The following is a 57,671-nucleotide window of genomic DNA, read 5'->3' on the forward strand; positions in this document are numbered from 1 at the left end:
AGACTTAGCTGCTGGTGAAGTTGCTCCTGTTGCTTTGACTGCTCCTGCAATCAACGGTTAATCTGAAACTGGGTTTAATAAGCTTAGTTAAATAAGAAAATACCCTCCAGAAATGGGGGGTATTTTTTTGTCAGAATCAGGATATCCAGGATTTAAGGATGTACAGGATTTGATATTTGTGATGATTTACAACGATTTTCAGGTAAATAAACCACATTTTTAAATCTCACGCAAAGACGCAAAGGAAGAAAGGAAGAAAACAAGAAGGGTGTGGTACAAATACATGAAAACTGCTGTAGGTAAAATCTCTCAAACTTCTTGCCTTTGTGTACTTTGCGTACTTTGCGGTTAGGTAAAAAAATTTAGATACTCTAACGATGAGATAGAAGTAATTTGTTTTTACTGGATGTTTTTTACACAGGTAAACGTCCGGTGATGAACATTTTATAGCCACCTGACATGAGAATTAATGAGAGAAAAAATTGCCAGAGGCTGGTAGGATTAAGGATAGCTCGACTACTCATAAATACAAGAATAATTCCTATAACTATGGGTATCCAGCCTAGTTCTTTCATTCCTCTGGGGAAGAAAATTAAGATCATCACTCCTATAGTTAGTGCAAGTATGGATGTGTCTGCTGCTATTCCCCTCCACCAGTAAGGGTAAACATTAGTTGTGAAGATGATGTTTTGTCCAACAAAGTAGATACCTAATATCAGCAAACCAAAGCCGATAATTCTGAGTAAGAGGCTCATGATTATTTTAGTCTACAAGTTTGGTTATAATTTAGCACACAGTATATTGATATTGTGAGTATTGTTACATTAGTACAACAAGCTTTTTTTGTCTGATAGCGTAGCGTGGCGTAAGCCATATCAGGATTTCCAGGATTAAAGGATTTTCAGGATGATGATTTTCAGAAGTTTCAGGAAGGTAGGAATTAATGGTATAAAGGATTACCTTTTGGCTGTTTAAAGGTTGAATTTTAAACAATTTTCATAGGTGTTTATCTGGAATCCTCATTTTTACTTATGAAATATTCAGAAATGCCCCAAATCTCTTGTTAGCTTCTTCTCAAATACGTTCATATTTTAACCATATACAATATGATTATATAAGTTACATTGATTTTTTCAATCAATATATTGACATAGTAGAAGAATCCTTGCAACAACAATTAGTCAATGAGTTAATTAGCAGATTGCTACAACTAAACGATAATGAACGTCAAGTTTATTGGAATAAGGTTGAATATTTAAGCAAAAATCTAGAATATAATAATTTTCTTTGGGAAATTGCACCAATAGAACGAAAACTAACAATTATACGAGAACGTTTCAAAAAAATACTGGAGATTATTTCTCGTTTTCAGGATAGTGAATATCCTTATGCAGCAGATATTTCGGATAGTCGGCATGAATTATATAAACTGAACGAATTAGAAAATGTGTTAATAATAAAGTGGGATTCAAATGTAATTGATAACGAATTTAAATCTGAAAAAATGATTTCAGCGCGGGGTGCTGAGAAGTTAGTCATGCAATTTTATCAAAAATTGGGTTATGAAGTAGAGGATATTTCAATTCATCAAGTAACTCAACAAAGTCAAGACTGGAAAAAGGGAGACATCAAATTAAACTCAACAGAGTTAATTGATGTAAAAAATAGCCGTAAATCTTATAATTCAGATTCTTACTCAGAATTTTGTGTACCCTCTTTTAAAGAATTTCGTGATCATGATGTCAAAATTGTTGGTGTTTTATCACCTTACCTGCGAAACGATGCTGATAATCCTAAGATATTAGGTTCTTTTGATAAAACTCAACTCATAAAAATAGAAGAAATATTTAGTGACAGATTCATTAAGATAGATATGCCTAGAGAGAAGGATATAAATAGATATTTGCCACCTTGGGTATTTGACTATGATGATCGTTTTTATCAGCAGCAGTATCAAATTTTAACAGAATTACAAAATTTAAAAGAGCATGATATTCCAAGTTGGGAAGATATGTCATTTGTCGCTCAAAATTTTTTACCTGTATTCATAGCTGCAAAACGTCCATTACCACAGTATTGGATTGATAATTTACCTAAATGGCAGGTAGAATTTATTAAAGGTTTAATTGAACTTCCACCAGCAAGAATAACTTTACCATACTTATTTTTGTCTATATTGAGGCATTTTTTATCAATCCTTTCCTATCAAGGTTCGGATTACAACCCTCAAAAATATTTAGAAATTATATGCACAACCTCATCTAAAGAACACCCACTGAAAATATATGACCCCTTGAATATTATCAAAGATTTTTGCGAAACATTACACACTCTTTGGAATAATCGAGATAAAGAAATAAAAATATCAAAAGCAATCTCAAAATTAACTGATTTTAAAATTTTTACGTTCATTGGTAAAGAATGGTTGAAAGGTCAACGTTCAGAATCAGACACTAAAACAACAATTTTGGTTTACTGTGGTGGTTTTATATGGAAAACAAGGAAGTCTAAAAGAAAGTGTGGATTTAGACCTTTGGTTATTGGTAAACATCAGAATTGTCCAAAGTGTGGATGTTTAAGATGTGAGAAATGTGGTTATTGTAGCTACAACTGTTCTAAAACTATTTCGTTAAGTAAGCCCATACCGCAGCATTTAAATTCGGATAATGTTCCTTTTTGAATAACAGTAGAATAAGATGGTATACTCAAAAATCTGTGGTCTACATAATCAACATAGCGTCAAAAATCCCCAACTCCATGTAAAATACATAATTCAGACTGTATTTCCTCAACAACATGGGTAGCACATTTGGTCATCTTTTCCGAATCACGACATTTGGCGAATCTCACGGCGGCGGTGTGGGTGTTATAATTGATGGTTGTCCCCCACGACTGGAAATTTCCCCGGAAGAAATTCAATTTGAACTAGACAGAAGACGGCCAGGACAAAGTAAAATCACAACACCCCGCAAAGAAGCGGACACCTGTGAGATATTATCAGGGACATTTGAAGGTAAAACCCTGGGAACACCGATCGCTATCTTAGTACGGAATAAAGATACCCGTTCCCAAGATTACGATGAGATGGCGCAAAAATACCGTCCTTCCCATGCAGATGCTACCTATGACGCAAAATATGGGTTTAGAAATTGGCAAGGTGGCGGAAGGTCGTCAGCGCGTGAGACTATAGGTAGGGTAGCTGCTGGTGCGATCGCTAAAAAAATTCTCCGTCAAGTTGCAGGTGTGGAAATTATCGCTTACGTTAAACGCATCAAAGACTTAGAAGGAAATGTTGATACAAACACCGTCACCTTGGAAGATGTAGAAAGTAACATTGTCCGTTGTCCCGATGGGGAAATTGCCAACCAAATGATAGAGTTAATTGAAAAAACAGGTAGAGATGGTAACTCTATTGGTGGTTTAGTTGAATGTGTGGTGCGGAATGTTCCCAAAGGTTTAGGAGAACCAGTTTTTGATAAATTAGAAGCAGACTTAGCAAAAGCGGTAATGTCACTACCTGCAAGTAAAGGTTTTGAAATTGGTTCAGGTTTTGACGGAACATTATTAACAGGGTTTGAACATAACGACGAATTTTATATTGATGAAAACGGAGAAATTAGAACATTAACGAACCGTTCTGGAGGTATTCAAGGAGGAATTTCCAACGGCGAAAATATTATTTTACGAGTTGCTTTCAAACCAACCGCAACTATTAGAAAAGAACAAAAAACCGTCACTAAAGAAGGAGAAGAAACGGTTTTAGCAGGAAAGGGAAGACATGATCCTTGTGTGTTACCCCGTGCTGTTCCTATGGTTGATGCGATGGTAGCTTTGGTTTTATGCGATCATCTTTTAAGGCATCATGGACAGTGTAAGTTATTGTAGAGATTTTCAAATTCAGAACTTACCAAATAACTGAAAATCTCTCTCAAACTCTCTTTTCTTCCCTTCCTTCTTGTCTTAGTGGTTCATTTGTAGGAAATAGAAGAAAACAAACCGCAAAGGACACAAAGAACGCAAAGGAAAGAGGTTAGAAGAGGAATTTTTAGTTAGTCCTGTATGATATCTTAATTGAGATGAATACTGAATAAAAATTTTTTGCTTGAGTTCTTTCTTTGTGAACTTTGCGTACTTTGCGGTTAGTTATAAATTAAAATTCATGCCTCCCATCATCTTACCTTCTCCTCTGAAACCAGGTGATTTATTGCGCGTTATTGCCCCTAGTGGTGCTTTACGAGAATTTGCAGCTTTTGAACAAAGTCTGGAAATTTGGAAAGCGCACGGTTACAATATCCAAGTTAGCGATCGCATAGAAAGTAGACATGGTTATCTTGCCGGTACTGATGATCACCGTCGTCAACAACTAGCCGCCGCATGGCATGATCCCGAATGTCGCGGTATTATCTGCGCTAGGGGTGGTTTTGGGAGTACCCGCATTTTGGAAGATTGGAACTGGGAACAAAAAACAGCAGATCCTAAATGGTTGATCGGTTTTTCTGATATCACAGCCCTGCTTTGGAGTCTCTATAAGGCTGGTATTTCCGGTGTGCATGGTCCCGTACTCACTACCCTGGTAAATGAGCCAGAATGGTCAATAAAACGGTTATTTGATATTTTAGCAGGTCGAGCGATCGCACCTTTAAAGGGTAATGGTTGGGGTGGTGGTACGGTGACAGGGGTGCTACTTCCTGGTAATCTCACAGTAGCAACTCATCTTTTAGGTACACCGCTATTACCGGATCTAGATGGTGTAATATTGGCTTTTGAAGATGTGACAGAACCACCCTATCGAATTGATCGGATGTTAACTCAATGGCGGTTAAGTGGTATGCTATCCAAAGTTCGCGGTATTGCTTTGGGAGGCTTTACCAAGTGTGACGCACCTCCTAATATACCTAGTTTGAGTATAGAGGAGGTTTTGGGCGATCGCTTATCTGATCTCAATATTCCCATTGTTTCTGATTTACCCTTTGGTCATGATAGCCCTAATGCAGCTTTACCTGTGGGGGTACAAGCAACATTAGATGCAGATCAGGGAATATTAGAAATTGTCCATGAAATTAACTCCATTTGCGATAACAACGAGCAGTAATTAAATAAGGATGAAAAACTTCTACAAATTTAGTTTGTAATGTCTGAAAAAACCTATCTAGCAATTCTGGTTCATCATGGTGAAAAGGATATTCTTGATTAAAACCTTTAAAGAAATACCAATTCATAATGATTTTTCCTGCATCATCTAAAGACTGATGGAATGTAAGTAATTGCTGAATAGGATCTGGTAAATGCTCTAAAACATCAAAACAAACAATAGTATCAAACATTTCTGAACTAGGCATTTCTTGACACAAAATTATTTTTTTGTCTAACCCTAATTGTTTAGCTCGATATTCGACAAACTCGCAATTAATCGGATTAATATCAAAATAAAACACCTCTTTAACATTTGGCGAAAGTGCAGCACCAATAGCATGAGTACCAATTCCCCCACCAAAATCTAATACCCTACCTTGGGCATATTTGGCAATTAATAGTAAAGTATTACCAATATAATCATGACTGTTTAAATGCCATGCTCCAAGCTCAAAAAGATACTCATTTTTTACCTGATCCTGATAGAAAGCTGTAGCTTTTTCCCAGTCAAAATCTTTATGGCCTAACTCAGCCATTTCTTTTTGACCAGCAGCTAATTTACTTTCTAATGTTTGCTCATCCAAACTTAAAAATTCCTGAAGATGTTGCTTTAAACTAAAAGCATCTTCCCAAAAGCTATTTAAAAAAGATGGAATAGGTGGTGTGATCATATTTTTCTACCTGCTGAATACAATAATTTAGCTAAATCATGGGTAATCTTTGATATTATGCCTAAAAGCACATCAATTTCATCAATTTCATAATTATATCGGAAATTGACCTAAACTACTGTATGATTCTAAGTACACACTCTAGCCTAAGTGCTGTACCTTTGTATTTTTAACATATTTTCATTGATAGGAGATCAAAATGCCTAGTGTTCAGGAAAACTTAAATAAATGGTCTAATTACGATTGGACTCAACAGGGTAATGAATGGTCGAGTTCATGGGGTGGAACAGATAACTGTTTTTTTGGAACTATACATCCGCGAATTAAAACCTTTATTCCTGAGACAAAAACAGGAACAACAATATTAGAAATAGCTCCTGGTTTTGGACGTTGGACACAATATTTAAAGGATTATTGTCAAGATTTAATTATCGTAGATTTAACTGAAAAGTGTATTGCCGCTTGTCAAGAACGCTTTGCAGATTGTTCTCACATTACATATCATGTCAATGATGGAAAATCATTAACCATGATTGAAGATGAATCTATTGATTTCATTTTTAGTTTTGATTCCTTAGTCCATGTGGAAAAAGATGTCATTAAATCCTATTTACAACAGATAGCCCTGAAACTTAAACCCAATGGTGTAGGATTTATCCATCATTCTAACTTGGGCAATTATCTCAATCCCGCTACTGGAAAGCTAGAGGTAGAAAACATTCATTGGCGAGCAGAAAGCATGAGTGCTAAACTATTTGAGCAATACTCCCAAGAGGCTGGCTTACAATGTTTTCACCAAGAAATAGTTAATTGGTGTGGCGATATTTTGTGTGATTGCTTTTCCTTAATTACACCAAAAAACTCTCAATGGAGTCAACCCAATCATGTAATTGAAAATCCGAATTTTGGTGCAGAAGCTCAACGTTTACGCTAAGTATCATAAAATAATTGGAGGTAAGCAAGATGCTTACCCCAAAAGATTTTGAATATTTTGCTGTCATATCATGTTCAGTAAAAACAGATAAGGAATAAGCAAACTATTGATTTTTTCTTATCTGTGCAAAATCTTCTCAAACCATTGTTCTACACGAGCGCCCATTGCTGCCAAAGAATATAAACTCTCTGCTTGCTGGCGACAATTTTGACGATCAATAGTGTGTACCCGTTTAACAGCATCTATTAAACCTTGTACACTATCTGGCTCAACCAAAAACCCAGTTTTGCCATCTTCCACTATTTCCACTAAACCGCCCCGACTATAAGCAATCACCGGTACTCCACAAGCTAAAGACTCTAAACCTACAGTGGGGAAAGCGTCTATCCAGTGGGGAGTAGCTAACATAGCTTGACATTCCCTCAGTCCCGCTTGTAATTCGTTTGTAGAGACAAATCCTTGGTAATCTATCTGTGCATCGGGATACGCTTGACGAACTTGCTGCCAATATTCCTCATTTTGCATCAAACCAAAGATTTTTAGAGGCATTCCTAAAGTATTTGCTGCTGCTACCGCATCTTCTAAACCTTTTTCTGGTGCTATGCGCCCTACCCAACCTAAGCTATTACCAGGTTGATCACAAAACTGATACAAAGACAAGTCTAATCCATTAAACAAACAAACACATTCATCAGGGCAAGGAAAAGTGGCAGCTTGTGTTTTTGAGTGAACACCAATAGCATGAGGAAACTTAGTTGCTACCTTGGCAATCATATCATCCATCGCATTCAGTAAAGAACTCATACTAATTAAATGGGCTACTGGACGAGGAAAAAATTGCGTTAAATATAATGGCAACCAATCATAGCTAAAATTCAAAATTAAATCATAATTTCCCTGTACTTGATAAGCATAACTCCACATATTTGCTAAAACTGAATTTGTGGGAATGCCAATTTCTGCATCATACTTTTGATCTTGGGCGGCATTTTGTGTATTTCCGGGTATTTCTATCAAAGGTAACGAACCACTGCGAGAACCTGCTGGTGCAACAATATCTATTGTGTGTCCTCTTTGCTGCATTGCTTTGACAATATTGGGGAGGGTGACTTCTATTCCACCACCTAACCCTGAACCCAATGCACCAACACCTGTGGACATAAATAATAATTTGTAAGTCGGTTGACTCATCATTAATATCCTCAATTAAAAATTGCAGTTATCATCATACATGAGTAACTCTACAAATTAAATAGGAATACTATATTTTTGTGATAATTTTTCAGCCTCCAGTGATTAATTATTTTTGCTTTGACATCGGGTAATTAATTTACCAATCTGAGTTTTATATATTGCGGCTTTGATTAAATGCGTGCAAGCATGATATATGTAGCCATTTAATTAGGCTATAAAATTTTGAGAGTTAATGAATATAAATCACAAATTACGATATATAATGATCAAGTGAAAATCCCTAATAAATCAGCAATTTTCTCAGCCACCAACATGAAATTTATCAGGATTCGGTTTTTTAATTCCACTCAGAGGATGTTCACAACGGTAATCATCTTGATTTCTTGTTTCCTATTTCTATTTAGTTGTCAGCAGAATATTCAAAAAGATAATAATATCATTCATGTGACTTTATGGCAAGGAATTAACCCGCCAGTGAATCGGGATGTATTCAATAAATTAGTAGATCAATTTAATCAGGAAAATTCTCATATTCATGTAGACTCAATTTTCACAGGTACACCAGAGGAACAATTACCGAAAATATTAACCGCAGTGGTAGGTAATGCGGCTCCAGATATTTTAAATTTTTCTCCCCAAATAACTGGACAGTTAGTAGAATTAGGAGCAGTTGAACCTTTAGATGATTGGTTTAATCAATCAGCCGCCAAATCGGAAATTTATCCGCAAGTGATAGAGGAATTACAATTAGATGATCACCTCTGGTCAGTTCCTCTTTATACTGCTAATCTGGGCATTTTTTACCGAAATGATTTATTTAAAAAAGCGGGAATTAGTGAAACTCCTAAAAACTGGCAAGAATTAAGGGAAGTTGCCAAAAAACTAACTATTGATCGCAATGGTGATCAACGTCCAGAACAATATGGAATTTTATTACCTTTAGGCAAGCAAGAATGGACTGTGTTTAGTTGGTTTCCCTTTTTATTAGGTGCAGGTGGTGAAATATTAAATAATAACCATCCTAACTTAAATAATCCAGATGCTATTCAAGCATTACAATTTTGGCAAGACTTAATTAAAGATGGTTCAGCAACTCTTTCTCCCCCGGAAAGAGGTTATGAAGAAGATGCTTTTATTCAAGGTCGTGTAGCTATGCAAATTACTGGACCCTGGACGTATATTAAGAACTCTAATGTTGATTTTGGTGTGTTTCCTATTCCTGAAAATAAAGTACGGGCTACAGTCATAGGTAATGGCAATTTTTATTTAATGAAAACTACACCAGAAAAACAAAAAGCGGCTTTGGAATTTTTAGAGTTTGTTGTCAGTAAACAATTTCAAACCGAATGGGCAATGGGTACTGGTTTTTTACCTGTAAATATCAAATCTGCACAAAGTCCAGAATATCAGGAATATCTCAAATCCAGACCTTGGTTAAAAGTGTTTGTAGACCAAATTCCTGTGGCTGGTTCTCGACCTACAATAGCTGGTTATAGTCGCATTTCTGATAGTTTAGGTAGGGCAATTGAAGCAACATTACTAGGTAAATCTTCCCCTGAAGCCGCTCTAAAACAAGCTCAGGAACGGTTAGAAGTGATTTGGGGAGAAAAATAGGTGATTGGTGATTGGGGACTGGGGAGAAATATTTACCTCCTGACTCCTGACTCCTCAATTATCAATTTTAACGTTTTATTAAGTTAAGTAAAGCAAGTGTTAGAGCTTTTGGAGGATAGGACTCAAGCGTAATCTGAGGATGATAAGCTAAACAGTGAAATATAAAAGTGACTTAGGATGTAGTGTTAAATGGGTGTTTCCTCAACAGTTCCTCTCCTCCTTAGGGCTGCACGCGGTGAAAAAGTAGATCGTCCCCCTGTATGGATGATGCGACAAGCGGGGCGCTATATGAAAGCGTATCGGGACTTGCGGGAGAAATATCCTTCTTTTCGGGAACGCTCAGAAATTCCTGAAGTTGCGATCGAAGTTTCCCTGCAACCTTGGAAAGCTTTTCAACCCGACGGCGTAATTTTGTTTTCCGATATTGTCACCCCCTTACCTGGTATGGGTATTGACATGGATATTGCGGAAGGGAAGGGACCGATTATTTTTTCGCCCATTCGCACACAAGCACAAATTGATAACCTGCGTCCCCTAGATCCTGAAGCTGCTTTACCGTTTATTAAGACCATTTTGGGGTCTTTACGGCAAGAAGTCGGCGATAAGTCAACGGTTTTGGGTTTTGTGGGCGCTCCTTGGACTTTGGCAGCCTATGCAGTGGAAGGTAAAGGTTCTAAAACCTATTCCATCATTAAAAACATGGCTTTCTCAGATCCAAAAATTCTGCATCAGCTATTAACTAAGTTGGCTGAGTCCATTGCTGATTATGTGCGCTATCAAATTGATTGTGGCGCTCAAGTGGTGCAGATGTTTGATTCTTGGGCAGGACAATTAAGCCCCCAAGATTATGATACCTTTGCTTTACCTTACCAAAAAATGGTGTTTGATTTGGTGAAACAAACTCATCCTGACACACCGTTAATTTTGTTAGTGACTGGTAGTGCAGGACTTTTAGAAAGAATGGCTACCTCTGGTGCAGATATCCTCACCATTGACTGGACAGTGGATATGGCAGATGCACGCAGAAGACTGGGTAAAGACGTGAAAGTACAGGGTAATCTTGATCCGGGTGTGTTATTTGGTTCTAAAGAATTTATCCGCGATCGCATTTTGGACACTGTTCGCAAAGCTGGCGACTGGGGACATATTCTTAATTTGGGACATGGTGTATTACCAGAAACACCAGAAGAAAATGTCGCTCATTTCTTTGAAACTGCCAAAAATCTCAACGCTTTGGTTTAGTTTCTGGTTTATTGGGTGGGTTTTTTACCCACCTAATTTTTAGGGAACGCAGATGAACGCGGATAAACGCGGATGAAGAAATTCAACAACACAAATTAAAGGAAAAGTTATGCAAGTTACTTTAGATATTCCTGAAGAGTTGGCAAGTAAATTACAATTATTTCAACAGCAATTACCATAGATTTTAGAATTAGGAATTAGAGAATTAAATGCTGCTTCTCAACCAGGGTTTTCAGGTATGGCAGAAGTGTTAGAATTTTTGGCACAATTACCAACATCCGCAGAAATTATTGCTTTACGTCCTTCAGAAGAATTGCAAACTCAAATTAGTAATTTATTAGAAAAAAATCGGACTCAAGGTTTGACTGCTGCTGAAGAAATGATTTGGGAACAATATCAATATTTAGAACATTTGGTGAGGATAGCAAAAGCTAAAGCTCTATTAAAATTAAAAACAGAAGCATAAATAATTTATAAATAATTTATTTAATAAATATGAGTAAATACATTCCATCTGCTCTAAGGTAGTGATATAGGATCAATTGATCCAGTAACAAAATTATTGACTTCATTATATAATCCACGTCAAGATAATTGGCACGAACATTTTCAATTAAATGGTGCTGAATTTATACCTTTAACAGCAGTAGTAAGAGTCACTGTAAAATTATTACAAATCAATCGTATTGATAGATTAAAGGAACGAGAATTACTTATACAAGCTGGTATATTAAACCCACCATTATTTTAATATAAATTCATAACATTGTGTCGTCAATGTTTGGGTTTTTGGGTAGGGTTATATCCCCGACTTCTGTTGTTAATCTTTTCATTTATTCAGTTTAATAATCATAGAAGTCGGGGATCTTTGGCTATGTTATTTTTTAGTAGGTTAACGGTAATATCCTGTACATCCTTTAATCCTGGTTATTATCTCGACTTCGCTCGATAACCACCTGATTCAGACTTAATATTTTTCTGTAATCTTTAAATTCTACAGTCCACAAGTCTCAAGGCGAGAGAAAAGAACTCCTCTCCCTAAACCTCCCGTATTCCATCGTAACCGTGCTGGTAAGTGGCCTTCTGGTGCTTTTATATCAAAAGTAATATCTTTGTAGGATAACCAGTAGGATAACCATTTTCCCTCTTTTCTCCATCCTAGTCTATCACCAAAGGCTATCCAAATTTTCTCATCATAATTTCTAGTTCCCCCCAAACTTTGATAAATCCGTTTCTGTACAGAAAAACCAAAGCGCCCCTTACTATATTTGATCCATAATTTGTCAATAGTGTCGAGGTCATTACAGGGAAAATTATCAATACTTGGAGTATCTAAAAAACCTTCTTTTTCCCGGTTTGTTACTGCTAACATTACCCGCGCTGTTTCCTCATCTGCTTCTTTCCATTGACCTGTAGATAATAATTGTTCTAGTTTTTGATATCGACTAGGTACAGATGGAGAAGAAATATTAACAGATGTTTGGTTAATAGGTATTTGTGAAGTATTTTGTTGATTTATAGGATTGATATCCTGCATCACGTCTTTAACAGATTGATAACGATATTTAGCAATAGGACTTGCTAATTTTTCCAAAATCTTTCCTAATTCATCACTTACCCCATTCCCATTTAAAAAATCTCTCCATACCCATTCTCCTTCCATCGGACTATATAAATCAAACGGACTAACTCCTGTTAATAAATGCAAACAAGTTACCCCTAAACTATATAAATCACTAATAAATAATGGTTTACCCATTGACTGTTCAGGGGCGCAATATTCAGCAGATCCAATAATTGTCCCTGTCGCTGTGCGTTGCTGTGGTTTGACTATTTTCGCTGCCCCAAAATCTACTAAAAATAACTTATTATCACTACTAAGAATAATATTTTCTGGTTTAATATCTCGATGAATTACTTGTTTACTATGAACAAACTCCAATATTTGCAAAACTTCTATTAATAACTTTTTAATTTGCTGTTCAGAAAAAACCCCATTTTTATCTAACTCAGTTTGTAAAGTTTCCCCTTTCACAAATTCCTGTACTAAATATTGACGATTATCATAAGTAAAATAAGCCATTAATTCAGGTATTTGCGGATGTTTACCTAACTCCTCTAAACGTTGTGCTTCCTGTGCAAATAACTGAGATGCTTTTTCAATACTATCCGTTCCCTGTGCTTGGGGTAAAAATTGTTTAATTACACAAAAAGGTTTTGATGGTTTATCCTCATCAATAGCTAAAAAAGTCCTCCCAAAACCACCTTGACCTAAAATTGATAAAGGTACATATCTTTCCTTTAGCAGTAACTTATTACCGCACTTTTGACAATATTGAAAACTATCAGGATTAGAAAAAAGACAGTCAGGATTAAGACATTGACGCATAGACTCAACACCAACACACTGTTATAATTTTACCCTAATTAATTAAAACCTACGCAAAATCTCTCAAAACCTCAGATTCCCGACTTCTTTAAGAAGTCGGGGATCTATCTGCTCAAATCATGCTATAATCATACACCGTTATCAAAAATCCCCAAAAACCCAACATCAATGACTAAACAACGTATTTTAATCACAGGTGCAAGCGGCTGTATCGGTCATTATATCAGCGAAACATTAATAAAAAACACAGAACACGAATTATATTTATTAGTCAGAAACCCCAACAAACTACAAATTAACGCTCAAGCACGTCCAGGAATCACTATTTTACAAGGTGATATGCAGGAAATTAGTAATTTTTCCAACCTCCTAAAAACTATAGATACCGCAGTTTTAACCGCCACTTCTTGGGGTGGAGATAACATTTTTGATGTTAATGTCAACAAAACCATAGAATTAATGAATCTGTTAAACCCAGAAAGATGTCAACAGGTAATTTATTTTTCAACTGCTAGTGTTTTAAATCACGAAAATCAACCTTTAAAAGAAGCAGGAGAAATCGGCACAGATTATATTAGTTCTAAATATGATTGTTTACATAAAATTGAACATTTAGAAATTTTCCCAAAAATTACTACCGTGTTTCCTACATTGGTTTTAGGGGGAGATGATCAAAAACCCTATTCTCATTTAACTTCGGGTATTCCTGAAGTTACTAAATATATTAATATCATTCGTTTTTTACAAGCTGATGGTAGTTTTCATTTTATTCATGGTCAAGATATTGCCACAGTTATACAATATCTAATTGATTATCCACCACAAGCAGGAGATCCGAGAAGATTTGTTTTAGGGCAATCTGGGTTAACAGTAAATCAAGCAATTGAAGAAGTTTGTGAATATTTGAATAAAAAGATTTATTTCCGCATTCCGTTATCTTTGGGTTTAGCGAATGTGATTATTAAAATATTTAGGATTCAAATGGCGGCATGGGATAGATTTTGTATGAATTATCGGCATTTTACCTATTCTCATGCTATCAATCCCGCGAGTTTTGATTTACCAAATTACTGTGCAACTATGAGGGATGTGTTAAAAATTAGTGGCGTTAAAAGTGGGAAATAAATATGTGAGAAGTTATGAGGATGAGATAGGGCGATCGCCTAGTAATTTACAGCAGTTTTCATGTCTTTAGACCACAGTAAGGGCGAAGCATTCAGATGATAGTCTTAGGTAAAAACCGATAATTAATTGTCCGAATGCTGATGCTTCCAGCACGCTTCGCGAACGCACCTACATTGTTGACGCGAAACCTAAATCAAAATGTGGTTTTTTTACCTGAAAATAGCTGTAAAAGGCAAGGCAAAAGTATATAGGGTTTGCTGAATAAACCTAAAACCTTGATATATCAAAGGTTAGAGGCTGATAAACACAGAAATTAGTGCAAGGGTTTTGAAGGGTATACCGAAAAAAGTGTGCATTTTTTGGGATTTCAAGAGATGGCAAAGAAATTTTCAAATCTCCTCCTGACTCCTGACTCCTGACTCCTAACTCCTATGCCCTCACGGAAAGACTTTCTCAGCAACCCCTATATAGACCATTATTCAGGAAGTTGTTTTTTCAAACTTTCTAAAGCAGACCAACGTCTATCAACCTGCTTTTCACCACCAGCAGCAGTATTATCTAAAATACCCGGACAATTGCGATCGCACAACTGACGCTGAGGAATAGCTAAACACATTTGCTCATACAGCCATTCACTAGGATAAAAATAACCATCAGGTGAAAGCGTTTCTACTAAATCTTCTATAGCAACTTCCCTTTCTAATGGTAAGTCTTCAACTTGATTAGCATTAGCATCTAACCAAATAATTTCTTTAGTATTAACAGCCAAACGTTGATTATATTGCTGCAAACAGCGGTTACAGGTACAAGTAATAATTGATTCTGCCTGACCAGAAACTTCTAAATAATTACCCTGATGCTGGACGCGGATAGTTCCACGCACAGGGGTTAAAGTTTCCAGTCCAGGCAGAGACTCGTTCACTTGAATTTCCTCTGTCCGTTCCGGGGCTTTGGTTAGCTGCGGAATAAAAATAGCGTCCATTATGATGAGTGAGATATCCTCACAAAAAATTATGGTTAATGATCAGCAAAATTGCTGATAGCTGATATAAGAATTCAGGGGTCAGGAGGAGGCAGTGCGGCGGACGGGTTACCCGGCATAAAGCAACTGCCGTTCAGGAGTAAGAATGTTTGATAAATTGGTAGATTATCAAAATAGGGAGTTTAGGCGCAAGCTTTAAAAAGCTGACTGCTGATAGCTGAATACTTATCTTTGATTTTAGCTTTAATAGCCGGGATCTGTTGGTGGTTCAGTCGCAGGACGAACTACCAAATTACGATGGGGTTCTTTACCACGGCTAAAGGTTTCCAAATCAGGAAATTCCTTTAAAAAGCTGTGAACTTGTCGCCGTTCCGCTGAACTGAGGGATCTAATTTCCACTTCTCGTCCAGAAAAACGCACTTCTTGAGCCGCAGTTCTAGCTAAAGCAGTTATTTCCGCTTGTCGTCTGACACGGTAGCCATTCAACTCAATGGTATAAGATGTCTGCTCATGTTCTGGCTGATGCAAATTTAGTACCGAATTAGCTAGATACTGCATAGCATCTAACACTGAACCACCAGCACCAATCAAAACTTTGATTTGTTCTGGCATCAAATTCGATTCATCAATAGTCAACCAATAGCTATCAGGTTCTTGAGAAACTGCCCCCAGAGTAGGAGCAGCCTCTAAATTACCCTTAACATTAGTAGAGATTCCAGTAAGTTGCAGCAATTGTGTTAACCATTGTTCACCACGCTGCATAGAAATTTCACTCATAATTAGCCTGTAGCCTTTTTCTTAGAACTTTTTGGTTCAAAGGGCAAAGCTTTAACGTCTACAGTTGCCGCTTGTTGTTCCTTTTCTTGGATAGCTACAATTTTTTGCAGTTCCTCTGGTAGAGGTTCGCGGGAAAGAATGTAGGTTTGCAGGGTTTGGAAAACGTTACCAATTACCATGTACATTAATACACCAGCAGGTAGCGGGAAGAATAAAAACATTCCCGAAAAGATCACAGGTGTAATTTTATTAACTGTATCCTGTTGTGGATTACCACCACTGGAATTTTGCCCAGACAGCATTTGGCTAAAGTACAAGCTGATGCCAAAGAAGACTATCATGCCGACAATATCCCAGTGAACTACACCATCTGGATCTATTGCCCCTACCCTACCTAAAGCATCAATAAACAGAAATCCTTTATCTGCTGCCAGTCCGGGAATTGTGCCTTGTATTGTCACATCTCCAGGTTGTAAGGCTTCTATGTTGCCTTCGGCATCAATTTTAACTCTATCTTCTCCTTTGGTTATTTTCCATTCAGGAGTTAATTTAGTTTCTGGATGTTCTGCTAACAGAGCCTCAAAGGGTTTGCCCTCCAATGTTTGATATTGGATCTTTGTGTTTTCTCCCACCGCTAACTTATTACCACCGGGAAGAATAGCGGTAATTTTTGTGTGATCCCCATCAGCAATGTAGATGTTTTGGGGAGGAGTTGCAAAGGCTTGGGGTTGAATGCGTTCTATTTGTTCAGCTGGGAAAATTTGCAGGTTAACGGAGTAGTTCACACCTGCAAATGGTGAACCCCGCAAAGTGGCAAACAGTGCTAGTAAAACTGGCATCTGTAACAGCAGGGGCAAACATCCAGCTAAGGGGTTGCCAAACTCTTTCTGAACATTCACCATTTCCTCTTGCTGCTTTTGCGGATCGTCTTTATAGCGTTCTTTAACTTCCGCCATCCGCTTTTGCATGAGAGGTTGCACTATTCGCATTCGGCGCATACTGCGAATAGAACCTGCACTCAGGGGATAGAGTGCAAACCGAATGATTAATGTTAAAGCAACGATCGCCAATCCATAGCTAGGAAAAAAACCATAGAAAAAGTCTATGATTGGCAGCATTACGTTGTTCGAGAGAAACCCGATACCAAAATCCATTATTCTAAATCCAACCCAAGGTACTGTAAACTGAACTGAATCTAATTTATCTAAATCGTGATTTATTAGCGACTATCATTGGCTACGGATAGCCGCACAATGGGGACTGGGGACTGGGGACTGGTGACTGGGGACTGGTGACTGGGAAGAAATATTTACCTTCTTTATCCTGACTCCTGCCTCCTGCCTCCTGCCTACTTTTGAGCAGCAGTATATTGGGGATTTTTAGCGGCTACTTTCTCACTTATATAATCATAAGTTTCCCGAAAATTGGGAATAGCCCGTATTTCTAACCGACTACCGTTTTTCAGGGTAAGTACCATATCTCCCCATAACCCTATGCCACGGGGAACTTTTACCACTTTGACTATTTCTGAATAAATTACGTCAGTGCGATCGCGTCCCATCCAACCACCCATCACAGCAACTCGCCGATCAGTGATTTTAAAACGTAACCATAACGCTCTAACTATCGCTCCAATAGTTAATGGTAAACCCACAACCGTTAGCCCAATCAATAAATTGAGAATCAAATCCCCAATATGGGGACCACCTTCATAATAAACTTCTTCACGAATACCCATTTATTACCTCTGCTTTTACCAACAACTGCTCTAATTCTTGCAGAAATTGTTGGCTTACGCACTCAGATTCTGCTGTCTTTGGCTTGACAATCACTACCAATCGCCATCCAGGTGATAACTTAGGCAATATTTGAGACAATGCGGCTGTAATTTGCCGTTTAATCCGATTGCGAACTACTGCTCTTTTACTGACTTTGGTGCTAATGGAAACGCCAATTTTTGTACTAGCTAAATCTTGACATTTAGTTAATTTTATGGTAGCAGCGTCATTATCACTAGAAGTTTCTTGTGGACGTGACGGTTTTAAAGCTCTCAAAGTGAAATGAGAGCTATGACACCGAATTCCTTCCCGGAAAACCGCCTGGAAATCCTTGCGGGATTTTAATCTATATGCTTTGGGCAAAGCCACAGCTACTCTATTTGCTGGATGCCTAAACGCTTAAACGATGACGACCTTTTTTTCTTCTGGCTCTAATTACTCTTCTGCCAGTTGGGCTTTGCATTCTAGCACGAAAACCAGAGGTTCTCTTTCTCTTCCGACAAGTTCCACCCAATGTTCTTTGCATTTCTTTGTCCTCTTAGGCGATTTTTATAAAAAGTCACAATCTGCTATCTTACCACTTTACAGGCAATAAGAGTACATTTCTGGATACAGTTTCTAGTGATTGGTGATTGGGGACTGGTGATTGGGGACTGGTGATTGGGAAAATACAAATAATTTGCTACCTGTTACCTGTTACCTGTTACCTGTTCCCTTGTTAATTGATGCTGATGAGCCAAGTACCTAAGTAGCGCAACATTGGTACATCTCCAGGGGAGAGGACTTGACAGTTAAAATGGAACATTCCCCCAAAGGCAGGATTTTGCACGTTGGATAGCACTAACTCAACTTTACTACCTGCTGGTACTGGTTCTTCGGGAAATATCTCTATTATCCGTCCTTCTTTATTCCATTTAACTTCACTTAAAGGAACACCTTTTCCTTTGACTCTGACTTCAACTGCTTTTGGATCAAAACTGCCTTTGTAATAATCAGGGTAAGTAATGGCAAATTGGGCAACTGCCAGGTTCATTTTTTTGGCGGGTAGTCTGAGTATATATCTATCCGTGGCGTTGGTTTGTCCACCAAAGTCTAAACGGAAGGGTAGTTGATTTTCTCCCTTAACACCGCTAAATAGTGTAAAACCTTGTTGTGCCAAACTGACAGCCGGAAAAGTCGTTAATAAACAACCAGTTACAGCTAAAGCAGAAAGTAAACGTCGCATAGTTAGGCTTCCTCTAAATAAATATTATTTCTGAGTTCTCTGTAATCTTCAGTAACAGTCTTGTTAGTATTCTTAACTAAACTTTACTACTTTATACTTAATCATAGACGAAAAATGAAAATAAAAGTGCCAAAAGTACATTTTTACTCTAAAGATGTGACAATCAGGCAAAAATAAGGCTTAATCCTATGGTGTGGGATGCGGGATGTGGGGTGTAAAGTTTTTCTTTGTTTGTGTTGCAGATTGTATAGAGATGTTGAGTAAACTAACATTTTTTTGATAAAAGTTGAAAAAAGTTTTTGCCGATCGCTCCTTAAATTACAATCAATCAATTGTTGAGACTCAACCTTTGTATATTCTGAATCCTGACAAAATCGTGCAGTTAAGTAGAAAATATCAAACTTACCCAATTTAAGTATGGCAGAAAGTAGAAATTAAATTGCACAATCCCGAAAATAATCTGAAGACATAGATATAACATCAAAAAATGCACATAAGATGTGCAGTAACCACAACAGTTGAGAACCATCTAGATCATATTTGTCAATAGCAAAAATGTTTTACACAAGAGTTCAAGACAAAGTTCATGGTTCATGTTGCATTAGTTGTATCAGTTTATTAAAGACGTACATCAATAAATTAAGTATTTATCTCTAGGAGATTGCATGAAAATAGCAGTAGCTAAAGAAATAGAAGTTTGTGAACGTCGGGTATCATTAATTCCTGACATTGTAGCCAAATTAATCAAACAAGGATTAGAAATTTATGTAGAAACTGGTGCGGGAGAAAAAGCATTTTTTACTGACGCTGACTATGAAGCAGCAGGAGCGAAAATAATTAGTGATCCTGCTACATTATGGGGTGAAGCAGACATAATGTTAAAAGTCAGTCCACCCCAAGAAAGAGAAGATGGACGTTCTGAAATAGAATTACTGAAAACTGGATCTGTTTTAATCAGCTTTCTCAACCCATTAGGAAATCCCCAAATAGCGCAAAAATTAGCACAACGGCAAATTACAGCTTTAAGTATGGAATTAATCCCCCGTACTACCAGAGCGCAAAGCATGGATGCTTTATCTTCCCAAGCATCACTAGCAGGGTATAAAACCGTACTTTTAGCAGCAGCAGCATTACCAAAATATTTTCCGATGTTAACCACTGCTGCGGGTACGATCGCACCTGCTAAAGTATTTATTATGGGTGCGGGAGTTGCGGGTTTACAGGCGATCGCCACTGCAAGGAGACTAGGAGCAGTAGTAGAAGCCTTTGATATTCGTCCAGCCGTCAAAGAAGAAGTACAAAGCTTAGGGGCGAAATTCGTGGAAGTTAAATTAGAAGAAGAAACTACAGCAGCAGGTGGTTACGCAAAGGAAATATCGGAAGACAGCAAAAAACGCACCCAAGAATTAGTTGCTGAACACGTCAAAAATTCCGATGTAGTCATTACCACCGCCCAAGTACCAGGCAGAAAAGCACCCATCCTAGTTACAGAAGAGATGGTAAAAGCCATGAAACCCGGTTCTGTAATAGTAGACTTAGCAGCAGAACAGGGTGGAAACTGCGCTTGTACAGAACCGGGTAAGGATATTGTGTGGAACGGTGTAACCATTATTGGACCGATTAATTTACCTTCATCTATGCCTGTACACGCTAGTCAATTGTACTCTAAAAATATTACTGCATTAATGCAGTTATTGATTAAAGATAAGGCGTTACAGATTAATTTTGCCGATGATATTGTTGATGCTGCTTGTGTTACTTATGGTGGTGAAATTAGAAATCAACGGGTGAAGGATGCTTTGCAAGCTGTTGTGGTTTAGTTTTGAGGATTTTTTAGGGACGAACCGCAAAGAACGCAAAGTACACAAAGGAAAGAGTGTTAGAGAGAGATTTTCCGTTTGTTCTCTAAATTCTCTCTGCGCCTCTGCGTCTCTGCGTGAGCTAACAATTTAACATCTTAAATCAAAATGAATGAAACTTTACTAGCGGCTTTATTTGTGCTTGTTTTGGCTTCTTTTATCGGCTTTGAAGTCATTAACAAAGTTCCCCCGACTCTTCACACTCCTTTGATGTCGGGTTCTAATGCTATCTCTGGCATTTCGGTAATAGGTGCAATTCTCGCTGCGGGGGAAAGAAACACCAATTTATCAGTAATTCTCGGTTTAATTGCGGTGATATTGGCAATGGTTAACGTTGTCGGTGGTTTTTTGGTTACAGACAGAATGCTGCAAATGTTTAAAAAGAAGGATGTTAAAGCATGAATACTTTTATCCCTACTGGGATTCAGCTAACTTATTTAGTAGCTGCATCTTTATTTATCTTTGGTTTAAAAAAGCTCGGTTCTCCTGCAACTGCACGTAATGGTAATGTGATTGCTGCGGTGGGAATGTTATTAGCTGTGGTTGCCACTTTATTAGATCAGCACGTATTAAATTACGAGATGATCTTAGTGGGTTTAGTCATTGGTTCTATTATTGGGGCTGTGGCAGCTTACAAAGTGCAAATGACGGAAATGCCCCAAATGGTAGGTTTACTTAACGGTTTGGGTGGTGCATCTTCCGCACTTATCGCTGTGGCAGAGTTTTGGCGGTTGTTGGGAAGTTCTCAACCTATCACCCTCGCTGTCAACATCTCTATGTTATTGGATGTGTTGATCGGTGGTGTGACGTTAACCGGTAGTTTTCTGGCTTTTGCTAAGTTGCAAGGTTTGGTTAGTGGTACTCCTATTACCTTTCCTTTGCAACAACCTGTTAACCTCTTGCTTTTAGGTACATACTTGGCTGGAAGTGCCTATTTAATCATGTCACCGGATAGTTTACCCGTGTTTTTAGCGGTGGTGGCGGTTTCTTTGGTGTTGGGGGTAATGTTTGTATTACCCATTGGTGGCGGTGATATGCCGGTGGTGATTTCGCTGTTAAACTCTTTATCAGGTGTTGCTGCTGCGGCTGCGGGTTTTGTGGTGATGAACAATATGTTAATCATCGCCGGTGCTTTGGTGGGTGCTTCGGGTATCATCCTTACCGAAATCATGTGTAAGGCCATGAACCGGTCGTTATTCAGTGTGTTATTTAGTGCTTTTGGTTCTGTAACTACTGCTAGTGGTGGCGGTGCTGCGGGTACAAGTAATCAAACTGTTCGCAGTATAGATCCTGAAGAAGGGGCGATGATGTTGGGTTATGCTCGTTCTGTGGTGATTGTACCAGGTTATGGGATGGCAGTTGCTCAAGCACAGCATAGCGTCCGGGAGTTGGCGGATCAACTAGAACGCATGGGTGTGGATGTGAAATATGCGATACATCCGGTTGCGGGGAGAATGCCGGGACACATGAATGTATTATTGGCGGAAGCTAATGTACCTTATACGCAGTTATATGATATGGAGGATATTAATCCCCAGTTTGAACAGGCTGATGTAGCGTTAGTGATTGGTGCTAATGATGTGGTGAATCCTGCGGCGCGTAGTGATGCGAATAGTCCGATTTATGGAATGCCGATTTTAGAAGTTGATCGAGCGAAGCAAACTATTGTGATTAAGCGTGGTATGAGTGCGGGTTTTGCTGGTGTGGATAATGAGTTGTTTTATAAGGATAAGACGACTATGTTGTTTGGTAGTGCTAAGGATATGGTGGCTAAGTTGGTTAGTGAGGTGAAGCAACTTTAGGTTAATTTTAGGGGGTAGGGGCATAGCAATGCTATGCCCTTACTTTTTTTCTCACGCAGAGACGCAGAGGCGCAGAGAGGTTTGTTTCGCGCAAAGACGCTAAGGAGCAAAGGCGCAAAGAAGAATAAAGTTTATTTATTTAATTTAGATAATTTCGGAAAATTTTCAGGTAATCCAACTGCATCACGAAAATAAGATTGATTAGAAATTATCTTTTCCATATTCTGAAAACAATCTTGAATTACAGACTCTTCATCAGAATATAATTGACCTATTTTTCGAGCAACATCATAACTAATTGATTTATTGCTACCCCAACAGACAGGTATTGCCCAATCATCAAATCCATCTGCTTTAGCTTTGATGTAAGCATTATAAAGATCGGGCATTTCATCTTTATATTCTTCCATTTTATCTATCTCAATAAACCATAAACTAATCATATGGTTGTCAAATTGACCGCTGAATGAAGGCTCATAATCACCAAATTTATCCCAATCTTTTGAAAAATCTAAATCTTCCCACCATAGTACATGACATTCTCTATAGAAAGTTTGTATTTCATCTGTTTCATAATTATCCTCATCTTCATTTTCATATTCATATTCTTCATCTTCATCATCGAAACAATTAATTTTAGGTTTAACTACTCCTTCAGGTTTCATCCAAATTGTTGACAGATAATAATTGTAAGCAAAAATATCACATGGAGTCACAGCTTCAAAACAAACTAATGCTCCTATATATTCCTCACATAATCTTGCAAATAATACTCCTTCATCATCCCAACCTGACCTTTCTTCCCACTGTAGACCATAACGCCCATAACCATCTGAATCGAAGAAAATAGAATTACCTTTGATTTCTAGATTAGAAACCGATGTTGTTTCTCCTTCAGCTACAATTTGCAAAATTAAATCTTTTACTTTTTCCGGCTCAGTGGTAACAACTTCTGCTCTAGACCAAAAACTATAACCCATATTTACCTTTGTTTAGCTTTGTTTATTTGACTACGCAAAACAAATATACTATAATAGTTATTACTCGTCAAGACTAATTATCTAAGGAGTATTACATAATTATGGGCAGTCAGCAATTTTTAGATGATGAACTCTTACAAAGAAGAATTGAGAAATTTTATGGATATGGTAATTATGAAGGAAAATATTGGTTTATTGGTATGGAAGAAAGGGGAGCAGAAAACTTTGAAGATGCAAATTTACGAATCAATACATGGGCAAATAGAGGACAGCAAGAAATAGACGATGTTGCAGAATATCATGAAGATATGGGAGGGTGGGGTAAAAATAACCAACCGACCTGGAATAAGTTGATTCGTATTTTATTAAGTGCAAAAGGTAAGGAAAATATTTGTTTAAAAGATGTTCATGACTATCAATTTGAAAAATTATGTAGGAAAAATCAAGAAACTTGTTTATTAGAATTATTACCTTTACCTTCAACATCTATTAATGATTGGATATATGATAAATATTCTCAACTCCCTTTTTTATGCGATAGAGAAACTTATGCAAATTATTGTGTTGAAAAACGAATAAATCATATTATTCAAAGCATAAAAGAACATCAACCTAAAGCCGTTATTTTTTATGGTATAGGATATGAATATTCTTGGAGGAAAATAGCAAATATTGACTTTACAAAAATTGAAGTTGCAAAAACAGAAGATTCAAAAAAACACCGTTTCTTTATTGGTAAAAATAACCATACTATATTTGTGATGGCTAAACACTCTAATGATCGTGGTGTAACCAATGACTACTTTCATTATATTGGTAAATCAATAGCTGCTAAACTAGCGGAATAATACTTTTAGCTCTATCTTCTCCTCTTCCTTCGTGTTCTTCGTGTCTTCGTGGTTCGTTAAAAAAGGATATTAGGGGAAAAGTGCGATCCTTTGCGACTTTGCTCCTTTGCGACTTTGCGCGAAACTCTCTGCGTTCTCTGCGTCTCTGCGGTTCGTTTAAAAAGAGATGTTGGGAAGTTGAGGGGATGCGATCGCTATTTGGGAAGTTGAAGGGGTGCGATCGCTGTTTGGGAAGTGGAGGGGGTGCGATAGCGCAAGTGCTGACTTGTCAGTTCGCTGTTTGGGGAAGTTGAGGGGGTGCGATCGCTATAGTATAATTATAAAAAAGTCAAAAGTTTAAACAATATGGCAACAGGGATACCTAGTAGAAATGGGCGTAATCATAAACAAAATACAACATCTTTCCGAATTGAATATGAAGGAAAAATGCCTATAGAAGATATATTAAAAATTCAGCCGGCTAACTTAAATCATATAATTAGCGTTGAGGGATATCCTAGAAATCAACTAATATATGGCGATAATTTAAACGTTCTTCGCACATTATTAAATAATGATAATGTTGCCGGAAAAGTTAACTTAGTATATATTGATCCACCTTATGCAACAGGTAGCAGTTTTGAGTCTCGTAATAGCAATCATGCTTATCATGATCTCATCGAAGGTGCAGAATATTTAGAATATTTGCGTCAACGTCTTATTTTAATTAGAGAAATTCTCTCAGAAGAAGGTTCTATTTATGTTCATTTAGATGAAAAAATGGCTTGTACTGTCAAAATTATCATGGATGAAATTTTTGGAGTTAAAAATTTTCGGAATTGGATTACTAGAAAAAAATGCAATCCTAAAAACTATACACGCAAACAATATGGTAATGTTGCCGATTTTATTCTTTTTTATACAAAAACAGATAATTATGTATGGAATCAACCTTTTGACGCTTGGACAGAAGACTCGATTAAAAAAGAATATCAATATGTGGAAGAAGGAACAGGAAGACTATATAAAAAAGTTCCTATTCATGCTCCAGGAGTAAGAAAAGGAGCAACAGGTCAACCTTGGAGGGGTATGTCACCACCACCGGGTAAACATTGGCAATATACACCAGAAACATTAGATGAAATGGACGCAAGGGGAGAAATATATTGGTCTGCAAATGGTAATCCTAGAAGAAAAGTATATTTAGATAATAGTCAGGGTATTTCCATTCAAGATATTTGGCTTGATTTTAAAGACGCTCACAATCAAAATATTAAAATTACTGGTTATCCAACGGAGAAAAATCCAGAGATGATGAAACGGATAATTATGGCTTCATCAAATCCGGGAGATATTGTTTTAGATGCTTTTGCAGGAAGTGGAACTACTCTAGCTGTATCTGAAGAATTAGGTAGAAAATGGATAGGCATTGATAATTCTCCATTATCTATTGATACTATAATTAAACGTTTAGTTAATGGTAGTGAAGCAATGGGTGATTTTGTTAATGGCAAAAATGGTAATTGTAAATATAAACAAATAAACTTAATTGACGTTAATAGAATTTTAAAAACAGGTTTGGACTTGTATATTGAAGAATCAGCAAGTTTAGAGTTAATTTCTGGTCAAATCATCAAAAATTGGAATAGTAAACTTAACTATCTAACCAGCTTTGTGTAAATCTCTCGTCTAACATTTTCAAAGTACAAACCATTACTCTACTTTGTCCATATTGTTCTAAATTAGCGTAATCATTCCACATAGAACCTAGAAGTAATCCAGGACCATCATTCAGCATCAATACTTTTAATGGCAAATTGTATGTTTTAGCATAACCCAAAATTTCTGTGATTTTATCTCGATTTCCTCCTATTCTATCATCTTCTTGAGAACCTCCTCTGTCGGAGTCATAACGAGCAAATCCAACTACTAATGGAGTCCCATCTAAGCGAGAGATTAACATATCCGCAGGAATTTGAGATGGAAAGTTATTCAAAGCCTTATGTAACATGACATCTTTCCCCCCACGAATCGGTCCTTTAATAGAATAATCTTTGCTAAATTTTTCGTTAAACCATAAGAAAAAACTTTCTGTTAAATCATACCCTTTTTTTCCTTTTGTTTTGTATTCAAGAAGAAGTGCCATGAGAGTTTCATCAGGTATGGGACGACTGTGCAACTTTTGTTTAACTTCCTCTATCGGACGAAATTTATCACTAAAGTTTCTGATAGTATTAGGTATATCGCCTTTCTTTTTAGTCATTTCTACAGATGTATCTGGAGAGACGTATCTACGAAAAACTCTAAGTAATTGATTTCGTAAAGGATTACGTTCTTTAGAGATCATCTCCAGTAATTCTGTAGACGTTTGTGCTTTATCAACAAGTTCTATAAAGCATACTTGTACTTTTTCATAAAGTATTTTAGCCTCATCTAAGTAATCTGGATAGAACGGTGAATCAAATAAATATAGTAATCCACTTAGATGCTGTTGTTTTGTAACTGGCAAACGTAGTCAAAATTATTTCCTTATTCTCATAAACAGTACAGGTTATTACTATAAGCAATAGTGGTATTTTTGTCCAGGTATTTGTTAAAAAAGCAGTAGTTACTCACCTATAAGTATGCTATATCTGAAACTTCCAAATATCGCTCTCTCTTCTCCTCTTCCTTCGTGTTCTTCGCTTCTTCGTGGTTCGTTAAAAAAGGATGTTGGCGAAAATGAGCTATCCTCTGCGTTCTCTGCGTCTCTGCGGTTCGTTTAAAAAGAGATGTTGGGAAGTTGAAGGGGTGCGTTAGCGTTCGCGTAGCGTCTCGTAGAGATAGCTTACCGAAGGTATCACTTTTTGGGAAGTCGAGAGAGTGCGTTAGCGTTCGCGTAGCGTCTCGTAGAGATAGCTTACCGTATCGCTTTTGGGTGGTTTGAGGGGATGCGATAGCGAAGCACCAAGCAAAAGCATCGCTGTTTGAGGATGATGGGATTTAGGAGATAGTGCTATAATTTAAATAATCAAATTCCAGGATAAATTATATGCCAGTAGAAGCCATTTATGAACAAGGAACATTAAGACTATCACAACCGATAAAACTAGCAGAAGGAAGTAAAGTACAAGTAATTATCATTCCTCTAGAATCTAATTATCAACAGAAAAAAACATTAGAAATTTTGCAAGAGATTGCTGAACTTCCTTTAGAGGGGAAAACAGATCCTTTTGATGGCAAAGATCACGATCAAGTTTTATATTGTCAATAGTTTATGATTTTTGTAGATACGGGTGCTTGGTTTGCTAGTGTTGTTCCTTCAGATTCCAACCATAAAAACGCTATTTTATGGTTAACTAATAATACAGATTCTTTAGTAACAACTGATTATGTAATTGATGAAACATTAACTTTATTAAGAGCAAGAGGAGAAGCAAAAAGAGCAATTATTTTAGGTGAAGCTTTCTTCTCAGGTAAATTAGCAACTATATATTATTTAACAGAAGAAGATATTCGCCTAACTTGGCAGCTTTTTTGTGATTATTCTGACAAAGAATGGAGTTTCACGGATTGTAGTAGTAAAGTTATCATGGAAAAGTTAGATATTATCCAAGCATTTTCATTTGATTATCATTTTCGTCAATTTGGTATTTTTCAAGTCGTTCCGTAATGTATCGCTATTTGGGAGGTTGAGGGAGTGCGTTAGCGTTCGCGTAGCGTCTCGTAGAGATAGCTTACCGAAGGTATCGCTTTTGGTGAGGTTGAGAGGTGCGATCGCATAGGTTATTGTAGGCGATCGCTATAATATTTAAGCAATAGCAAATTCAGTATATTTCCTTTCATCAGGAGGATGAAAAGCTAAAACAATATCAAGATTAGAAATACCTAACTTCATTAACTCATTAGCTATTCCTTCCTCAGTCCAATCTTCTTCAATCCAAATTTTATCATTTTTAATTCTGACATTAACTTGAATATTATTAGTTCTTTTCTTACCATCCCAACCCAAAAAACACCAAATGTAGTGATAGTTATTATCATCAAAAACCAAACAACTTTCATCAGTTAAATTTGTTGCACCAGAAACCCAATTATGATATTCTGTGAGAACTTGTTTAATTGCTATTTGATATTTTTCTAGTTTATCCATTGTAATATTTCCTCCTTTTCTACATTCACGACAATGATCAAAATTTGATTTAATTGGACAATCTCTTTAATTGAATCTCTTGTAAAAAAGTTTTGATATGTACTTTCTTTAATAGCCAAATAAATTGTATAGTCTGGTTCTGTGAGAGTAATTAAATTACGATATAAAATATATTGCCCTAAAGCTATTTCAAAATCTCTCATGGGAGAAGGACTAAGAAAACTCTTAATTTCAACAATTATTTTCCGTCCACTTTGTTCTGCTGCAATCGGTTTTTCTGCGGATAGATCAGCGAACAATTCAGCATCTTTATACTTGATTTTATAAGGATCAGCCGTAATTGTCCAACCATCTTTAATTAAAGCGTTTTTAACAGCATCGTGGTAAATATCTTTTGCTGGCATTGTTTTTTTGATAATATTGAGTAAACACTCGTTAATCTTAATAGTACAATTATATCATATACTCAGGCGTTAGCGTTCGCATAGCGTCTCAAAGAGATAGCTTACCGAAGGTATCGCTGTTTTGGAAGTGGAGAGGGTGCGTTAGCGTTCGCGTAGCGTCTCGTAGAGATAGCTTACCGAAGGTATCGCTATTTGGGAAGTTGAGGGAGTGCGTTAGCAAAGCTTACCGAAGGTATCGCTTTTGGTGAGGTTGAAGGGGTGCGTTAGCGAAGCTTACCGAAGGTATCGCTTTACCAAAACAATAAAAACCTCAATCAGATATTGACAATTAATAAATCAGAAGATAATATAAAGGTAGGCATAGCCTGGGGGTAGTCGTATGACTGCCGCATCATAAACCGCTCGCGTAGCGGTTTTGTTGTTTTTGGGGGCTATCAAAGCAATAATACTTAATTCCCAAAGTAGTAACATAATTCTGCTGCTTTTAACATCACTTCTGTGGTAATAGGAAGATAAATAATTTCTGCTTTTATTTGATTCAGTTTTCTAATTCCTGATAACTTATTTGCCCTCAATAATTCCCGTCTAATTTCATAATCTATAATTTCTGGTAAAATTACCTCATAACCTCTTTCAAAAAGACTATAAAACCATTCTTGACATTGCACATCTAGAGGATTTGCTTTAGGATTAGTAATTAATCCCACAGGTGCAGAATCTAAAACAATAACCTTACTCATTTTATTTTAAATTGAAATACTATTCATAGATTCAATAATTTCTAAAGTTTCTTGTTGTTCTTGTTGATCATCTGATTCATTCCATGACTCGAATAATCTTTTAATATTAGTTTTTCTGTGTTCTTTTTTAATTGCATCACTTTTATTAATTTCATTAATAGCATTTTCCCAGTTCTTTAAAGATGTCTGTTTCATCGTCACACTTTGACGAAATAACCGGACAATTTGTAGTAATTCTGGTATTTATTCTTCTGGAGTATGTTCAATTTCTAGTAATAAATCATTGCGGGGTTTCGTTGATGATTTATCTGTAATGGATTGGTGATTGTTAATCATAAAATCCTAGATTTTATTATTTTGGTATATTATCAGTATATCAAGAACTTAGTAAAATTCATTTTAATTCTTAATAAAAATATGATTACTACGCAGTTATAATAGAATAAACTTTTTCTTGAGTTAACCAAGCTGCATAAAGTAAAGATTGACGAATATCTTCAGCTTCTAAATCAGGATATTCTTCTAAAATTTCCTCTATCGGTTTACCATTAGCTACCAGATTTACCACTAAAGAGACAGGTATTCGCATTCCTCGAATACAAGCTTGTCCTGCCATAATTTGTCTATCAAATGTAATTCTGTCTAAATTTAACATAAAAATATTTGTTCTTCACTATCTTTGATAGTAGCATAAATTTATCTATAAAAAAGAATGTTTGGGAACTTGAGGAGGTGCGATCAACAAAATTAATCTAAATCTTCCTCAGTCAAACCAGCATCTTTCAAAATACTTCTGAGTGTACCAGTAGGTAAATCACGATTACCATGAACAGGGATAGAAAGAATCACACTCATACCTTCCTTAACATAGATATGATGACTACCTGTAATCCTTTTCAAACTCCATCCATAGCGTTAAACAATCTTACACAGAGATTTACCAGAAACGGATTTCATAAAGATAACTCAATTAACTGTTTTTCTGGTTCAACTTCTTCTTGCTGACTAGCAACTTCTAACCAACCTTGAACAGCATCTTTTAACATTTCTAATAAATGTTCATAACTTTCACCCCAGGTATGACATCCTGGTAAAGCTGGTACAGAACCACACCATACACCATCCTCTTCCCAAATAATTGCTTTTATTTTCATGGACAATTTGTTGGAATAAATATAAATATCATATCAGAAATTATAAAAAATTTCTCAGTAAATCCAAGTAAATCCAACTTAGCGATCACGCAAGTGCTGACTGGTCGGTTCGCTGTTTTGGAGGTTGACGAAGTGCGATCGCATAGCTTACCGTAGGTATCGTTTAACAACAGAAATTATGATTAAACTGGAAAAAAATCAGCATCTAAAATTTCATCAGAGGAAAAAGGATTATCTTCAGGAAAAATAGATAAAGGAAGTCCAGTTTCAATCGCTGCTTCTTTACGAGCGTGGTGATAACAATTATCCAAAACTTCTAAATAATAGCCTTTTAAACTAGGACTATCTAAAAACGCATCTTGTAATCTTTGACGATGTTCATATATTGTATACAACCAACTATTTGACCTGTTTTGAGGTTGAAAATTGTATTTAAGCAAGTGCATAATTAAAACTCGTAAATTACTTTTTAAAGCATTTTTTTCACTTCTTCCCATACTTTCAACTTCTTCAATTAAATTTTCTAATTCTAATTCTGAAAACTGCTTATTCTTTAATAAATAAGCGGTTTTTTTAATCCATAAATTATAATCTTCTGCATAAAAATTATTAGTTAATATCATAGATGGATGTGTCATAGTTTTCTCCTTAATTTCTGTAGTTTTTTTCTATTACAAAACGAAGTGCGGAATGTGGGTTAGTAGTGAGGATTTGACTTTACGGTAAAATACTCAATCAAATTAAACAAATTAAACAGCTAAAAACTTTTGAATCACATCCTGACTCAGTTCTGTGGTGAAACCAGAGGCGACAATACCACCTTTTTGCATGGCGTAATAGTAATCAGCCTGACGGACAAAGTGTAAGTGTTGTTCTACTAATAACACAGAAATACCTTTAGTTTCTACGATGCGACGTACTGCGGCTTCAATTTCCAGGATGATTGAGGGTTGTATTCCTTCTGTGGGTTCATCTAAGACGAGTAACTGTGGTTCTCCCATTAAAGCACGGGCGATCGCTAACTGTTGTTGTTGTCCACCGCTCAAGTCACCACCCATCCGGGATAACATAGTTTTCAACACCGGAAATAAGCTAAAAACTTCTTCAGAAATTTCGGCTTTTCTTGATTGTTTCTGTCTAGCTTCTAACCCTAGAAGTAAATTTTCTCTGACTGTTAACCGGGGGATGATCTCTCGTCCTTGAGGAACATAACCAATTCCCAGTTTTGCCCTTTGGTCTGGAGATTTAGAGTTAATTAATTCTCCATTTAAGTTAATTGTACCACTGCGGGGTGAGAGTAACCCCATAATTGTTTTGAGTAGAGTGGTTTTACCTACACCATTACGTCCAATTAAACAGATCATTTGCCCTGGTGGTACGCTTAAATCTACGTTGCGTAAAATATGGCTTTCACCGTAGTAAACGTTAAGTTGAGAAATTTTTAGCATCAGTTTTTTGATTCTCAATAGCGGTTATGATTTATCTAAGCTCCAGACCATCGGGGTTAAAAAACAGCAGTTTTATTCTGGCTGTTCTCCTAGATATACTTCGATCACACGGGGGTCATTTTGGACTTGTTCAAAATTACCCTGACATAGTACGGAACCTTCATGTAATACTGTCACCGTCTTGGCAATTTGGCGGACAAATTCCATATCGTGTTCAATGACTAGAATTGAATGGCTTTGGGCGAGTGTTAATAGTAGTTGTCCGATATTATAGGTTTCTTCGTCCGTTAAACCTGCTACTGGTTCATCAACTAGTAATAAGTCGGGGGACTGTGCTACTAACATCCCAATTTCTAAACGTTGCTTTTCTCCGTGGGAAAGTAAACCGGCGGGAATGTCTGCTTTAGGGGTTAAACCAACTGTTTCTAATAAGCCTTTAATACTATTGTTTTCCGTAGCATGAGGGGGATTAAATAGGGTGGAAAATACATTTTTGTGGCGGTTAATAGTAATTTGTAGGTTTTCACGAGGGGTTAAGTTGAGGTAAATTCGCGGTGTTTGGAATTTTCGCCCAATTCCTAAGCGGGCGATTTCATGTTCAGGTAAAGAACGCAGATTTTTACCTTTGAATAAAACTCTCCCAACTGTTGGTTGTACTTTCCCGGTAATTACATCCAGAAAGGTGGTTTTTCCCGCACCGTTGGGACCAATTACTACCCGCAACTCTCCCGCATCCATACTAAAGTTGAGTTGATTGATAGCTTTAAAACCATCAAAACTGACGGTGACGTTTTCAGTTTCCAAGATTTTCGCGTTCATGTTGCACCTCTGGGTCTGCTTCTAAGTTGGGATATGTGGCGATTTTGCGAGGGCGATGGAAAAAAGAAATCTCTTGCTTTTTGAACCATCCCATGAGACCGTCAGGTAAGACTGTGACGACTATTAAAAATAGTGCGCCTTGAAAAAATAGCCAAATTTCGGCAAATTGTTCACTTAAAAAAGTGCGGGCATAATTGACTAATAAAGTACCGACTATCGCCCCGGTTAAGGTAGCGCGTCCCCCCACAGCCACCCAAATCACCATTTCAATAGAAAACCCAATATCCATGGTTCGGGGTGATACAGATCCACTTTGAAGTGTATAAAATGCTCCTGCTATCCCGGCGATCGCACCGGAGACTGCAAACACTAAAACTTTAAATTCTGTGGGGTTATAGCCAGAAAATCGCACCCGACTTTCATCATCTCGAATAGCGATTAATAATCGCCCAAAGCGTCCACTGGTCAACCAGCGACAAATCCCATAGGTGAGGGCGAGAACAATTACCGTCAGGGTATAGAAAATGAATTGGGTTTGGGAGTCACTGACATTTACCCCAAATAACGTTCTAAAACCTGTGAGTCCGTTAGTACCGTTAAACAGTTGTTGTTGACCATTAAAGAAGTTGAAAAATATAATTACTGCGGCTTGGGTCAATATGGAAAAATAAACCCCCTTGAGGCGATTACGAAATACTAAGTATCCTAATAATCCCGCTAGTAAGCCGGGAATGAACACCACCGCCACGGTAGCGACGGGAAAAGAATAGAAAGGATACCAAAACCAAGGAAGTTCTTTCACGCCATACAACCCCATAAAATCAGGTAATTCCCCGGAAGGAACTTGGAGTTTTAGGTACATGGCGATCGCATATCCCCCCAAACCAAAGAAAATCCCATGTCCCAAACTCAGCAACCCAGTATAACCCCAGATTAAATCCAGACCCAAAGCCACAATAGCCAGGGACAAAAACCGCCCCAGTAGATTCAACCGAAACCCCGACAGTATTGCTGGTATAATTAAAATCAGGATCAGTGCGATCGCTACCACCGCCCCAATCTCAATTAAAATTAACCTTCCTCCCTTCTGACTCATGCTCTGCGTCCTTTGTGGTTTAAACATCAACAGTACGACCTTTCTGGGGAAAAATTCCCCCAGGCTTCCACTGTAAAAACGCGATAATCAGTGCAAACACTAACACCTTAGCCATACTTGTGGTCGCAAAGAAATTCAACACATCAGCTAAAGGTTGAATAGGAGATAACACCACAGCTAGAGTCCCAGAACCAATTAAGAAATTAGCTGTACCAATTCCCAAAGCCGCCATAATAGTTCCTGCTAAATTCCCCACACCACCGACTACTACTACCATAAAGGTATCAATAATATAATTTTGTCCGGTGTTGGGTCCTACAGAACCGAGTAAACTAATAGCACAACCAGCTACACCAGCCAACCCCGAACCCAGAGCGAAGGTGATAGCATCCACCTTTTGAGTAGGGATACCCAAACAAGCACTCATACTGCGATTTTGGGTGACAGCACGAATCCTTAATCCCCAGTTAGAACGCTGTAAAAATAGATAAATTCCTCCTACACAAATTATTGTCAAAGCCATAATAAACAAGCGAGCATAAGGTAATTGGAGACCACCTAAAGACATTCCCCCTTGCAACCAACCAGGAGCCGTCACATCTACATTTTGAGCGCCAAACCAAGGTTGAGTAAACATCTGTTGCTCACTCAATAAATTTCCCATTGTTATTGTTATACCCAGAGATAGTAACAACAACAATCCAACAAACCATTTACTAACTTTCCCCCCATTACTCCGAGCATTTAAAATCTGTAAACCTCCAAAAAACAACAGACAAAATAGGAAGATGCCAATTACCAATAACCAATTCACACTGCGAACAAACTGTTGAAAAATTAAACTCACCCCCCAAGTAGCGAGGAGAGTTTCTAAAGGTCGTCCATACAGATAACGAATCACGCCCCGTTCTAACACTAACCCCACAAGAGCAGTGAATAGAAAAGCAATCATCAAAGCCAAAAATATATAAGAATCAAACCACACTCCGCCCAACTGTTTGCAGCCATTTTGTACCACAAAAGTCGTATAAGCTCCCAACATCATCAATTCTCCATGGGCCATATTAATCACGCCCATCAAACCAAATATAATGGCTAGTCCCAAAGCAGCAATTAATAATACTGCCCCAATACTAATACCATTAAATAAAGCTTCTAAGACACCTATTAACACTTATTTATCCTCAAGAAATATCAATAGTCAATGACTATTGACTATTGACTATTGACTATTAACTTAAATTTGCTTGTACTTACCACCTTTAGCCGGATCTGACCAATCACAGCCAAATCCTTGAGTTTCTTTGACAAATTGATTCCAAGGAATTGGCTCTACTGGTGCGGGGGTAGCATAGACAATATCGAATAAACCATCTTGTCTCACTTGACCAATGCGGACAATTTTTGACAAGTGATGATTGGCGTTCATCGTCACTTTACCTTCTGGTGCATCTAAAGTTTGACCATAGGCCGCAGTGCGAACCTTATTTAAGTCAGTTGTTCCAGCTTTTTCTACTGCTTGTTTCCATAAATAAACGGCGATGTATGCTGCTTCCATGGGGTCGTTAATTACCCGGTCTGCACCATACTCTTTTTTAAAAGCTGCTACAAACTTTTGATTTGCAGGTGTGTCTACTGTTTGAAAGTAATTCCAAGCTGCATAGTGACCTTGGAGATATTCAACACCAATGGCTTTAACTTCCTCTTCTGCAATACTTACAGACATAGAGGGATATTTATCTGCTGTTAATCCAGCCCCTTTTAATTGTTTGAAAAATGCCACATTGCTGTCACCATTGAGGGTGTTATAAATTACGCCACCATTGGGTAAAGCTTGCCTAATTTTAGAGATAATAGGTGTAACTTCTACGTTACCTAGTGGTAAATAATCTTCACCTACAGTTTTTCCACCTAAAGCTTCCAATTGAGCTTTAATAATGGTGTTGGCAGTCCGGGGAAATACGTAGTCAGAACCGACTAAAAAGAATTCTTTGCCTTTATTTTTTAACATCCAATCAACAGATGGTTCAATTTGTTGATTGGGAGCCGCACCAGTATAGAAAATGTTTTTAGAACATTCTTGACCTTCATACTGTACCGGGTACCAGAGCATATGGTCTTTACTCTCAAATACCGGCTTAACATTCTTGCGACTAGCAGAGGTCCAACAACCAAAAATGACAACAGTTTGATCTTGATCAATTAGTTTGGTAGCTTTTTCTCTAAAGGTATCCCAGTTAGAAGCGCCATCTTCAGTAATCGCTTCAATTTGTTTACCTAAGACACCCCCCGCAGCATTAATTTCTTTAATTGCTAATCTTTCAGCATCAACAACGCTTCTTTCACTGATGGCCATTGTCCCGCTCAGGGAGTGTAAAATACCTACTTTGATGGTACTACTGCTATCTGTAGCGGTATCACTACTGCCATTAGTAACAGTGGGTGAGTCATTCCCGCAAGCCTTGAGCAAAAGGCTAGTACCAAGAGTTGCGGAACTATAAAGTAAAAACTTCCTTCGGTTAAATTGTTTACTCATATTTTGGTTATTTTGTTACACTATCGGATTTGATGATAGTTCGATACTTTACCATGAAAAAGTTATCTAATATACAAAATTTTAATAAACAAGCGGTTTTTTCAATAGACTTCTCCGAAAAAGATGTAGGGACAATTCATGAATTGTCCCTACGAATGGGTTTCAGGTTATGCTTATATAATTTTCGGAGATGTCTAATACATAAATTATAATCTTCTGCATAAAGATTATTAGTTAATATCATAGGCTGATGTGTCATAGTCTTCTCCTTGGAAAAGATTTAAATTAAACCCCAAACCCCAAAACGACATCCAAAGCAGTATGAATTTCTGCCCAATACTCAGCTTCTAAAATACCCACCAACCCCAAAACTCGACGATAATCAACAGAACGAATTTGAGCAACATCAATAAAACGTTCCTGATCTAATCCATTAGTTACTGTTGCTTTGACATTGACAATATAGGGAGCTTGCTTACTTCCTGCTCGAAATGGCATCACAATTGTTAATAATCCATATTGATTCATAATATCATTTTGAACTATTAAACAAGCACGGATTTTTTGTGCTTCTGCTCCCACGGTTGGATCAAGATTTACCCAGCGAATTTCACCCCGTTTATAAGTTAAATTACCCTCTGGCATTAATACCATCTCCAGCTACATGATCCCAAGCAGAAATCTCATTTTGATAGTCTAAATCTTTTGCATCTTCTTGCAGTGCCGCAATTATTTCTGCTTCTAAAATTTTACGTCTTTGTTCTGCCAATATTGCATTAATATAAGCACTACGATTACCTTTTGCTTGTTGATCAATAAATTTCAATATATCTTCTTCTAAAGTAATTGTGACTTTCATCATTCTGTATGACTCATTCATCTTACCCATCAATCATACCACTTTTTTGACAATTTGCAAATACTCTGTATTCTCTGTGTCTCTGCGTGAAATAAAAAAAGATATTAGGGGAGGATGTGTGTTAGCGTATCCCTGACGGGACTCGAAGAGATAGCTTACCGTTCGCGTAGCGTGTCGAAGATAAAAAAGGATTTTGCGAAGTTTAAGAAGTGAATATAAGTGAATATAAATTATCCAGCAATAGGAATTTCCATGATAAAAAAAGCGATTAACTACAAAATATTTCCCAGTTAATCGCTTAATAAATATCATCAACCCCCAGGTAAAAGCTGATTACTGATTACTGATAGCTGAATGCTTACGTATTTTGTAGCTCAAACTACTTTACAGAAACAGCATCAACATCAACCGTATTATCTACAGTATTATCTGTAGATGTAGACTCATTGACTCTAGATTCTACATTACCTTTACGAGCTTTCCAACCGTCAATTACCAATCCAGAAACTTCTGAAACCAGCAATGTTAACAAAACCAGGTCATCAATTTGACCAACAACAGGGATAAAATCAGGAGCAATATCAATAGGACTAACAAGATAAGCTATTGTACCGATAATTACCCACCAACGATATTTAGGGTTACGCAGTACATTGCGATACCAAGTGTAAAGCGATTGAATAGAGAAGCTCATATTTTTAACCTCTAGTACCTGCAATTAACTTTTATTTTGGCAAATTATGTTCTAAACTCCCGGTAGGAATAACCGCCTTTTGGAGTATAGAAGATGGGTAATATTGATACTCCCCACGGCTAAAAGCCGGGGGCTTGCGTCTCGTTTCAGGGTCATGCTTTGTTAACTACTTAGGGGTTGCTGAGAAAGTCTTTCCGTGAGGGCATAGGAGTCAGGAGTCAGGAGTCAGGAGTCAGGAGTCAGGAGGAGATTTGAAAATTTCTTTGCCATCTCTTGAAATCCCAAAAAATGCACACTTTTTCCGGTATACCCTTCAAAACCCTTGCACTAATTTCTGTGTTTATCAGCCTCTAACCTTTGATATATCAAGGTTTTAGGTTTATTCAGCAAACCCTACTTACCTAGCGATAGAGTAGGTGAGTGTGGTAATGGTGCATTAATCTTTAAAATTAAAATGCCCTAGCATAGTTGCTCTAGTAATGGAGAGAGGAAACCTACAAAGTGGATATTTTAGATTTGTTTAACAAGGGCGGTCCAGCCATGTGGCCTTTGCTGGTGCTGTCAGTCCTATCTTTGAGTGTGATTTTTGAGCGTCTTTGGTTCTGGTTGCGGATCTTGACCCAGGAAAAAGAAATTGTAGAGCGCGTTTTAGATGCTGCTACCGATAATTGGGAAATAGCTACGGAAATCGCCCAAAAAGCCATTGATCAGCCCATAGGACGTTTTCTCTATGCACCCCTACGCTTACAAAAAAGTGATGCGGAAACCTTCCGACTAGCGTTAGAGTCCACAGCAGCAGAAGAAGTAGCAGGGATGCGGAGAGGAGAAAAACTTTTAGAATCTGTAATTGCCCTCTCCCCACTGTTAGGATTATTGGGTACGGTTTTAGGTTTGATTCAGTCCTTGCGAGCAATTAGAATAGGTGACTTGGGTACTGAATCTACAGCTGGCGTAACTACAGGGATTGGCGAATCTTTGATTAGTACGGCCGCTGGGTTAATAGTTGCGATCATCACTTTGGTATTTTATCGCCTGTTTCAAGGTTTTGTTGTTAACCAAGTTAAAGTTTTTAATAAAGCTGGCAATGATTTAGAGTTGCTTTACCGTCAGTCTCCACCAGATCCCAACAAAAGTACATTAGGAATAGTACGGGAACCCACACAGGAACGTTTTACTTCACCCCGTAAGCGACGCAAAAATAATTCTACTCCAACCCCAGAACCAGCTTCAGATACAACAGATAAAACAGACCAAAATCCCTTTCCTGACTCCCCACCAGAGCTAGAAAATGAAAGTTAACTTACATACTCCCATCGAAGAAGTTCAAATTCAAATCATTCCTTTAATTGATGTTGTTTTTTGTATCCTGACTTTCTTTTTGTTAGCAGCTTTGCAATTTACCAGACAACAGGCAATTAATGTGGATTTACCCAAAGCCAGCACAGGTACTACTTCCTCTGCTAGTTCACAGCTACGAAGTGACATTTTACCTGTAACTATTGATGCTGTTGGTCAAATTTACATTGAAAAAGAAGCTGTGAGACGGGAAGAGTTGCAAGCACGATTAAAGCAGTATATCCAAACAAATCCTAATGGTATTTTGGTGCTGAATGCCTCTCGTACAGCAACTTATAATGATGTGATTCAAACATTAGATTTGCTCCGACAAGTGGGAGGTAATCGTGTTTCTTTGGGAATTATTCCTGGAGCATCTCAACCACTGACTAATTCACCAAACTTTTCTACTACCCCGGTTGTACCAATACCTAATACTGTACCAATACCGGGAACTGACCCCCAAAATAATTTTAACCCTTCTCTACCCTCTGCACCCAATCCATTTCCAGCACCAGAGCAAGGGATTAATCCGGGAATTTCGCCCATAGTTCCCAACAACACCACACCCCAAGTACCTGTACCGCAAAATAGCGATTCTGCACCACAAAGGTGACACAATTTCCATCAAATTTTCTCAGTCTAAATTCCCTCAAACCCGGTTGCATAATATGGGCTAGGGGGAATTTTATTTTTAGCAATATCAAGAAATATTAGATAAACCTAAAGATATTTAAAATAAATCACTGTAGAGAAAAAACCTCTGCTAATTTATAAATAATTGGTTAAGCTACAAAGATTTTCCCATCAATAGACCAAGTAATTTATCGCGTAAATTCCGCTATCAGCACTCAGTGGGCGATTAGAAATCGCGGCTACATAGGCAAAACTCACCGTGGTGGATTTGGTTTGTGTAGTAGCGAATTATATTCGCCGATAGGGAAGCTTTTAAAACATTCTCTGACTTGATCGCCAATCACCATTTACGTTTCAAGGGTTGCGGCAATGAATATTACGACTCTGTTAATTGTTTGGATAGTCACGTCTATCAGTTTGTGGATTATTAGTAAGTTGCCTGTGGGTGTGGAAATTGATTCTCCACAGAAAGCGGTTTTTTCCGCAGCAGTTCTTGGTATTATTACCGCATTAGTTAGACCCATTTTAGGCGTTGTATTTACGATACCAAATTTAGCCACTTTTGACTTATTATCTGGTATCTTTACATTCATGATTGCTGTTGTTTGTTTTAGTATTGCCGCTTGGTTAGTAGAAGGTTTCCGTTTACGTTATGGGATTTGGAGTGCTGTTTTAGGAGCTTTTGCACTCACCATTATTAACAATATAATTTACAAATTACTGGGTGTGTAAATAGTTCATGATTCGTAATTCGTAATTCGTAATTCGTAATTCTTAATTGTCAGCATTCAGCTATTGGCTTTCAGTAGTCAGATTTTTAATGCTTACAGAAAAATCACTATTTGATAATTAACAAATTTATCAAATATTCTGATATTCTGACTCCTGACCCCTAAGTTCTGAATTCTTACTTGTAATGAGAATTGACAGCTTTGTACATTTTTCTCGTTGTCAATTAGGTTGCTTGGCATAAATAATCAATAATTTAATTTGATGCTCTGCAACTTTTAATTACGAATTACGAATCACGAATTACAGATTATTCGTTACTGGGAGGAGCTACCGGAGCAGTGGATTTTTGCTGACGTTGATCGCGTTTTTTCCGATCCGCAGCCAGCATATCTGCCATTACTATCAGTGCTTGTGCCATCTTATCGAGATTAGAACGATATAGCTCTAAATCCTTGGTAATTTTATCTTCAGATAGGTGTAAACCTTGAGCGATCGCTTTTAGCGCCTCATGACGTTGCTGGTCATCTTTGACAAATTCAGCATCTGCCAATTCCAATAATGAAAATAAACCAATGGCAAACAAGCGGCTGTATTTAAAATGAGGATTTTGAGCAATAGCTTGTAGTTGTGTTTGTAAATCAGCATCTTGATGGAATTGAGTGGTTTGGCTCAACCAAGCAATTAAATCCTTAACTGGCAAACTATGTGCTACAGCTTGCAATCTAGCTGCATCTTGTCGATACCGTTGGGGATCTTGCTCTACAGCCTGAATCATGGCTTTAAAAATAGATGCTAAGTCCTGTTCCGGTTGATAGCCTTGCATGAAGCGGTCAAAAGTGGTGACAACCCCCAAGGCATAAATTGGATTGTAGCTAAAATCAACATTTACTGACAGCAGATGCATTTCCACCATCAACTCTTCCACTACCCGACGGTAAATAGTGTTGATGGGACGGGTATGAAGATTATAGAAAGTTCGCTTTGTATCAGAGACGGTACGGACGTTATTCACAAAGAAAATGTTAAGGGCGACGTATTTTTATTTTCTCGTTTAAAGGCTACTTTGCCAAGTTATGCAAGATATGAGGTTAACAGCTAGTTTCGCAAAAATTCTCTTTTTCCCCTTCTGACTCCTGACTCCTGACTCCTATTCGTTCTTGACCAAGTTCGGGAATAATCTTTCCAAAGCTTCTGCTTCAGTTTCAAAAATTTCAAAGACTGTATCCATCATTGTCACCTCAAAGACAAGTTTGGCCTCTGGATGGATATTGCAGATCAGGAAACTACCCTTCGCTTTATCAGCATCACGCATTCCCGCCACTAAAGAAGTAAGACCAGAACTATCAATAAAATTTACCTGTCCCAGATTGACAACTACATGACGACTGAGTTTAGAAATACACTCTTGTAACTTCAGGCGAAATTGCCAAGCTGTGGTGATGTCTAGACGCTCTGTTGGTTTCAAGACAATTACAGTATTACCGTCTAGGTTTGTATAGGTTTTTTGGTCTATATTCACTGTTGTCTCCGTGATATTGTCCTGAAAATAAACTACTTTTTCACTTTTTTATATAGACTTCATAAATTGGTGATTGTTTAAATTTCACCATCAACCGTATATTTTCCAGAATCCTCAATCAGCTAATTAAATCAAATATTACAGGATTCTCTCTGTTTGATCTTGAACATGAGCCGGCTATAACTACAAACTGAGAATTTTGACTCAATGCCTATATTGTACTAGTTTAACTAACTGCAACAGTGGTAAGTATCTGGATTCACTAAATTTCCCATTAATCTATTGAGGCTGGGTTTGGGGAATTTTCGGTTTCTTGGTGAATGGAAAGCAGAGTTCTCTAGAGATAAAAGTGTATCTTTCTCAGACAAAAGCGACTATTTGCCCCAATATCCTTTACTAAGACCAGATCACAAATATCTTCTTTCATCCTATTTCCTCAAACCAGCCCAAACCCTTGATTGTTCATCGACCAGCCCCAGTCCTGTCTCCTGGATCTAGATAAATGTGTGGAATTTTACTGTGTTACCAACACTTGTTACTGCTGATTTAGTTTCCAGTTTATCCAATCTTGTGGTTTCAGAAAAGTTTCATAAAGTTCAGCTTCGGGAGAATTGGGTTCTGGTTGGTAGCCATATTCCCAACGAACTAGAGGTGGTAGAGACATGAGAATTGATTCTGTGCGTCCATTGGTTTGCAGACCAAAAATTGTGCCTCGGTCATAAACCAAGTTAAATTCTACATATCTTCCCCGACGGTATAGCTGGAAATTCCGTTGGCGATCGCCATATTCCATGCCATTTCTTTTCTTGACAATTGGCACGTAAGCTGGTATAAAAGCTCCACCACAATCTTGCACCAAAGAAAATAACTGTTCCCAAGTGCGTGGAGGTAATGCTCCCACCTGATTACTATAATTTGCGGCTTCTCCTTTGGGATCAGGTCCGCGATAAATAGCACCTTGACCATCTTGGTAATCTAAAAACAGACCGCCAACACCTCTAGTTTCCCCCCGATGTTTGAGATAGAAATATTCATCACACCAACGTTTAAACACAGGGTAATATTCTGGGTGATGTTGATCGCAAGCTTGTTTCAAAGTTTGATGGAAATGAGCCGCATCTTCAGCAAAGGGGTAATAAGGTGTTAAATCCGCACCACCACCAAACCACCAAACTGGACCTGCTTCAAAATAACGGTAATTTAAATGGACTGTAGGTACATAAGGATTACGAGGGTGTAACACCAAAGAAGTACCAGTAGCATAGAATCCGTGTCCTGTTGCTTCTGGGCGCTGGGCTAAAATTGACGGGGGGAGATGGGAACCCCAAACTTCAGAAAAATTTACACCAGCTTGTTCAAAAATAGCGCCATCACGCAAGACACGCGATCGCCCACCACCCCCTTCTGGACGCTCCCAACTGTCTTCCATAAACTTACCAACACCATCCAGTGCTTCTAACTCGTTGGTGATTTCGTCTTGCAACTGTTTCATAAACTGACTAACTCTGGACTGAGCGTCAGGTGCTGGGAGAAATTTGGATGATTCTGTTGTGAGAGTGGGGGTTTGCGAGTTGGTCAACATAGATTCCCGAACCTAAAATTACAATTTTTGTGCAAGCTACAAATTTCCATTTTAAAAATTTCTTGACAATTAGAGCCAAAAACCTGGCGCAATTTGCCAAAACTGCTTTTTCTGATGAGTGGTCAAAACCAATAGATTATCTTGACCATGCCAATTTTAGATTTTGGATTTTGGATTTTGGAGGATTTTTTACTTCCAGCCCCGCCCCTTGTGGGCAGAACAAATCTAACACCGATACAAAAAAGCTAACTAATGCTAACAAAAGTTGGCTTTTATCTAAAATACTCGCTTCGCTAACGCAAATCTAAAATCCAAAATTGATTGACTAAAGCTATTTTCCATCAAATGCGTATAGGCTTGTAGATTCATTAAGTTTCTTTGCAATAATTATGGAGATATTTCTGTTATTAACACCAGAACCTAGAGAATTAGTCCACAAAGCAGCCGATTTTCTGTATGGTATCTGTAGTGAGTAGATAGCTTGACTCAAATTTTCCCAGATGCCAGAGTCACCAGACAGATTGTAGCCAGGAGGATTAGGACAGTGCAAGGTTGGTTATCCAAATTCATCCACCGCAAACGTCGTCGATTTTGTGCTTCTCTGGTGCGGACTTATCGAGAGATCAGTTCTGCTTCTGTAGATGAACTTTGGTTAAAGGTGGCTGACTTAACAGATGTTTCCTGGCATCCACTACTCAAAAGCACTAACGTACCATTAGGATTAGTACCCAAACCCGGATTAATTTTCCTAGCGGTAACACGCTTTTGGCCAGTTCCCATTCAGATTTTTGTAGAACGGGTAAATCCTAAACAGATGTTAAGTATCCGCGTTTTGGCAATTCCTGGGATTGAGGAACGGATCACATACCAAGTAGAGTCAACGGTTTGTGGCAGTTATTTGTCTTATTCTGTAACACTACGTGGCTGGTTATCACCTCTAATTTGGTCTTTGTCCCGTCCCTATGTAGATCGAGTAGCACGGTCTTTAGTAGAATCTGTAGAAAAAGCAGCACTGCAAGCAGTTTCCGGCAAGAAAAAATCTCTCGATGACAGTTGTTTTGATTTTTAAGTGACTGGGGACTGGGGAAGAAGCAGGGGAGCAGGGAGCAGGGAGAAATTATTTATATTGTCAATCACTAATCACCAGTCACCAATCACTAATGCCCCAAGAAAGTTAAGATTCAAGTAGGAGAACATGAAAATTTTTTAAGCTTTATTAAGGCGGCAACGGTACAAACGCTATGTATGATGTCCTCAATTCCCAGTCAGTCCTAGAAGTGTTGCGACCAGTGGAAGATCCAGAACTTCGCAAAAGTCTGGTAGAACTGAATATGATTCGCAACGTCAAAATTGACGGTGGCAAGGTTAGCTTTACTTTGGTGTTGACTACTCCCGCCTGTCCTTTGCGAGAATTTATTGTCGAAGATTGTAAAAAAGCTGTGCAAAAACTGCCTGGTGTAACAGATATCAGCGTAGAAGTAACAGCAGAAACACCCCAACAAAAAAGCCTACCGGATCGCACTGGCGTGGCTGGGGTGAAAAATATTATTGCGGTTTCTAGCGGTAAAGGTGGTGTTGGTAAAAGCACAGTTGCCGTAAATGTGGCAGTTGCTTTGGCACAAACAGGGGCGAAAGTTGGTTTGCTAGATGCTGATATTTACGGACCCAATGATCCCACCATGTTGGGTTTGGCTGATGCAGAAATTACTGTGCGCTCCACAGAAACTGGGGAAATTCTCGAACCTGCATTTAATCATGGAGTCAAATTAGTATCAATGGGCTTTTTAATTGACCGCGATCAACCAGTTATTTGGCGTGGTCCAATGCTCAATGGCGTAATTCGTCAATTTTTGTATCAGGTGCAATGGGGAGAAATTGATTATTTAATTGTCGATATGCCTCCGGGAACTGGAGATGCTCAGTTAACTTTAACCCAAGCAGTACCAATGGCAGGAGCAGTAATTGTGACTACACCTCAAAATGTCGCATTACTGGATTCTCGCAAAGGTTTGCGGATGTTCCAGCAAATGAATGTACCAGTATTAGGGATTGTGGAGAATATGAGTTATTTTATTCCTCCCGATCAACCAGATAAACAATATGACATTTTTGGATCTGGTGGAGGTTCAAAAACTGCCGCAGAATTAGATGTACCACTTTTGGGCTGTGTTCCTTTGGAAATTTCTACCAGAGTTGGTGGAGATAGTGGTATACCCATAGTGGTTTCTGATCCAGATTCAGCTTCTGCTAAAGCTTTAAAAGCGATCGCTCTAGCTATCGCAGGTAAGGTATCAGTTGCTGCTCTGACATAAGCAAGAAGGCAGGAGGCAGGATAGAGTTTTTTTCTTCCCAGTCCCCAGTCCCCAGTCCCCAGTCCCCAGTCCCCATTTAACAAGTCGCTCTTCGCACAATGTTGTTAAAACGTTCGCTCCCTAAAGTCCGCTGGCAATATTGGATTAAGCCTTGGCAGCAGGTAGATTGGCTATTATTTTGCCTAGCTGTTGCTGTCAGTATGTTTGGTGGACTTATGATCCTCAGTACAGAACTGAATAAGCCAGTAACTGACTGGTGGTGGCACTGGCTGATGACTGGTATTGGATCAATCATTGCTCTGTTTTTGGCTCGTTGTCGCTACGAAAACTTAATGCAGTGGCATTGGCTCACTTATGCTCTGACTAACTTTAGTCTGATTTTGGTGATGGTGGTTGGTACAACTGCCAAAGGCGCACAGCGATGGATTAGTATTGGTGGCTTTCATGTGCAACCATCAGAATTTGCTAAAGTTGGTCTAATTATTAGCTTGGCTGCTTTGCTACATAAACGTAGAGATCCTACATTTGATAGTGTTTTGCGTTCCCTGGCGATCGCTGCTGTTCCTTGGGGATTAGTATTTGTACAGCCAGATTTGGATACATCACTGGTTTTTGGGTCAATAGTTTTAGGAATGCTCTATTGGGCAAATGCTAATCCTGGTTGGTTAATTTTGCTGGTTTCGCCTGTATTCTCAGCAATTTTATTCAGCATACCTTGGCCTTTGTCCAACTCAATAGTTCTCTTTGAAAATATTTCTCTTACTCCTTTGGGTTTAGCCTGGGCAGGAGCTATGGGAATTGTGGGTTGGCAAACTTTACCTTGGCGTAAATTTGGCCTTAGTGGTATTGGTACATTATGTCTCAATATGCTCGGTGGTGGACTAGGTGTTTTTGCCTGGAATCATCTATTAAAAGAGTATCAAAAAGATAGACTGACTGTATTTATTAATCCTGAACTTGACCCCCTTGGTGCTGGTTATCACCTAATTCAATCTCGAATAGCCATTGGTTCTGGGGAAATCTGGGGATGGGGTTTGTTCAAAGGCCCAATGACACAACTAAATTTTGTCCCTGAACAGCATACTGACTTTATTTTCTCTGCTGTGGGTGAAGAATTTGGTTTTGTGGGTTGTTTAATTTTACTTTTCGCTTTCTGCTTAATTTGTTACCGACTATTACACGTAGCTCAAACCGCCAAAGATAACTTTGGTTCTTTGTTAGCTATTGGTTTTTTGTTAATGATTGTGTTTCAGTTAATTATTAATGTAGGTATGACCATTGGTTTAGTTCCTGTTGCCGGTATTACCCTACCTTGGATGAGCTATGGACGTTCTGCCATTCTGGCAAACTTTATTGCCTTGGGAATTGTGGAATCTGTAGCTAATTTCCGACAACGGCAAAAATATTATTAAATGGGACTGGGGACTGGGGACTGGTGACTGGGGACTGGTGACTGGGGACTGGTGACTGGGTAATCAATTTGATTTTCCCAATCACCAATCACCAATTACCAATTACCAATCACCAATCACCAATCACCATCAACTAATATTAAGCTAGTAAAAGAGAACAAATTGAGGGTAAAAATATGATTCTGCCTGGAGCCACTGTTCGCGTCAAAAATCCCGCAGATACATACTATCGGTATGAAGGACTTGTGCAACGAGTAAGTGATGGTAAAGTAGCTGTACTGTTTGAAGGTGGTAACTGGGACAAAATTATTACCTTCCGCTTGCCAGAATTAGAACTCGTAGAAACTACTGCCAAGAAAAAAGGAAAATAATTCTTTCGTCATTAGTCATCATTAGTCAGTTGTCATTTGTCCACAGTTGATAAAGGACAGATGATAACTGATAACTGTTAACTGATAACTGATTGTCATGCGTCTACCCTTACCACAGTTTGCGACAGGCGATCGCCATCCTCACCACATTGCGGAGGTGATCGAAACCACAACTACCGAATTTTTGGCGCAATGTCTAGAACCAGAAGACTTGAGTTTTCCAGTTATGCCACCTTTTGGTAGTTGGGTTTGTGCTGTAGATGAAGAATCTGGGAATCAAATCTATGCTGTGGTATATCATGCCACAACTATGCCCATAGATTCTGTACACCGGGCTAGGGCGTTGGGTTTGTCTTTGCAAACTTTGCGAGAAGAACAACCCCAGATATTTGCTATGCTCAGAACAGAATTTCGGGCGGCAATTGTTGGATTTGAGCAGCAGTCACAAAATCTCAGTAACCAAGGAGTGTATCAGTATCTGCCACCACGTCCGCCCCAAATACATCAAGCAGTTTATCGGTGTCAACCAGAAGCGATCGTCAGGTTCACAGAAAAATTAGATTTTTTAAGGACGTTACTTTTGATTAATGGTGCGCCAGTAGAATCTTTAGCTGCATCTGCTATTCGTGAAGTTTACCAATTACGCAAAGCTGACAGAGAATGGCTAATTAAAGCTGGTCGCCATCTTAGTGTACTATTAAAAGACGATTATGATCGACTACGCTTTATTTTGAGCCAAATTCACCCATAGGGAATAGGGAATAGGTAGCGAGCAGGGAGCGACAAAACTTCAACATTTAACATTCAACATTCAGTATTCAGTGTATGACTCCTGAGTCCTGGAAATTTTTGAACTCCTAATAGCTGATAACTGACAACTGATAACTGATAAATGTTTTTTATGATGCCACTTGTGTCACAAGTTCTGACGTTAGATCCAACCTTTCAAGTTCTAAGACCAGAACCTATTGTTCCCTTGGCTATTTTACTGTTAGTTATTTTTGTTATACCTATCCTCTTTGAGCGACTAAGATTGCCAGCATTAGTAGGTTTGGTTGGCTCTGGAGTGGTACTAGGTCCATCAGGTTGGCGCTTATTTGAACCTGAATTGCCAATGATGAGCTTGCTATCAGACATTGGGTTAGTTTACTTGATGTTTATCACCGGATTGGAATTTAATATCCCACTTTTCCGTCAACAGCAAAGTCGTTCCTTCATATTTGGTGCTTTTAGTTTCCTTTTACCCCTGATGCTAGGAACATTAGGAGGACGATTTTTGGACTTTAGTTGGCATAGTTCTATACTAATAGGCTGCTTCCTGTCTTCTCACTCTCTTTTGGCATATCCAATTATCAATCGTTTGGGATTGACAAATAATCAGGCTGTGACTATGACAATGGGAGCCACAATTTTTAAAGATATCGGCACACTGCTAATCTTAACTGTTTCTATAGCCTGCTTTCATAGTGGGGCATTCAGCTTTTCTCAACTAATCACTATATTAGGCTGGGTAATAATATACTTGATGATAGTGTTAGTCGGTTTTGATTGGGCGAGCCAAGAATTTTTCCGCCGTTCTGGGGATGAGGAGGGTAACAAGTTTTTGTGTGTGTTGATGTCTGTATTTTTGGCAGTTGTCGTTGCACAACTGATGGGTTTAAACAAAATTGTGGGCTTTTTCCTGGCAGGTTTAGCCGTTAATGAAGCTATAGGCGAAGGACCAGTTAAAGAAAAATTAATATTTATCGGCAGTGTTTTATTTATTCCTATTTTCTTTATTGACTTAGGTTTAAGGATTGATTTACCTAGCTTCTTTGGTGGGTACAGCACAATCAAGTTATTACTATTAATTTTAGTGGGTTTGATTGTTGGCAAATTTATGGCATCTGTGTTGGCAAAGTTGGTTTACCGCTATAGTTGGCAGGAAACACTAACTATTTGGTCACTATCTCTTCCCTTGGCAGGTACAACATTAGCGGTGGCTGTAGGGGGATACAGGTCTGGTGTACTGTCAGGAGAGGTATTCAACACTGCCATTATCTTGGTGCTGATTACAGCGACTTTGGGACCTTGGCTGACAAGTCTCATGGCTGCTGGATGTGCTGTGAATTTGACCTGTGCATCAGTGACAGAAGCACCAATAATTACTTTGTCTCAGCAGCAATTACAATCATCTCAGGGTAATTTTACTATCATCGTACCTATCCAAAATCCCCAAACGCAAAAGTATTTGATGGAAATGGCGGCCTTATTAGCCTGTCAATCCCAGGGTAAAGTTTTACCATTAGCGATCGCTCATGCTACATCTCAAATGGATGCACCCCAGTTAGATACCGCTTGGCAGCACAGTGAAAAGTTATTGGCTAAAGCCATTGCACAAAGTCAGTTATTAGGCGCACCAGCAGAACCATTACTGAGAATTGATGATGCTTTCGCTCCTGGAATATGCAGGACTGCTCGTGAACAAAAAGCGAATTTGATTATTATAGGTTGGGGTAAACGTACTGGTTTGCGGGCGCGTTTATTAGGGAATGTCATTGATAATGTGCTTTGGGCTTCCCATTGTCCAGTGGCTGTGGCACGTCTGGTAGAATCACCAAAAAAAATTCAGCGTATTTTAGTGCCGATAGAAAATTTAACCACGCCAGCACTTACACCTGTACAATTTGCTCAAACCTTGGCAGATGCTAATCAAAGCCAGATTACTCTTCTCAATGTTTGCGATCGCCGCACCAGTGCTAGTCAAATTTCTGCCAGAAGAGAGCATTTATCCCAATGGGTATCTAATTTAGCTGTACTAAATCCACCAGAAATTCAAATTTTCACTCATGAAAATCCTGCTCAAGCTATTTTACAGGCTGCAAGATTGTATGATTTAGTTGTATTGCCTTTTATCCGTAATCGTACTATCCCTGGAGGGTTAGCTATGAGTGATGTTACCAGCGAATTAGCTAGGCAACTTACCTGCTCCATGATCATTCTGGGAGAACCACAACGCCATCATACACTTGCTTTTTCAAATATTAACCACAATAAAATAGCGGTTTTACAAAAATACTAACCACAATTCTGCTATATAAAACCTAGACAAAACTAGACTTTACTTTCTACTTCAACGGGAGCATGGGAGCAGTTATCCCTCAGTAGACTTTCACGCCTTAGCCAGACGCGATTGTGTTCCAATTAAGTTTCTGAAAAAGACTACCACCATCATTGCTTGGTTTTCGCGTCGGCAATAGTCTCAATTCAATACTTGATATCACCGTATTATATATCAAGTAGTTGATTTTTTCCTAAAAATATATTGATTTTTGTCAATACAAGTATAGTTTTGTCTATGAAATTGTCAACTTAGGACTTGCTCATTATTTAATTCATCATCACTGGCGACACTTCTTGTAAAAAAACTTGACATTTTTTAGATTATGTTGAAGATTTGATGAAAAATAACAGAAAATTCCACCGGGATTTAACTGAAGATAAAAGAAGATCAATAATAATTTTGTAAAGGCTCTGTAGGAAAATTACTTAATCTAGTGGGAGTTATCTTACTTAATTATGTATTAATATACTGAAGCCGGGTAATCTAAAAATAAGGATAATACCCCTGGAAATATCTAGAAAATAATTGGGAAACTATGAGAATTTTAGTGACTGGCGGTGCTGGGTTTATTGGTTCTCATCTGATAGACCGACTAATGGCTGATGGACATGAAGTTATATGTTTGGATAACTTCTATACGGGAAATAAACGCAATCTCCTCAAATGGTTCAATAACCCTTATTTTGAGATGATCCGTCATGATATTACTGAGCCAATTCGCTTAGAAGTGGATCAAGTCTATCATTTGGCTTGTCCTGCTTCTCCGGTGCATTACCAGTACAACCCCATTAAAACCGTCAAAACTAATGTGATGGGAACCCTGAATATGTTGGGGTTAGCTAAAAGGGTGAAAGCGAGATTTTTATTAGCTTCCACCAGTGAAGTTTACGGTGATCCAGAAATCCATCCCCAAACCGAAGATTATCGTGGTAGTGTTAATCCTATTGGTATCCGCTCATGCTATGACGAAGGTAAAAGAATTGCGGAAACTTTGACATTTGACTACTACCGAGAAAATAAAGTTGATATTCGTGTAGCCAGAATATTTAACACCTATGGACCACGGATGTTAGAAAACGATGGTCGGGTAGTCAGTAACTTGGTTGTGCAAGCATTAAAGGGAGTTCCTTTAACCGTGTATGGTGAAGGTAAACAAACTCGCAGCTTTTGCTATGTATCTGATCTAGTTGAAGGTCTAATGAGGCTGATGAATGGTGATTACATCGGACCTGTAAATCTGGGTAATCCTGATGAATACACTATTTTAGAACTGGCACAGACAGTACAAAATATGGTTAACCCAGATGCAGAAATTAAGTTTGAACCCCTACCTTCCGATGATCCTCGTCGTCGTCGTCCCGATATTACCAAGGCAAAAACTTTATTAAATTGGGAACCTACCATTCCTTTACAAGAAGGGTTAAAACTAACAGTAGAAGATTTCCGTCAACGTATCAAAACTAATAATTAGTCTATAGTCAGTTCTCATTAGTCATTTGTTAACCAACAACTCATGACTAATAACCAATGACTGATAATAAAAAAACGAGGAGTTTAAAAAATGCGTGTTTGTGTAATCGGGACTGGTTATGTGGGTTTAGTCACAGGAGTTTGTTTAGCTTATATTGGTCATGATGTCATCTGCATAGATAACAACGAAGAGAAACTAAAGTTAATGAAATCTGGGCAGTCGCCAATTTTCGAGCCTGGACTTTCGGAAATTATGCAAGCTGCTATTAATAGTGGAAATATTCAATTTTCGTCGGATATGGCTGGGGGAGTTGCCCACGGAGAAATTCTGTTTATTGCTGTGGGAACTCCGCCATTACCTAATGGTGAAAGTGATACCCGTTATGTGGAAGCTGTAGCGCGTGGGATTGGAGCTAATCTCAATGGCGGTTATAAGGTAATTGTGAATAAATCTACAGTACCCATCGGTTCTGGTGACTGGGTACGGATGATTGTTTTAGATGGTATTGTTGAACGTCAGAAGTCATTGGTGGCGGTAGGTGGTTCATCTGCTGAGGAAAAACCACCGGAAATTTCCGCTCACTTTGATGTTGTGAGTAATCCAGAGTTTTTGCGGGAAGGTTCAGCAGTTTACGACACCTTTAACCCGGATCGGATTGTTTTAGGGGGGAACAGTCAACAGGCGATCGCCATGATGAAGGAACTTTATGCTCCCATTGTAGAACGCAAGTTTGCTGTTGATCAGTCTTTACCGCCTGTACCAGTGCTGGTGACCGACTTGAGTTCAGCAGAGATGATCAAATATGCTGCCAATGCCTTTTTGGCAACTAAGATTAGTTTTATTAATGAAGTGGCAAATATTTGCGATCGCGTTGGTGCTGATGTTACCCAAGTAGCAAAAGGTATTGGTTTAGATTCCCGAATTGGTAACAAGTTCTTGCAAGCGGGCATAGGTTGGGGTGGTTCTTGCTTCCCCAAAGATGTATCAGCACTAATTCACACTGCTGATGATTATGGATATGAAGCCCAGTTACTCAAAGCTGCTGTGAGTGTGAATGAACGTCAGCGTTTGATTGCTTTGGAAAAATTACAACAAGCTTTAAAAATCCTCAAAGGTAAAACTGTGGGACTACTCGGTTTAACCTTCAAACCCGATACAGACGATTTACGGGATGCTCCTGCACTCAACTTGATTGAGCAACTCAATCGATTGGGAGCTAAAGTCAAAGCTTATGACCCGATTATTTCCCAAACAGGTATGCGTCATGGTCTTTCAGGAGTATTGGTAGAGACTGACGCAGAAAGATTAGCTGATGGCTGTGATGCTTTGGTACTCGTTACCGAATGGCAACAGTTCAGCACTTTGGACTATGCAAAAATGGCAAAATTAATGAACCACGCCGTTATGATTGATGGTCGTAACTTCTTGGACCCGGAAACGATGGTAAGAGCGGGTTTTCAATATGTAGGTGTTGGTAGATAAACGGTGATTGGTGATTGGTGATTGGTGATTGGGGAGATGGGGAGATGACTGTCACCTAGCTTTCACAGATAACTTTTTCAGCAAACCCTAAATAAACCACATTTTGATTTAGGTTTCGCGTCAACAATGTAGGGGCGTTCGCAAAGCGTGCTGGAAGCATCAGCATTCGGATGATAGTCTTAGGTAAAAACCGATAATTAATTGTCCGAATGCTTCGCCCTTACTGTGGTCTAAAGACATGAAAACTGCTGTAATAACCCAATCAACTATCACCTCTCCCCCAATCCCCATTAACCACTTTTAGGAATTCGTTCTATTTCTGCATATCCACTAAAAATCAATCTTTGACCTTCGGTTTCTAAACGATTAAGTCGCATTTTTACACCATCCAGGTCAAAACGGTCTAAATCGACCATATTATCTAAAATTTCCACCAGTGCCATGCTTAAAGTTTGGGAGGTTTCCCGTTGTGCTTCTGGTACTTGTTCTAGTTCAATTTTTGGATCTTTAAAAGAAACTCGTCGCCGTCTTTCAATAGCTATACCTAATGTCATACTTAGGGGTATGACTTCACCGTTATTTAAGTCAGCTTTAGCTAGAAGATGTAAGCGATTTCCCGGTAATAACTGTATTTGAACGTCGGTAAAGGAAACTGGTTCACCACCTGAAATTGCTGTTAAAGCTGATTCAGAAAGGTTGAGAAGTCGCTTTTTCACCAATTCTGCTTGGAAAGCTTGATTAATACCTGCTTCTGATAATATTACTTGGGCTACTGCTTGGGTGGGTTGTTTAAGGTTGAGTTTGCCGCTCAAAACCGAACTAAAGTCAATGGCAACCGCATCGGTTTCAAAAGACATTTCTTCAACAGCGAAGTCTCTCCGAATTACTAGGCCACGACCGCTCATTTTAAAGCTATCAATGCTGCCTTGCAACAGTTTGCTGGAGGGATAGCAGCGCACAAAGACTTCTACTGACTCGCTCTGGGTAAACAGGTGGCGAATCGTTTGGCTGGCGACTGTGTTGAGCATTCGCTCTCCCCAATCTGTGCCTTTGGGATCTGTTAAACCAGTAAGTCCGCCTAACATTAGGTTTTGGGTCTCTAGAAGTTCTTTGTACTTTTGTAACAAATTGTGAACAATTCTGCAAGCGATCCCCAGATTTTTTGTTCTAATAGGTTTGAGCAGGATAACTGATGCTTTGCTTTACCGGGAATTTGAGATTTGAGATTTGAGATTTTAGATGAAAAAATTTGGTATGGGAAAAATCGTAACCCCCAAATCCAAAATTTTTGAGCTTCTACACTTGAGAGGGCTATTTTGCTGTAAGGGCGAAGCATTCGGGCGATAAATTATCAATTTTTATCACAGGTTATTTTCCGAATGCTTCGCCCCTACTTCGCACGTACAGGAGTCAGGAATCAGGAGTCAGGAGGAGAATTAAAGACATTTTTTCATTTCTGTCCGCCCAGAAAAGTGCAAGGTTTTTCAGACTCAAGACGCTATAACGAAAGCACCTACCGTCTTTTTTATGAGCCTCAAACTCTTTATTCATCAAGGTTTTGAGTTTATTCAGCAACCCCTAAAAAGTTTTGAATGGTGATATTAGACACTTGTATTTGCCCCTATTATGTTATTGCGATTATAAACGGAGGTATATTGTATTTGTGTAATGACAAGACTTGGCGGGCAATTTATAAAAAAGTTACAAATAAGATTAACTGGCCTATGGCTAACGCCACGCTGCGCTATCGGGCGAGGCAGAAGGCAGAGGGCAGGAGGCGGAAGGAAAAAATTTGAATTAAGAATAAAGCCTTTTTGACTCGCCCATTTGGGTTTAAGTCCCCCGCCATAATCTGGTGATTTGGTGAGCCAGCACTGCCAGAAGGTTTCCTTCTGTAGGTGACTGGCGAACCCGCAAGGGCGGTCTACGATTAGAGGTGGGTTTAAATCCCCCACTAAGAAAGCCTCCTGCCTCCTTTAAGATTTTCTAGCTTCTATACCAGTATTATAGTAGTAGTCACTGTAATAATTATGAAGCTGATGATTTTCACCGTTAGCAACCACACCTAAGACATTGATAGGAAAGAGTTTCAGACTGTCCTGAAGTTGCATCACTGCTGATTTGTCGGTTTTGTCCATTCTCACCACCAGCAGCGTACCATCCGTTTGTGGAGCTATCAGTCTGGCATCAACTATTTTCAGCATGGGAGGAGCATCATAAATCACTAAATCAAAATTTTCGTGCAAATATTCCATCACTTGCTTCATTTTATCTGATGAAAGCAATCTTACAGGATCTGGTGGTTTATCGCCAGCGGTAATCACTGATAATAAACTCATATCAGGTAACTGTTGCATCACCTGCTCAACTGGGATATTTGATGTGAGGACATTGGTTAAACCAAATAAATTTTTTAATCCCGATATGCTGTGAATCTTAGGGCGGCGCAAATCACCATCCACCAGCAATACTCTTTTGCCCAAGGCTGCTGCTGTTTGAGCTAGATGGAATGCAACCGTAGTCTTTCCATCTCCAGGCATCGTGGAAGAAATAGTTAAAGATCTAATCGGTTGATCAGAATTGAGCAACTGAATATTAGAGTAAAGAACCTGTAAAGATTCCCAAAATAAACCTTGTCCATAATAGCCATAATAACTTTTCTTGCTTCTCTGGTAGAAAAGTTTAGACAACCAAGAATCAACTTGAGGAAATTTTCCTGATTCAGATTTGGAAGTGGAGCGATTATTGTAAGCAGATTGGTAATCTTTGATGCTTTTGTCTATGGGAAGAGTTCCCAATAAAGGTAGTTTGATTTTCTCCTTCAGGCTGTCGACATCATGAAAGGTATTGTCGAGTTTTTCCAGCAGGAAGGCAATACCCACACCTGCTGCTAAACTGCCAAATAATCCCAGAAGCAAATTTCGAGGGATATTTGGTAAAACAGGATCTTCCTTTTGAGTTGCTGCTTGTGTTAATTCCCAAGGTAGTTCTGTTTGTGCTACTTGAATTACAAGGTTTTCACGGGCTTCTAAAAACCGATTCAGGCTATCATTGGCTATTTGCAAGTTCCGCTGAATTTCGGTGTATTGTCTGGCTAAGGTGGGTAGTTGCTTAAATCTTTCCTTGGTTTGCTGCTCTACTCTGGCTAATTCCTGGCTTTGTACCTCTAGGTTCTGAAGCACACTGGTTGCTTCAGCTAATTTTAATCCTACATACCGCCTTTGTTCATCTTCTATCAGAGGCAAAAGATTTTGCCTTTTCTCTTCTAATACTTTTATAGACGGGCTATCTGGTTGAAACCG

Annotated in this window: 62 protein-coding genes (1 of these 62 running past the window's edge); 28 read left to right on the forward strand and 34 right to left on the reverse strand. The window is 38.4% G+C overall.

Features of this window, described 5'->3' with window-relative positions:
• Positions 1 to 413: 413 nt before the first annotated feature.
• Positions 414 to 755, reverse strand: a complete 342-nt coding sequence (locus tag H5968_RS10980) for a hypothetical protein (protein WP_187039985.1) — start codon at positions 753 to 755, stop codon at positions 414 to 416.
• A 305-nt stretch (positions 756 to 1,060) separates the two neighbouring features.
• On the opposite strand from H5968_RS10980, the gene H5968_RS10985 reads away from it, so the two are divergent.
• The 3 genes from H5968_RS10985 to H5968_RS10995 all read left to right on the forward strand — a co-directional run bounded on the left by H5968_RS10985 (position 1,061) and on the right by H5968_RS10995 (position 5,092).
• Positions 1,061 to 2,680, forward strand: coding sequence for a hypothetical protein (locus tag H5968_RS10985; protein WP_187039986.1), 1,620 nt, complete (start codon positions 1,061 to 1,063; stop codon positions 2,678 to 2,680).
• A 116-nt stretch (positions 2,681 to 2,796) separates the two neighbouring features.
• Positions 2,797 to 3,885 (forward strand): chorismate synthase, encoded by a 1,089-nt coding sequence (gene aroC / locus H5968_RS10990; protein WP_096569162.1) that lies wholly within the window; start codon positions 2,797 to 2,799, stop codon positions 3,883 to 3,885.
• Between the two features lie 274 nt (positions 3,886 to 4,159).
• A complete protein-coding gene (locus H5968_RS10995) occupies positions 4,160 to 5,092 on the forward strand; it encodes an LD-carboxypeptidase (RefSeq protein ID WP_187040026.1) in 933 nt (310 codons plus the stop codon).
• On the opposite strand, the gene H5968_RS11000 is transcribed toward H5968_RS10995, so the two are convergent.
• Complete coding sequence (locus H5968_RS11000) at positions 5,061 to 5,804, reverse strand: bifunctional 2-polyprenyl-6-hydroxyphenol methylase/3-demethylubiquinol 3-O-methyltransferase UbiG (protein WP_137668326.1); 744 nt, start codon at positions 5,802 to 5,804, stop codon at positions 5,061 to 5,063. The genes H5968_RS10995 and H5968_RS11000 overlap by 32 nt on opposite strands.
• A 199-nt stretch (positions 5,805 to 6,003) precedes the next feature.
• Between H5968_RS11000 and H5968_RS11005 the strand changes: the two genes are divergently transcribed.
• Positions 6,004 to 6,738 (forward strand): class I SAM-dependent methyltransferase, encoded by a 735-nt coding sequence (locus H5968_RS11005; protein WP_187039987.1) that lies wholly within the window; start codon positions 6,004 to 6,006, stop codon positions 6,736 to 6,738.
• Positions 6,739 to 6,855: 117 nt separating this feature from the next.
• Here the strand turns inward: H5968_RS11005 and H5968_RS11010 are convergent, their stop codons facing one another.
• Positions 6,856 to 7,929 carry a glycosyltransferase family 4 protein gene (locus tag H5968_RS11010; protein ID WP_187040027.1) on the reverse strand — a complete coding sequence of 358 codons (1,074 nt, stop codon included), beginning with the start codon at positions 7,927 to 7,929 and terminating at the stop codon, positions 6,856 to 6,858.
• Positions 7,930 to 8,286: 357 nt separating this feature from the next.
• Here H5968_RS11010 and H5968_RS11015 point away from each other — a divergent pair, with 357 nt between their 5' ends.
• The 4 genes from H5968_RS11015 to H5968_RS11030 all read left to right on the forward strand — a co-directional run bounded on the left by H5968_RS11015 (position 8,287) and on the right by H5968_RS11030 (position 11,539).
• Positions 8,287 to 9,546, forward strand: coding sequence for an ABC transporter substrate-binding protein (locus H5968_RS11015; protein WP_255427108.1), 1,260 nt, complete (start codon positions 8,287 to 8,289; stop codon positions 9,544 to 9,546).
• Positions 9,547 to 9,735: 189 nt separating this feature from the next.
• Positions 9,736 to 10,788 (forward strand): uroporphyrinogen decarboxylase, encoded by a 1,053-nt coding sequence (hemE, locus tag H5968_RS11020; RefSeq protein ID WP_096569179.1) that lies wholly within the window; start codon positions 9,736 to 9,738, stop codon positions 10,786 to 10,788.
• Positions 10,789 to 11,026: 238 nt separating this feature from the next.
• Positions 11,027 to 11,254, forward strand: coding sequence for a hypothetical protein (locus H5968_RS25645; protein WP_255427109.1), 228 nt, complete (start codon positions 11,027 to 11,029; stop codon positions 11,252 to 11,254).
• A gap of 96 nt (positions 11,255 to 11,350) precedes the next feature.
• A complete protein-coding gene (locus H5968_RS11030) occupies positions 11,351 to 11,539 on the forward strand; it encodes a hypothetical protein (protein WP_187039988.1) in 189 nt (62 codons plus the stop codon).
• A 243-nt stretch (positions 11,540 to 11,782) separates the two neighbouring features.
• On the opposite strand, the gene H5968_RS11035 is transcribed toward H5968_RS11030, so the two are convergent.
• Positions 11,783 to 13,177: a serine/threonine-protein kinase gene (locus H5968_RS11035; RefSeq protein WP_187039989.1), complete on the reverse strand. Its 1,395-nt coding sequence runs from the start codon at positions 13,175 to 13,177 to the stop codon at positions 11,783 to 11,785.
• A gap of 168 nt (positions 13,178 to 13,345) precedes the next feature.
• Between H5968_RS11035 and H5968_RS11040 the strand changes: the two genes are divergently transcribed.
• Entirely contained in the window at positions 13,346 to 14,302 is a 957-nt protein-coding gene (locus tag H5968_RS11040; protein ID WP_187039990.1) for an NAD(P)-dependent oxidoreductase, read from the forward strand.
• 475 nt (positions 14,303 to 14,777) lie between these two features.
• Here H5968_RS11040 and H5968_RS11045 read toward each other — a convergent pair whose 3' ends face one another.
• The 7 genes from H5968_RS11045 to H5968_RS11075 all read right to left on the reverse strand — a co-directional run bounded on the left by H5968_RS11045 (position 14,778) and on the right by H5968_RS11075 (position 19,064).
• The gene (locus tag H5968_RS11045) at positions 14,778 to 15,284 is read right to left on the reverse strand and encodes a DUF177 domain-containing protein (RefSeq protein WP_187039991.1); all 507 of its coding nucleotides are present in this window, start codon (positions 15,282 to 15,284) and stop codon (positions 14,778 to 14,780) included.
• Positions 15,285 to 15,527: 243 nt separating this feature from the next.
• The gene (locus tag H5968_RS11050; RefSeq protein ID WP_187039992.1) at positions 15,528 to 16,061 is read right to left on the reverse strand and encodes a R3H domain-containing nucleic acid-binding protein; all 534 of its coding nucleotides are present in this window, start codon (positions 16,059 to 16,061) and stop codon (positions 15,528 to 15,530) included.
• Between the two features lie 2 nt (positions 16,062 to 16,063).
• Complete coding sequence (gene yidC / locus H5968_RS11055; protein ID WP_187039993.1) at positions 16,064 to 17,215, reverse strand: membrane protein insertase YidC; 1,152 nt, start codon at positions 17,213 to 17,215, stop codon at positions 16,064 to 16,066.
• 194 nt (positions 17,216 to 17,409) lie between these two features.
• A complete protein-coding gene (locus H5968_RS11060; RefSeq protein ID WP_187039994.1) occupies positions 17,410 to 17,799 on the reverse strand; it encodes a PH domain-containing protein in 390 nt (129 codons plus the stop codon).
• A complete protein-coding gene (rnpA, locus tag H5968_RS11065; RefSeq protein WP_137667972.1) occupies positions 17,786 to 18,208 on the reverse strand; it encodes a ribonuclease P protein component in 423 nt (140 codons plus the stop codon). Before rnpA ends, H5968_RS11060 begins: the two co-directional genes overlap by 14 nt.
• A 22-nt stretch (positions 18,209 to 18,230) precedes the next feature.
• Positions 18,231 to 18,365 carry a 50S ribosomal protein L34 gene (rpmH, locus tag H5968_RS11070; RefSeq protein WP_096569209.1) on the reverse strand — a complete coding sequence of 45 codons (135 nt, stop codon included), beginning with the start codon at positions 18,363 to 18,365 and terminating at the stop codon, positions 18,231 to 18,233.
• A 192-nt stretch (positions 18,366 to 18,557) separates the two neighbouring features.
• Positions 18,558 to 19,064, reverse strand: coding sequence for a DUF2808 domain-containing protein (locus H5968_RS11075; protein WP_187039995.1), 507 nt, complete (start codon positions 19,062 to 19,064; stop codon positions 18,558 to 18,560).
• 665 nt (positions 19,065 to 19,729) lie between these two features.
• Between H5968_RS11075 and H5968_RS11080 the strand changes: the two genes are divergently transcribed.
• From H5968_RS11080 to H5968_RS11090, 3 genes are all read left to right on the forward strand, one after another.
• Positions 19,730 to 20,884: a Re/Si-specific NAD(P)(+) transhydrogenase subunit alpha gene (locus H5968_RS11080; protein ID WP_187039996.1), complete on the forward strand. Its 1,155-nt coding sequence runs from the start codon at positions 19,730 to 19,732 to the stop codon at positions 20,882 to 20,884.
• 147 nt (positions 20,885 to 21,031) lie between these two features.
• Positions 21,032 to 21,325, forward strand: a complete 294-nt coding sequence (locus H5968_RS11085) for an NAD(P) transhydrogenase subunit alpha (RefSeq protein ID WP_096569218.1) — start codon at positions 21,032 to 21,034, stop codon at positions 21,323 to 21,325.
• Positions 21,322 to 22,725, forward strand: coding sequence for an NAD(P)(+) transhydrogenase (Re/Si-specific) subunit beta (locus H5968_RS11090; protein ID WP_187039997.1), 1,404 nt, complete (start codon positions 21,322 to 21,324; stop codon positions 22,723 to 22,725). Before H5968_RS11085 ends, H5968_RS11090 begins: the two co-directional genes overlap by 4 nt.
• Positions 22,726 to 22,856: 131 nt before the next feature.
• On the opposite strand, the gene H5968_RS11095 is transcribed toward H5968_RS11090, so the two are convergent.
• Positions 22,857 to 23,705, reverse strand: coding sequence for a hypothetical protein (locus H5968_RS11095; RefSeq protein ID WP_187039998.1), 849 nt, complete (start codon positions 23,703 to 23,705; stop codon positions 22,857 to 22,859).
• Between the two features lie 101 nt (positions 23,706 to 23,806).
• Between H5968_RS11095 and H5968_RS11100 the strand changes: the two genes are divergently transcribed.
• Positions 23,807 to 24,553 carry a hypothetical protein gene (locus H5968_RS11100; RefSeq protein ID WP_187039999.1) on the forward strand — a complete coding sequence of 249 codons (747 nt, stop codon included), beginning with the start codon at positions 23,807 to 23,809 and terminating at the stop codon, positions 24,551 to 24,553.
• A 345-nt stretch (positions 24,554 to 24,898) separates the two neighbouring features.
• Positions 24,899 to 26,212: a site-specific DNA-methyltransferase gene (locus H5968_RS11105; protein WP_187040000.1), complete on the forward strand. Its 1,314-nt coding sequence runs from the start codon at positions 24,899 to 24,901 to the stop codon at positions 26,210 to 26,212.
• On the opposite strand, the gene H5968_RS11110 is transcribed toward H5968_RS11105, so the two are convergent.
• On the reverse strand, positions 26,187 to 26,879 hold the full coding sequence (locus H5968_RS11110; RefSeq protein WP_242027363.1) for a hypothetical protein: 693 nt from the start codon (positions 26,877 to 26,879) through the stop codon (positions 26,187 to 26,189). The two genes, H5968_RS11105 and H5968_RS11110, sit on opposite strands and share 26 nt — an antisense overlap.
• Before the next feature lie 684 nt (positions 26,880 to 27,563).
• On the opposite strand from H5968_RS11110, the gene H5968_RS11115 reads away from it, so the two are divergent.
• A complete protein-coding gene (locus H5968_RS11115; protein WP_096668005.1) occupies positions 27,564 to 27,785 on the forward strand; it encodes an antitoxin family protein in 222 nt (73 codons plus the stop codon).
• A 3-nt stretch (positions 27,786 to 27,788) separates the two neighbouring features.
• A complete protein-coding gene (locus H5968_RS11120) occupies positions 27,789 to 28,184 on the forward strand; it encodes a type II toxin-antitoxin system VapC family toxin (RefSeq protein ID WP_187040001.1) in 396 nt (131 codons plus the stop codon).
• Between the two features lie 138 nt (positions 28,185 to 28,322).
• Here the strand turns inward: H5968_RS11120 and H5968_RS11125 are convergent, their stop codons facing one another.
• The 16 genes from H5968_RS11125 to H5968_RS11200 form a co-directional block, all read right to left on the reverse strand.
• Entirely contained in the window at positions 28,323 to 28,664 is a 342-nt protein-coding gene (locus H5968_RS11125) for a XisI protein (RefSeq protein ID WP_187040002.1), read from the reverse strand.
• Positions 28,652 to 29,068 (reverse strand): XisH family protein, encoded by a 417-nt coding sequence (locus H5968_RS11130; RefSeq protein WP_187040003.1) that lies wholly within the window; start codon positions 29,066 to 29,068, stop codon positions 28,652 to 28,654. Before H5968_RS11130 ends, H5968_RS11125 begins: the two co-directional genes overlap by 13 nt.
• Positions 29,069 to 29,517: 449 nt before the next feature.
• On the reverse strand, positions 29,518 to 29,808 hold the full coding sequence (locus H5968_RS11135; protein ID WP_187040004.1) for a hypothetical protein: 291 nt from the start codon (positions 29,806 to 29,808) through the stop codon (positions 29,518 to 29,520).
• A 6-nt stretch (positions 29,809 to 29,814) separates the two neighbouring features.
• Entirely contained in the window at positions 29,815 to 30,009 is a 195-nt protein-coding gene (locus H5968_RS25650) for a hypothetical protein (protein ID WP_255427110.1), read from the reverse strand.
• A gap of 223 nt (positions 30,010 to 30,232) precedes the next feature.
• Entirely contained in the window at positions 30,233 to 30,463 is a 231-nt protein-coding gene (locus tag H5968_RS11145; RefSeq protein ID WP_187040005.1) for a DUF433 domain-containing protein, read from the reverse strand.
• Positions 30,464 to 30,555: 92 nt separating this feature from the next.
• Complete coding sequence (locus H5968_RS11150; RefSeq protein WP_241993511.1) at positions 30,556 to 30,708, reverse strand: type II toxin-antitoxin system HicA family toxin; 153 nt, start codon at positions 30,706 to 30,708, stop codon at positions 30,556 to 30,558.
• 53 nt (positions 30,709 to 30,761) lie between these two features.
• Positions 30,762 to 30,962 carry a type II toxin-antitoxin system HicB family antitoxin gene (locus H5968_RS11155; RefSeq protein ID WP_096569238.1) on the reverse strand — a complete coding sequence of 67 codons (201 nt, stop codon included), beginning with the start codon at positions 30,960 to 30,962 and terminating at the stop codon, positions 30,762 to 30,764.
• A 182-nt stretch (positions 30,963 to 31,144) separates the two neighbouring features.
• Positions 31,145 to 31,600 carry a DUF29 domain-containing protein gene (locus H5968_RS11160; protein ID WP_187040006.1) on the reverse strand — a complete coding sequence of 152 codons (456 nt, stop codon included), beginning with the start codon at positions 31,598 to 31,600 and terminating at the stop codon, positions 31,145 to 31,147.
• A gap of 111 nt (positions 31,601 to 31,711) precedes the next feature.
• Complete coding sequence (gene urtE, locus H5968_RS11165) at positions 31,712 to 32,410, reverse strand: urea ABC transporter ATP-binding subunit UrtE (protein ID WP_187040007.1); 699 nt, start codon at positions 32,408 to 32,410, stop codon at positions 31,712 to 31,714.
• Positions 32,411 to 32,482: 72 nt separating this feature from the next.
• A complete protein-coding gene (urtD, locus tag H5968_RS11170; RefSeq protein WP_187040008.1) occupies positions 32,483 to 33,229 on the reverse strand; it encodes an urea ABC transporter ATP-binding protein UrtD in 747 nt (248 codons plus the stop codon).
• Positions 33,204 to 34,325 carry an urea ABC transporter permease subunit UrtC gene (gene urtC, locus H5968_RS11175; protein ID WP_187040009.1) on the reverse strand — a complete coding sequence of 374 codons (1,122 nt, stop codon included), beginning with the start codon at positions 34,323 to 34,325 and terminating at the stop codon, positions 33,204 to 33,206. Before urtC ends, urtD begins: the two co-directional genes overlap by 26 nt.
• A gap of 19 nt (positions 34,326 to 34,344) precedes the next feature.
• Positions 34,345 to 35,499: an urea ABC transporter permease subunit UrtB gene (gene urtB, locus H5968_RS11180; RefSeq protein WP_187040010.1), complete on the reverse strand. Its 1,155-nt coding sequence runs from the start codon at positions 35,497 to 35,499 to the stop codon at positions 34,345 to 34,347.
• A gap of 63 nt (positions 35,500 to 35,562) precedes the next feature.
• Positions 35,563 to 36,861, reverse strand: coding sequence for an urea ABC transporter substrate-binding protein (urtA, locus tag H5968_RS11185; protein WP_187040011.1), 1,299 nt, complete (start codon positions 36,859 to 36,861; stop codon positions 35,563 to 35,565).
• 285 nt (positions 36,862 to 37,146) lie between these two features.
• Entirely contained in the window at positions 37,147 to 37,506 is a 360-nt protein-coding gene (locus H5968_RS11190; protein WP_187040012.1) for a type II toxin-antitoxin system PemK/MazF family toxin, read from the reverse strand.
• Positions 37,493 to 37,723: a CopG family transcriptional regulator gene (locus H5968_RS11195; protein WP_187040013.1), complete on the reverse strand. Its 231-nt coding sequence runs from the start codon at positions 37,721 to 37,723 to the stop codon at positions 37,493 to 37,495. Before H5968_RS11195 ends, H5968_RS11190 begins: the two co-directional genes overlap by 14 nt.
• 376 nt (positions 37,724 to 38,099) lie before the next feature.
• Positions 38,100 to 38,414, reverse strand: a complete 315-nt coding sequence (locus tag H5968_RS11200) for a YkvA family protein (RefSeq protein ID WP_187040014.1) — start codon at positions 38,412 to 38,414, stop codon at positions 38,100 to 38,102.
• 501 nt (positions 38,415 to 38,915) lie between these two features.
• On the opposite strand from H5968_RS11200, the gene H5968_RS11205 reads away from it, so the two are divergent.
• The 3 genes from H5968_RS11205 (at position 38,916) to H5968_RS11215 (ending at position 41,117) form a co-directional block, all read left to right on the forward strand.
• Positions 38,916 to 39,713, forward strand: coding sequence for a MotA/TolQ/ExbB proton channel family protein (locus H5968_RS11205; protein WP_187040015.1), 798 nt, complete (start codon positions 38,916 to 38,918; stop codon positions 39,711 to 39,713).
• On the forward strand, positions 39,703 to 40,365 hold the full coding sequence (locus H5968_RS11210; protein WP_187040016.1) for a biopolymer transporter ExbD: 663 nt from the start codon (positions 39,703 to 39,705) through the stop codon (positions 40,363 to 40,365). Before H5968_RS11205 ends, H5968_RS11210 begins: the two co-directional genes overlap by 11 nt.
• Before the next feature lie 389 nt (positions 40,366 to 40,754).
• On the forward strand, positions 40,755 to 41,117 hold the full coding sequence (locus tag H5968_RS11215) for a phage holin family protein (protein ID WP_096569269.1): 363 nt from the start codon (positions 40,755 to 40,757) through the stop codon (positions 41,115 to 41,117).
• Positions 41,118 to 41,424: 307 nt separating this feature from the next.
• Here H5968_RS11215 and psb29 read toward each other — a convergent pair whose 3' ends face one another.
• The 3 genes from psb29 to hemF all read right to left on the reverse strand — a co-directional run bounded on the left by psb29 (position 41,425) and on the right by hemF (position 44,218).
• The gene (psb29, locus tag H5968_RS11220; RefSeq protein ID WP_187040017.1) at positions 41,425 to 42,129 is read right to left on the reverse strand and encodes a photosystem II biogenesis protein Psp29; all 705 of its coding nucleotides are present in this window, start codon (positions 42,127 to 42,129) and stop codon (positions 41,425 to 41,427) included.
• A gap of 135 nt (positions 42,130 to 42,264) precedes the next feature.
• Positions 42,265 to 42,636, reverse strand: a complete 372-nt coding sequence (locus H5968_RS11225; RefSeq protein ID WP_187040018.1) for an STAS domain-containing protein — start codon at positions 42,634 to 42,636, stop codon at positions 42,265 to 42,267.
• Between the two features lie 535 nt (positions 42,637 to 43,171).
• A complete protein-coding gene (gene hemF, locus H5968_RS11230) occupies positions 43,172 to 44,218 on the reverse strand; it encodes an oxygen-dependent coproporphyrinogen oxidase (protein ID WP_187040019.1) in 1,047 nt (348 codons plus the stop codon).
• Between the two features lie 29 nt (positions 44,219 to 44,247).
• Between hemF and H5968_RS11235 the strand changes: the two genes are divergently transcribed.
• The 9 genes from H5968_RS11235 (at position 44,248) to H5968_RS11275 (ending at position 54,369) form a co-directional block, all read left to right on the forward strand.
• Complete coding sequence (locus tag H5968_RS11235; protein ID WP_187040020.1) at positions 44,248 to 44,526, forward strand: hypothetical protein; 279 nt, start codon at positions 44,248 to 44,250, stop codon at positions 44,524 to 44,526.
• A gap of 236 nt (positions 44,527 to 44,762) precedes the next feature.
• The gene (locus tag H5968_RS11240) at positions 44,763 to 45,287 is read left to right on the forward strand and encodes a polyketide cyclase / dehydrase and lipid transport (protein WP_096569283.1); all 525 of its coding nucleotides are present in this window, start codon (positions 44,763 to 44,765) and stop codon (positions 45,285 to 45,287) included.
• 172 nt (positions 45,288 to 45,459) lie between these two features.
• On the forward strand, positions 45,460 to 46,530 hold the full coding sequence (locus H5968_RS11245; protein ID WP_096569286.1) for an Mrp/NBP35 family ATP-binding protein: 1,071 nt from the start codon (positions 45,460 to 45,462) through the stop codon (positions 46,528 to 46,530).
• Positions 46,531 to 46,628: 98 nt separating this feature from the next.
• On the forward strand, positions 46,629 to 47,942 hold the full coding sequence (gene rodA / locus H5968_RS11250; protein ID WP_187040021.1) for a rod shape-determining protein RodA: 1,314 nt from the start codon (positions 46,629 to 46,631) through the stop codon (positions 47,940 to 47,942).
• A 176-nt stretch (positions 47,943 to 48,118) separates the two neighbouring features.
• A complete protein-coding gene (locus tag H5968_RS11255; RefSeq protein WP_096569291.1) occupies positions 48,119 to 48,313 on the forward strand; it encodes an NAD(P)H dehydrogenase subunit NdhS in 195 nt (64 codons plus the stop codon).
• A 97-nt stretch (positions 48,314 to 48,410) separates the two neighbouring features.
• Entirely contained in the window at positions 48,411 to 49,064 is a 654-nt protein-coding gene (locus H5968_RS11260; protein WP_096569294.1) for an HAS-barrel domain-containing protein, read from the forward strand.
• A gap of 153 nt (positions 49,065 to 49,217) precedes the next feature.
• Positions 49,218 to 51,374, forward strand: coding sequence for a cation:proton antiporter (locus H5968_RS11265; protein ID WP_187040029.1), 2,157 nt, complete (start codon positions 49,218 to 49,220; stop codon positions 51,372 to 51,374).
• Between the two features lie 577 nt (positions 51,375 to 51,951).
• Positions 51,952 to 52,887 carry a UDP-glucuronic acid decarboxylase family protein gene (locus H5968_RS11270; protein ID WP_187040022.1) on the forward strand — a complete coding sequence of 312 codons (936 nt, stop codon included), beginning with the start codon at positions 51,952 to 51,954 and terminating at the stop codon, positions 52,885 to 52,887.
• Positions 52,888 to 52,977: 90 nt separating this feature from the next.
• Positions 52,978 to 54,369 carry a UDP-glucose/GDP-mannose dehydrogenase family protein gene (locus H5968_RS11275; protein WP_187040023.1) on the forward strand — a complete coding sequence of 464 codons (1,392 nt, stop codon included), beginning with the start codon at positions 52,978 to 52,980 and terminating at the stop codon, positions 54,367 to 54,369.
• 290 nt (positions 54,370 to 54,659) lie between these two features.
• Here the strand turns inward: H5968_RS11275 and H5968_RS11280 are convergent, their stop codons facing one another.
• Positions 54,660 to 55,454, reverse strand: a complete 795-nt coding sequence (locus tag H5968_RS11280; protein WP_187040024.1) for a DUF2993 domain-containing protein — start codon at positions 55,452 to 55,454, stop codon at positions 54,660 to 54,662.
• Positions 55,455 to 56,345: 891 nt separating this feature from the next.
• Positions 56,346 to 57,671, reverse strand: the 3' portion of a protein-coding gene (locus H5968_RS11285) for a polysaccharide biosynthesis tyrosine autokinase (RefSeq protein WP_187040025.1). Its footprint extends 909 nt past the window's final position; only the last 1,326 of its 2,235 coding nucleotides appear in the window; its start codon lies beyond the right edge, outside the window — the gene reads right to left on this strand; it ends in the stop codon at positions 56,346 to 56,348.

Origin of the sequence: Sphaerospermopsis sp. LEGE 00249 (assembly GCF_014299995.1) — a bacterium.
Lineage (GTDB): Bacteria > Cyanobacteriota > Cyanobacteriia > Cyanobacteriales > Nostocaceae > Sphaerospermopsis > Sphaerospermopsis kisseleviana.

Bases quoted from the DNA above. Each gene is read 5' to 3' on its own strand.
- H5968_RS10980 (WP_187039985.1), bottom strand. From the start codon at position 755: ATGAGCCTCTTACTCAGAATTATCGGCTTTGGTTTGCTGATATTAGGT.
- aroC (WP_096569162.1), top strand. From the start codon at position 2,797: ATGGGTAGCACATTTGGTCATCTTTTCCGAATCACGACATTTGGCGAA.
- H5968_RS10995 (WP_187040026.1), top strand. From the start codon at position 4,160: ATGCCTCCCATCATCTTACCTTCTCCTCTGAAACCAGGTGATTTATTG.
- H5968_RS11000 (WP_137668326.1), bottom strand. From the start codon at position 5,804: ATGATCACACCACCTATTCCATCTTTTTTAAATAGCTTTTGGGAAGAT.
- H5968_RS11005 (WP_187039987.1), top strand. From the start codon at position 6,004: ATGCCTAGTGTTCAGGAAAACTTAAATAAATGGTCTAATTACGATTGG.
- H5968_RS11010 (WP_187040027.1), bottom strand. From the start codon at position 7,929: ATGAGTCAACCGACTTACAAATTATTATTTATGTCCACAGGTGTTGGT.
- H5968_RS11015 (WP_255427108.1), top strand. From the start codon at position 8,287: ATGTTCACAACGGTAATCATCTTGATTTCTTGTTTCCTATTTCTATTT.
- hemE (WP_096569179.1), top strand. From the start codon at position 9,736: ATGGGTGTTTCCTCAACAGTTCCTCTCCTCCTTAGGGCTGCACGCGGT.
- H5968_RS25645 (WP_255427109.1), top strand. From the start codon at position 11,027: ATGGCAGAAGTGTTAGAATTTTTGGCACAATTACCAACATCCGCAGAA.
- H5968_RS11035 (WP_187039989.1), bottom strand. From the start codon at position 13,177: ATGCGTCAATGTCTTAATCCTGACTGTCTTTTTTCTAATCCTGATAGT.
- H5968_RS11040 (WP_187039990.1), top strand. From the start codon at position 13,346: ATGACTAAACAACGTATTTTAATCACAGGTGCAAGCGGCTGTATCGGT.
- H5968_RS11045 (WP_187039991.1), bottom strand. From the start codon at position 15,284: ATGGACGCTATTTTTATTCCGCAGCTAACCAAAGCCCCGGAACGGACA.
- H5968_RS11050 (WP_187039992.1), bottom strand. From the start codon at position 16,061: ATGAGTGAAATTTCTATGCAGCGTGGTGAACAATGGTTAACACAATTG.
- yidC (WP_187039993.1), bottom strand. From the start codon at position 17,215: ATGGATTTTGGTATCGGGTTTCTCTCGAACAACGTAATGCTGCCAATC.
- H5968_RS11060 (WP_187039994.1), bottom strand. From the start codon at position 17,799: ATGGGTATTCGTGAAGAAGTTTATTATGAAGGTGGTCCCCATATTGGG.
- rpmH (WP_096569209.1), bottom strand. From the start codon at position 18,365: ATGCAAAGAACATTGGGTGGAACTTGTCGGAAGAGAAAGAGAACCTCT.
- H5968_RS11075 (WP_187039995.1), bottom strand. From the start codon at position 19,064: ATGCGACGTTTACTTTCTGCTTTAGCTGTAACTGGTTGTTTATTAACG.
- H5968_RS11080 (WP_187039996.1), top strand. From the start codon at position 19,730: ATGAAAATAGCAGTAGCTAAAGAAATAGAAGTTTGTGAACGTCGGGTA.
- H5968_RS11085 (WP_096569218.1), top strand. From the start codon at position 21,032: ATGAATGAAACTTTACTAGCGGCTTTATTTGTGCTTGTTTTGGCTTCT.
- H5968_RS11090 (WP_187039997.1), top strand. From the start codon at position 21,322: ATGAATACTTTTATCCCTACTGGGATTCAGCTAACTTATTTAGTAGCT.
- H5968_RS11095 (WP_187039998.1), bottom strand. From the start codon at position 23,705: ATGGGTTATAGTTTTTGGTCTAGAGCAGAAGTTGTTACCACTGAGCCG.
- H5968_RS11100 (WP_187039999.1), top strand. From the start codon at position 23,807: ATGGGCAGTCAGCAATTTTTAGATGATGAACTCTTACAAAGAAGAATT.
- H5968_RS11105 (WP_187040000.1), top strand. From the start codon at position 24,899: ATGGCAACAGGGATACCTAGTAGAAATGGGCGTAATCATAAACAAAAT.
- H5968_RS11110 (WP_242027363.1), bottom strand. From the start codon at position 26,879: ATGATCTCTAAAGAACGTAATCCTTTACGAAATCAATTACTTAGAGTT.
- H5968_RS11115 (WP_096668005.1), top strand. From the start codon at position 27,564: ATGCCAGTAGAAGCCATTTATGAACAAGGAACATTAAGACTATCACAA.
- H5968_RS11120 (WP_187040001.1), top strand. From the start codon at position 27,789: ATGATTTTTGTAGATACGGGTGCTTGGTTTGCTAGTGTTGTTCCTTCA.
- H5968_RS11125 (WP_187040002.1), bottom strand. From the start codon at position 28,664: ATGGATAAACTAGAAAAATATCAAATAGCAATTAAACAAGTTCTCACA.
- H5968_RS11130 (WP_187040003.1), bottom strand. From the start codon at position 29,068: ATGCCAGCAAAAGATATTTACCACGATGCTGTTAAAAACGCTTTAATT.
- H5968_RS11135 (WP_187040004.1), bottom strand. From the start codon at position 29,808: ATGAGTAAGGTTATTGTTTTAGATTCTGCACCTGTGGGATTAATTACT.
- H5968_RS11145 (WP_187040005.1), bottom strand. From the start codon at position 30,463: ATGTTAAATTTAGACAGAATTACATTTGATAGACAAATTATGGCAGGA.
- H5968_RS11155 (WP_096569238.1), bottom strand. From the start codon at position 30,962: ATGAAAATAAAAGCAATTATTTGGGAAGAGGATGGTGTATGGTGTGGT.
- H5968_RS11160 (WP_187040006.1), bottom strand. From the start codon at position 31,600: ATGACACATCCATCTATGATATTAACTAATAATTTTTATGCAGAAGAT.
- urtE (WP_187040007.1), bottom strand. From the start codon at position 32,410: ATGCTAAAAATTTCTCAACTTAACGTTTACTACGGTGAAAGCCATATT.
- urtD (WP_187040008.1), bottom strand. From the start codon at position 33,229: ATGAACGCGAAAATCTTGGAAACTGAAAACGTCACCGTCAGTTTTGAT.
- urtC (WP_187040009.1), bottom strand. From the start codon at position 34,325: ATGAGTCAGAAGGGAGGAAGGTTAATTTTAATTGAGATTGGGGCGGTG.
- urtA (WP_187040011.1), bottom strand. From the start codon at position 36,861: ATGAGTAAACAATTTAACCGAAGGAAGTTTTTACTTTATAGTTCCGCA.
- H5968_RS11190 (WP_187040012.1), bottom strand. From the start codon at position 37,506: ATGCCAGAGGGTAATTTAACTTATAAACGGGGTGAAATTCGCTGGGTA.
- H5968_RS11195 (WP_187040013.1), bottom strand. From the start codon at position 37,723: ATGATGAAAGTCACAATTACTTTAGAAGAAGATATATTGAAATTTATT.
- H5968_RS11200 (WP_187040014.1), bottom strand. From the start codon at position 38,414: ATGAGCTTCTCTATTCAATCGCTTTACACTTGGTATCGCAATGTACTG.
- H5968_RS11210 (WP_187040016.1), top strand. From the start codon at position 39,703: ATGAAAGTTAACTTACATACTCCCATCGAAGAAGTTCAAATTCAAATC.
- H5968_RS11215 (WP_096569269.1), top strand. From the start codon at position 40,755: ATGAATATTACGACTCTGTTAATTGTTTGGATAGTCACGTCTATCAGT.
- hemF (WP_187040019.1), bottom strand. From the start codon at position 44,218: ATGTTGACCAACTCGCAAACCCCCACTCTCACAACAGAATCATCCAAA.
- H5968_RS11245 (WP_096569286.1), top strand. From the start codon at position 45,460: ATGTATGATGTCCTCAATTCCCAGTCAGTCCTAGAAGTGTTGCGACCA.
- rodA (WP_187040021.1), top strand. From the start codon at position 46,629: ATGTTGTTAAAACGTTCGCTCCCTAAAGTCCGCTGGCAATATTGGATT.
- H5968_RS11255 (WP_096569291.1), top strand. From the start codon at position 48,119: ATGATTCTGCCTGGAGCCACTGTTCGCGTCAAAAATCCCGCAGATACA.
- H5968_RS11260 (WP_096569294.1), top strand. From the start codon at position 48,411: ATGCGTCTACCCTTACCACAGTTTGCGACAGGCGATCGCCATCCTCAC.
- H5968_RS11265 (WP_187040029.1), top strand. From the start codon at position 49,218: ATGCCACTTGTGTCACAAGTTCTGACGTTAGATCCAACCTTTCAAGTT.
- H5968_RS11270 (WP_187040022.1), top strand. From the start codon at position 51,952: ATGAGAATTTTAGTGACTGGCGGTGCTGGGTTTATTGGTTCTCATCTG.
- H5968_RS11275 (WP_187040023.1), top strand. From the start codon at position 52,978: ATGCGTGTTTGTGTAATCGGGACTGGTTATGTGGGTTTAGTCACAGGA.
- H5968_RS11280 (WP_187040024.1), bottom strand. From the start codon at position 55,454: ATGTTAGGCGGACTTACTGGTTTAACAGATCCCAAAGGCACAGATTGG.